Consider the following 57,671-nt stretch of genomic DNA (forward strand, 5'->3'; position numbering starts at 1 on the left):
ACGTGTTTTGTCTAACATCTAAAACCCTTACAATTGCCTGATCCCATAATTGGATATGGTCATTAATGTTCATTTGCTTCGATTCAAATCCTCTCTCTGCTCTCGCAGCGATCAAAGTGTATTACTCTTTGCTTTTTAGCAATAAACACTTATATAAGTGCATTTATTGAGAATTGTTCTCATTGTTATTGTATAGGAAAATAATAGAACTTTCAATTTGCAATCATGAACACAGTTGTAGATCAAACAAGTAATAAGCCTATTGCATGCAACCGTCGACCTCTATTTGGCATTCTGGCGGAGTTACAGCAAGTATGTTGTAGCTGCGAAAAGCAAAAAACCACCTCCAAGGATGGTTTCTAATACATAGTATTAATATCGATATTTTAAGATTAGCGTGATTCGAGAGAAAGCGATTCTGCATGAAGAGACGGTTTCTTTTGTAACGAGCGTTTCGCAAAAAGAGTAAAAAGAATCAAGGAAATCGCGACGGACAAAGCACTGACGATGAACAACACCTTATAGCTTGCATACTGAGAGACAGAGCCTAATATGATCGCACCTAACCCAATACCAAGGTCATTAGCAGTCGAGATAGAGGCGTTCGCTACGCCTATACGGTTCGGGTGGGCCAAACGGATCGTAGCCGCTTGAAGAGCTGGCTGCGCGGAACCGAAGCCAATACCATATAAAATCGCCGATAGTAGTACGCCCATCAATCCGCTCGAGAGGCTCAACACAATCAATGCACCAAACGTAATTACAAGTGCCGGTACAATGACAAAAATTTCTCCGTACCGATCAGATAGTTTTCCCGAAATAGGACGGCTTAGGGCAAGCGTTGCAGCAAATGCTAGAAAAAACGAGCCGGAATTAACCTGAATCGACTCAGCGAATAGCGGAACAAAGGTTGTAATGCCGCCATAAGCAATAAAGAGAAAAAAGACCGAGGCCGCAACGGGCAAAACCGAATTTTCGAATAATTCAATTTTTCTTGTGCCAGCTTTTGGCTGGAAAGGCATTTTTGCACCTAACATCAGGAGCAGTGCTCCTGCAGAGAGGAGCACAGCGATTAAAAACAAATCGCTGTATGATCGATTCTGAGCAACCCATATGCCGAACATTGGGCCGATTGCCATAGCCAGTGTCATGGATGTGCTAAACCACCCCATTCCCTCGCCGCGGCGGGTGGACGGGATCATATCTGTAATCGCCGTCATCGTAGCGGTTGTAGATAGCGCCCAGCTCATGCCATGCAATATTCTGAGCCCCAGCAAAACAGCAATTCCCCCGACCCAGTTATACAAATACATTGCTAGGATGAAGAGAATCAGGCCCCAAATGATAAACGGACGCCTGCCGAACCGGTCTAGCAGCCCGCCAACAAGCGGCCGTAAAATAACAGCAGACAACATAAAAGCACCCATCGCTAGACCCACCTGCGATTCATTGCCTCCCAGTTGTTTAATGAACAGCGGTAGCGTTGGATACAGCATATAAAATGCGTTAAATAAGAACAGGTTACCTATAGTCATGAGAATAAACGACTTCGTCCATAGACGTTCGATATTTCATTCCTCCTCAAGTGCAAAATGTATTGATTTCTACTAATGAACAATAATCAGGAAATACAGATGATATAAAGAAGCTTAATCCTTGGAGTGAACTCTAAGTCAATACATAAATTTCTCTTGCTTCGGAGCAAAATGTATGGCCAATTTCAATGACGTAATAATAATCATTGATTCATTAATGAACACTTGTCTATAATTATAAGCAGATGCATAACATCTGCAATTGTTAACTGAACGCGATTTGTTAATTAATGAACAACTTCTGTATATTTGTTAATTATTTACGAAAGCTTGGTGACCTGAAATTGGCTAAAGTGGATCGAAGAATACAAAAAACGCAGGATGCGTTAAAAAAAGCGGTTATAGATCTGATGTCAGAAAAAAATTTTGATGATATTACAATTCAGGATCTTTCCGACAGGGCGAATGTGAGCCGCGGAACCATCTATCTTCATTATTTAGATAAATATGATCTGCTGGATAAACTCATTGAAGAACATATTGACGTGCTAAGGGTAACGTGCAGAGCGGCTGCGGAATTGGATTTTACCGAATCGACTCTAATCTGGACTGAATATTTTGAACGTCATTATTCATTCTTTTCCATGATGTTAGCGAGTAAAGGCGCTCCTTACTTTCACGGTCGATTTCTTGCATTTCTTATCGAAGAATTTAAGAATGAAATCGATATAACGAAAGGAAAAAATGAGGGGTTAAATGAAGATCTTCTCGTGAGGTTTGTCGCTTCTTCTTTTGTAGGAGTAGTGGAATGGTGGTTCATGAATGAAATGCCTGTCCCCCATCATGTCTTAGCAGAACAACTGGGGACATTGCTGGAGAGGAATGTATAATCGTTATAAACGAACGGCATACATCATCTTGCCAAGTTCGTCAGTACAATAACTTTAGTGCTCTCTAATATCTACTAAATAAGGCTTGCGTATTAAATTAAATTTATAAACGAAAAAATATTCATTATCTGCCTTTACTAGATTCCAAGTTGTTAATGGAACTTTAATTTTATCCGTACGAGTTTGGTCAGCATATATAATACTTATAAAATGATTCCCGCCTTTACTCTCCTTGCTTTCAATCGTACCAACTGTGATACGAGTAGTCTCTATCGGCTTATAGATCCAAAATATGATAAAAACGATAGAAACAATCAAAACAACAATATACTTGTTTCTCATCAATTTAAGCATTATTGCAGACCGCCCTTTCTTGTCTAATCGTTTTTTTGTTTGTAGAAGTTAATTATGGAAGTAATTTCTCTTATTTCAATTTTGTTACAAATAATAAAACTAATTAATACTATAGTCAATCATCTTTTCTAAGTAGACGCTTCACTTCCTATCAATAAAATAGCCACCGCAATGGGTGGCTAGTACAATTATTTAAAATGACCCTTCGGCTTTTTGCCGCTCCATCTTTCGTCAACCTTTTCGAAGGCTGATTGGTATCTCGCATCCACACTAATTCGGTATTGATTGGTTGTATTCTCCAGTGAGCAATGCATTAAAAACATGCCGAAAATGAGTACATCGCCTGCCTGAAACTGAGTTGTCGCCCACTGACCACCGAACTTCTCCGTAATAACAAGCGGATCATCCGTGTAATGTCCCAAACCATCACGATCCGAATCTTTGGATCCATACGATTGCTTCAGCGTTTCAAATCGATGAGAGCCGAGGCAAATCGCCAGTCCCCCCATTTCATACGAAACGTCTCCAAGAGGAGACCATACGGTATAGACATTCGGGGTACCTCTTCCCATGTAAACAATGTCGTAGTGCGCTCCTGTAAAATCACCTTTGCCTACCGCACGAAGCCACTTGTAGTGATAGGTCAGTGATTGCTCACCGAGAAATTCATCGAAGAAACGCATGATGTGCTCCCCATTCAAAACATTAAGCAGTGCAGGAAGATCCTCGTTCGTTCCTCCAAAAAAAATCGTTTTGCTTCCGTCTGCCATGATGCCATCTTCTAATTGCGTATCCCGATCTAGCTTTCCCATCTGTTTCATCTTTTCCAAAATATTTGTTCGAGCCTGCATCACCTTATCGCGATCATGAAACCCGCGGATCAGTAAATAACCGTCTTCCTCCATCCGATCACGCAGCGCCTGAACATCATGAAAAATATCATTAGAGCTTCTGAGCTCTGTAAGCTCTTTTCCATCCATCTCCAACTCACGGCTTCCAACTTTTAGCTTCATTTCAATTACACTCCTCTACTCGGTATTTGTTCTAAGTGTAGAGGAAAATCTTCTATGCATCCATGGATACATGTATTCACATCATGTATAATTGTACATATTATACATAGAATTTACGGAAATTAGTAAAATTAAATGTATATTAGAACAATGGCATGGAGTTGATTAATATGACTTACATGAATATTCCTTATATACTTGGAAAAGAACCCATCAGCTTCCCTCAATTTAATTCGATTTGGAAAGTGCAGGCTGACGATGCCTACAACATTTTAACCAGTGAAGGATTCGTCGTTCCCGGTCTTTTTATTACTTATGAAGGTAAGGGCATCCTATCCCAAGGGAATGACCGCTATGAGCTGCATTCAGGCACTTTCTTTTTCGTTCAGGAGGGAATTCCCACCGAATACAAGTGTCAGGATAATAACTGGAAATTTTATTATCTTGATTTCAATTCCCTGGATGCCATTCGAAATCTGCAGCTCCCTGTAAGCAAGGTCGAAACAACCGGAAAAGCTGCAGAGGCAGTACTGCTGTGCGAGCGTATCATTGATACTTTGATTGCAGAATCCTTCGGCTACGCTTATTCTTCGAATATCTTCTTGCAACAATTATTGGTACTCTTTGCTAGAGAACTTGAGTCAGGGCAGACCTCGCGCCAAACCGAACTCAACAATATATTAATCTATATCCATCGGAATATGGATAAAGGTATTCGGGTCGAAGAACTCATCGAACGCAGCGGCTTGTCGCGAACGTCCTTTTTTTCGCGCTTCCGCGCATTAACAGGCCAATCCCCCAGCGAATACATGCAAAATTTAAAGCTAGAATCGGCCAAAGTATCGCTGGAGACAACAAGCCTGTCAGTGAAGGAAATTTCATCCCAGCTGCAATTTTATGACGAGTTTCACTTCTCTAAACTGTTTAAACGAAAGTATGGTCAGTCTCCAAGCAATTGGCGGTCTTCCAGAGGAACATGAATCCTAGCTGAATGATGAATCGTTTTTTGTCCGTTCCGCTTTTACATGTTTCAGCTGGGCGACGATAATGACACTAATGATTGCCAGAAGGAACCATGAGCTAATCTTACTGAAACTGACCAGCTGCCAGGTTTGATTCTGATCAGGATATTTCCAAGCATTAAAAAACGTGGCTATATTTTCAGCTAACCAAATAAAAAAACCTACAATAATAAATGAAAGGGTTAAAGGCATTCGATAAGTTATAGCTCTTACCCGAAATATGATCCATGTTTTCCAGAATACAATAAATACAAGCGCCGTCAGCCACCAGCGAAAATCAGGAATAAAATGATGTGTGAAAAAGTTGAAATAGATGGCTCCTCCAAGCAGCGCCGATGACGTAAGTCCAGGCCAGCCCGTCATGTCAATGCGTAGTCTCCGCCAAACCTGACACATAAAGCTTGCAACACTTGCATACATAAATCCGCTATAGAGCGGAACACCTAGCAACTTTGTATACCCTAACTCCGGGTATGACCAAGAGCCCATCCTTACCTTATAGATCTCAAGCAGTAAACCAATGATATGAAATATACAGATTACTTTGATTTCATCACGTGTCTCTAATCCGCTGATATACATGAGGTATTGCACGCCAAGCAGTACAAGTAGAATGGCATCATAACGATGAATGAAAGGTATTTCTACGATGTTAGAAAGAGCTAATGTTCCAAAAATCGCAACAGGAAATATGCAGCTCATCGCCTGATGGTAGCCAAAATGCAGTAGCTGTAACATTGATTTCAATTTATTTCTCTCCTCACCATGACCAAAGGATAACATTTCACGACAGTGTCAACGTTCTACAAATGTCCTACGAGCTAGAGCTCCCGCCATGTTAAATAAAAAAACAATTTCCTTTTCTGATCAGGAAATTGTTTTTTATTTTATTTTATTTTATTTTTCTATGAATTATGTTTATTTTTTTTGATCATAGTAATGACAGCCATCAACAATAATATAATAATTCCACTTAAAAATAATAGATAACTTAATGGAATTAAAAAGAACAATGGTTCTATTAGTGTACCATCTGGAGCGACTTCGGATTTCCCCATCATTCCGGTAACTAGACAAATGATTCCCAAAAAAATTGGGATAGAAACTAATTTTAACCACGCTGATAATCCTTTCTGTCTCACAAAAATCCTCCTCTTAGCTATCTACGAAAATAATATCGTCAATATCCATGTAAGTCAACATAAAACTATCGTAAAACAATAAATATTTGTTGTTTTAATCTTTTTCTATGCTCTACACTTTCCTATTTATAAGCTCTCGCTCAAATCGTTTAGCTCAACGCCACAAATCCGTAACAACTTGCTCATTGTGCATCATTGCCCATTGGGCAATAATATAAGTAGGGAATATTTTTGAAAAAGCTTCCATTCTATTTGAAAAGGGGTGAACGCTTAAGCGTTACATGATGAACAAACAAAGCCTACGCGATATCAAAAGAGAAGCAACCGCAAATGCGCTTGCCGATGCAGCTTTCGCTCTTGCTCTGGAAAGGGGAATGGATGGTTTTGTCGTCGAAGATGTCGTGCAACGCGCCGGTTACTCCAGAAGAACGTTTGCCAACCACTACTCCTGTAAAGAGGAAGCGATAGCTTCAGCAGCTCTCATCTTTAAAGGCGCCGACGAAATTGGGAATTGGATCAAAAGCTTAAACGAGGACATGTCCCCACTCGACATTCTTCACCAGTTGATGAAGCTGCATCTGACAGGAGAACATATTGGAAAACTGCGGCAGCTTGTATCATTTTCGAGGCAACACCCTACGCTTGAGCCTTACATCTTAAGCGGACTGCGCCGTTTGCAAATTATGGCTCAGGAAACTTTAGATGAGTTTTCCCATGAACGATATCCCGATGGGTATACCCACCTCCTCGCCGGAGCTGTTTATGGAGCCATGCTCCCCATACTGGATGGCAGCCTGAGTGTGCTGTTACCAGGTCAATCCGTCGCCGAGACCCCAGAGGCCGTAACGTTCGATCAATATTTAGACACCATGTTTGGTTACTTGCGAAACGGATTTTAGTACACGACCTCACGTTATTTCTACATGCAAAGGAGAATCATTAACAGATGTCAACTTTTCTGTACAGATTGGGTAAGTCAGCCTATACCAAGCCGTGGTATTTCATTATTAGCTGGATCGCAATTCTCGGAGTTGTACTCGCTATACTCGGAGTCAATGGAATCCATGTAACCTCCGATATGAAAATTGAGGGAACGGAATCGCAGAAGGTATTGGATCAGTTGTCAGCGGAACTGCCAGAAGCTTCAGGCGGACAAGCCAGCATCGTATTTACGGCTCCCAAAGACGAACGACTAGATACACCAGAGCGTTTGAGCGCCATTACTAAAGCTGTTAATGATGTTTATAACCTTGAATATGTTATTAATGCTGCTGAATTGGCTGCTAAAGCCGGCGCTTCAGCTTCAGAAAACGCTCAAGGGAGTGCACCACAACAAGGGGACGGAACAGCGCAAGCAACCACAGGTGAATTACCTCCCTTCGGCCCTCTAATGGTCAACGGTGTTCCGGTACCTGGCGTGATGCTTGCCTCTGACGGCAGCGTTGCCCTGTTCCAATTCCAATTCACCGTTCAGCAAATGTCACTTCCTGAATCGGTACCCGATTCCGTCATCGATGCCGCCATGTCTGTTGAACAAACGGGTATTCAAGCATTGCCAAGCGACTCGCTGTCAACTAAACCTTCCATTGGTTCGACAGAAGCTATCGGTATTGCCGTAGCTGCCGTTGTGCTATTCATGACACTTGGTTCGGTTGTTGCTGCTGGCTTGCCGCTTCTAACTGCCTTAATGGGAGTAGGAATTAGCGTAGGAGGAGCATACGCCTTCTCAAAATTCATCCATATGACTGATCTCACTCCTGTTCTAGCGCTTATGGTTGGGCTTGCCGTCGGAATTGACTACTCGCTGTTTATCGTAAATCGTCAACGCCGCATGATTCTTGATCAGGGATTAAGTGCGCGGGAAGCAGCCAGCAGAGCAGTCGGCACAGCCGGAAGTGCAGTGTTTTTCGCTGGCTTGACCGTTATTATTGCTTTGTGCGGCATGCTTGTCATCGGAATTGGCTTCTTGTCTGCCATGGCGCTTGTTGCTGCTTTGGCTGTCCTCGTCAATGTTCTGGTTGCTTTAACTCTGCTGCCGGCACTGCTAGGTCTGCTGGGTGAACGCATCTGCTCAGCAAAAGCGCGTACGAAGAGCAGCACCCAAACGAAGAAAACTGCTCAAGGGTTCGCACACCGCTGGGTAACAGCAATAGCGAAAGGCCGCTGGCTAATTATTGTTGCTGTTATTGTTATTCTTGGCGCAGCAGCACTACCAGTCGCAAAAATGGAAATGGGCATCCCATCAGGAGCCACGGCTAACTTAGATACACCATCAAGGCAGAGCTACGACGCCATTTCAAACGGTTTTGGCGAAGGCTTCAATGGCCCGTTGCTCCTAGTAGCAAAACCAAAAGGCGCATCGGACAAAGTGACGCCGGAATTGCTGAATGGTCTAGTTCAAGATCTAGGGAAGCATGAAAATGTTTCGCTTGTGACACCTATGGGCGTAAACAAAACCGGAGATATGGCGATTATTAGCCTCATCCCAAAAACAGGTCCAACGGATGCAGAAACCAAAAACCTAGTTCGTGAGATTCGAGCTTCTGATTCCAGCATGGCGCTAACGTATGATGTCACGGTTGGCGTAACTGGGTTCACAGCAATTAACATCGATATGTCATCGAAGCTGGCTGAGGTGTTCCCTCTCTACGTCGGCATTATCGTTATCCTATCGCTTATTATTCTGCTGCTCGTGTTTCGCTCAATCATCGTTCCACTCAAAGCTACGGTTGGATTCCTTCTCAGTGTGCTCGCCACATTCGGGATTACTACGGCCGTATACCAATGGGGATGGCTTCACTCCCTCTTCGGCTTTGATACCGGCGGTCCGCTGCTCAGCTTTATGCCGATTATGGTTACGGGCATTCTTTACGGTCTTGCGATGGATTATCAAGTGTTCCTCGTCAGCTCCATGCGCGAGTCTTACGTACATGGTCATCACGGAACAGAGAGTGTCGTTCACGGCTACAATCAGGCCAGCCGTGTAGTAGTAGCCGCTGCCGTGATAATGGTGTCCGTGTTCGCAGGCTTTATTTTCGCGCATGATATTATGATTAAGCAGATCGGTTTTGCACTCGCAATCGGCATTCTTATTGACGCCTTTTTCGTCCGCATGGCGCTTGTCCCAGCTGTCATGGCTGTCTTCGGCGACAAAGCTTGGTGGCTGCCGAAATGGCTAGACCGCATGCTGCCGAACCTGGATGTCGAAGGTGATAAGCTTCTAGCTGAACTGAAGAGCCAGGAGAGCGCTGCTACCATTAAGGCGAAACCTCGTCGAGCATATTGATTCAATTTTCGCTATATTGATTTACAAAAAAGGCAAACCAGATCATCTGGTTTGCCTTTTTTCGCATATGATCCCAAAGTCATGCATCAGGAATTGTAGAAGAATTATTGATCCAATTAGATTGACAAAATTATGATTGAGGATTCGTTGGGGTATACTATCGTGTATTGAGATTAAAATTCACTGTTTTGTATATTTTACAACATATTCTGAAATATTTTTTCTCATTTGCATTCACTTCCATTGCTTTGTATAAAGTTATTAGTGTATTATTTGTCCTTAGAATACAAAAAAATAGAACCGTAGAGGACGTGTTTACATGCAAGCAAAAATTACACTTCAAGAAGGTCAACGACTAATTACGAACAAAGATTTTGAAGTTGCGATTGCTCAAAAAGCAATAATCAAACCCATGCAAAACGGCATGCAGATTCGCCCAGCATCAACCATAACAGGATATAACGACGATTCTGTTCGCATGTCAGATGGAAGCATTATTCACAGAACAGCAAATTCATTTTTCGTCTAAAAACAATGTCTACAAGGCCGATGTAAAAATCGGTTTTTTTATTTTTTTATATGACCCTTAACATTAAGGTAAACAACAGAATGTGAGCATGGAACAAAAAAAGCAAGGAAACTTCCCCTGCTTTTTTTACTTTATTTAATTGATTTATAATACTCCGCAAACACGTCAGCGAAAGCCTCTGCTGTTTGAAGATTTTCTTCCAGTGTATTATTTACTCCCCCAAATTCCAGAAGCAGGCTTCCATTAGAGACGGACTGGTTGTACTCGGCATTCCCCTGGTGGGCGCTTTTCATAAGAACTCCCCTCGATATGCCAGGATACTTCTTGTTCAATAGAGCGTTTAACGCTTCGGCGAACTTTTTGTTTTCCTTATGCGCGGGATTAGCATCACCAATGACGAACATAATGCGCGCATACGTTTTACCATTAATGACAACCGTTGTTTTGCTCCGCGGAACATCTGCATCACGGTGAATATCGAAGAAATAGGATAGTGAAGTATTAGCCTTCATCGCCTTGTCGACTGCTTTACGCGATTCAACGTAGGCTTTTGTGTAGCTTAATTTCTGTTCATTCAGTCTTTCAGTAAAGTCGGTCTGTTCCACAATGGAGGATATCCCTTTTTTCTGAAGACTCTCAGCAAGCTTCTTGCCTACAAGCGTAATGTTCACTTTGGCATCGTCGACGGAGGTCCCTTTTGAATTGCCTAATACATTTCTCCAGGACTCCCTATTATGCGTATGATAGATATACACTTTACTGCCGCTTTGTTTGTTAGTCCCCGTATTCACAACCCAATTAGCAACGTAAGCGGTTCCTCCACTAGGCAGCGATACTTTATACCAATCTCCTTCTAATCCGACGACAGGAAAGGTTTCACCAGCTCTCGCCTTTGCAACAATCTCATAATCTAAACCAGGACCTTTGCGCAAATTAGTAGTATCTACTATATTTACTATAGCTTCCTTATCTTGACCACCACTCGGCTTGTTGGCATTTTCCTGGTTTTGTCCATTATTTGAAGTAGGTTGGCTGCCACTGCTCTCAACCGTCTCCACTACCCAATTTGCAACATAAGCCGTGTTACCGCTGGAAAGAGTTACTTTGTACCATTCCCCTTTCGATCCAACGATTGGATAAGATGTGCCAGCCTTCGCTTTGGCAACAATCTCATATTCTAGCCCCGGTCCTTTGCGCAAATTGGTAGTATCCACAATTTTAGCGATTGTTTCTTTCTTTTGAACGGTTTGAGCGTACTGCTGTACTCCCTGGCTTAGCTTTTTTCCTGCCGACAAGGTCTGAATTGATGCATAGGCAGAATCCGATCCCCCTGCTAATAATGTAAGAATGATCGTTCCACCCAATAGTTGATTTCTTAATCTCAAAGCTAACTTTCCTCCATTTCAAATACTTATTCTACGAATTTCGACAGCAATGGAGGAAAATCCTTCTAAACTATATTCTAGAACGCGAAAATGAGCGTAAATTCCTAGTAGAGTCATTCAAAAGACATGACAAAAAACACCCCTAAAGGTGTTTTTTACTCTTGATGAGCATTATGGAGAACCTTACTCAGAACCTGTGGCTTTCTTGGGTATTCATGAATGTTTTTCTAGTTATTTTAACTTGTTATATTCCTCATCGGTTACGGATTTAAACCATTGAGCAGGGCCCATAGTAGTATCAAGATCAATGGCAAGATGAACAAACCAACTATCTGCTGCAGCACCATGCCAGTGTTTAATATTCGGGGGTATCTCCACGACATCGCCAGCTTGTAATTCCTGTGCTCGTTTTCCTTCTTCCTGAAACCAGCCTCTTCCACCCGTAACCAACAAAATCTGTCCGCTAGGATGGCGCAAGATGCTTGTTATTGTGCAATTATGATTAAGGAAGTTTGGTGATGATAATAATGCCAGTCATGGATAGAAGAGTTCTCAAGTCTCAAGAAGCAATTAAAACTGCTTTTATTGAACTGATGTCTGAAAAAAACTTTAATGAAATTACGATTCAAGATATTTCCGACAAAGCAAATGTAGGTCGAAGAACAATATACCATCATTATTTAGATAAGTTTGATCTACTGGACAAACTGATTGAAGAACATATAAACGAACTAAGGAAAATCTGCAAGGCATCATCAGAATTAGATTTCGTGGCAGCAAATTTAATTATGTTCGACTATTTCGAACGTAATTTTTCTTTCTTTTCGACCATGTTAGCAAGCAGCGGTGCCTCAACATTCCGAACTCGACTCCTTGAATTACTCATTGAAGAATTAGAAAATGACGTAGATATAACTCAAGGAATAAATAAAGGTTTGAATAAAGATATTATTCTTAATTTTTTTGGTACTGCTATCGTTGGAATAATGGAATCGTATATTACGAATGGAATACCTGAATCGCCGAAAGTTATGGCAGAACAATTGGGGATATTATTAGAGAGGAATTTATAAAAGAAAAGAATGCACTGCCGTTAATATTACTAAATAATGAAATAAGCAAGCTACCGTAGAGCCTGCTCATTAATGTACATCATTTAACTAGACTTCACCGTTAGCGTAATCGACCTATCTCAAAAGCTTTTTCTATTGTAGATTTGTAATTATCCCATTCAAAGTGGAAAGGCCCGATATTTAGCAATAGATTATTATGTTCTAAATAAAAATTACTCCATTCAACAATATCTGCTTCTTTATCTATAGCTACAGAAATATAACCACAGTCCAAATCACCACATTGAGGACAAATCATTATGGGATACCTATGATACTTATAATCAAAGGGATATTTAAATAAATAGTAATCAGTTATAAGCTTTTGTTGGTCAGCATTCCCATAGCCAAAAGCAGGTACTAAGTCATATTCTTTTAGCCTTTGATACAAGGACACTGAATCAATGACCAAGTCAGCAAACACTGTGTTGTTCTCTTGTTTTAAACCTACTTCACCGTATCTGCTCGTTAATCTTGTCTCTAGAAAATTTGTTCTAGTCATGACTCCTCCATTATAAACGTTAAAGTACTTATTAATTGGTTGAGCAAACGGCAACCATCATGTCAGCCGCCGTTTTTAAGCAATCGTTATCCATTAAATAAATACCTATTTTTTTAACTGTGACACTATTGTTTTCAGCTCAATTAAGTCATCAATAACTATATCTGCCTGAGAGAGTTCGTCTTCTTGTGCAAAATCAAAGTTGCATCCAATAGCGACTAAACCATTATCTTTGGCTGCATTTATATCCGATAGACGATCTCCTACTACAGCTGCGTTGGTAATACCGTATTTTTCAATAATGCTTTTAACTAAATCTGATTTATTTAGCGATTCAATTTGTTGAATACTAAACGTTTCTGTTATCCAATTATCCAAATGATAATAACTCACGATTGCTTTTAAATAATCCGTTAGACCATTGCTAGCTATGTATATTGAAAAACCATTGTCTTTTAGATAACTAAAAACTTCTTTTACATTAGGATATAAAGCACCATTCCCGCTTCTAATGTTTTCAATTAATCGTTCTAGAAAGTATGCATCCGTTTGTTCTCTTATTTCTTTGGAATGATTGGGCAACAGAGTTTCCCAAACCTTTGGTAAAGGGATACCCATAATTTCGCGGTATTTATCAATAGGTGTTGCTGTATCCCATTCATTTATTGCTCTTAACTGATTAAACGCATCTTCAAGTGATATTTCTAATATTTTATTTGTTTGAAATAGTGTTCCGTCCATATCAAAGATAAGTGATAGTGACATTTCTTCCTCTCCCTTTATAAAATACATGATCATTCCCACTTTAACACAAATCATTGAGGTTAACTGCTCAAAAACAGTACGAGGCTGCCGATTCATACCGGCAGCCTCGTTCATTTCATGCTATAGTTACCCATTAATTCTTTCTTTCCATTAATGAATATTCAATAATCTGATCCAACAGTTGACTGAATGAAATTCCCGCAGCTTTGGCGCTTTTGGGCAGAAGGCTATTTTTCGTCAAACCAGGTAATGTGTTCACTTCCATTACATAAGGAATTCCATCTTTAATAATCATGTCGATTCGGGCGTAAACGCTGCATTTTAATGTCTTGTAACAGCCGAGTGCAGAAGCACGAACCCGTTCAAAAATCTCAGGAGGCAGCTGGATCACTTGTTCATCGGCTCCACCGTCATCATACTTGGAAGAATAATCAAAAAATTCAGATTGAGACCGAATAGCGATGATGGGAAGAAGTTTACCGTTTAAAATGGAGCAGGTTATTTCCTCACCTTCGATATATTGCTCGATCAATACTTCATTATCCCATCGAAAGGTTTCTAGTACCTCATCAACCAACGTTTCTTTGTTCTTTAATATTTTGACTCCTAAACTCGATCCGCCTGAATTTGGCTTCACTATAACCGGATACCCCAGACGTTCGACATCTTCAATACTTAATTCATCTGCACCATTCAAATGTATCCAGTCAGGAGTATGGATGCCTTCATTACGAAAAAGCTTTTTGGAAATATTTTTATCCATGCTCAAGCTGCTCGATAAAACACCGCAGCCGGTATAAGGAACGCCAAGTGTTTCAAGCGCTCCTTGAATCGTTCCATCTTCACCAAACTTCCCATGAAGCGCAAGCAGAGCTACATCAATATTTTTCACTTTTTCAATGAGTTCATCTTTTCGATTGATTTCAATCGGATACAACTCATATTTTTCTCTATCCAAATTAGCAATCATTTCGCGTCCAGTCATAAGGGATACTTCTTTTTCTGATGAAATACCCCCCATTATCACTCCAACTCTCATGGCTGTCTCTCCTTCATCATTTGTTTAGCCGTATCACCTATAATTTGAATCCCTTTTATGATGTCCTCATCTGCTACTCGTGAGAAACCAAGCCGCATCGTATGATGACCTTTATTATCTGTAAAAAAAAAGTTGCCCGGAGTAAATATGACTCCTTTGTGGCGACAGTATTCTAATAAGTCATTGGTATCAAAGTTGTCTTCGAATTCAATAAAAACATGAAGCCCTCCGTCGCCTGAAAGGCGTTTTAACGGAATAAACGCTTTACAGCACCGAATGACTAATTCACATTTTCGTTTATATTCAGATTTGGCTTTCTTCAAATATTTCTCGAAGTTGCCATTATGAAGATATTGATAAAGCAAGGATTGATCTAACGTGGAGGTGTGAATGCTTCGCGCACGCTTTACACTTTCCAGATAATAAATGAGCTCTTTCTCAGCCAAGACCCATCCAACCCGGAGGCCGGGGAAAAGGATTTTCGAAAAACTGCCTAGATAGATGACACTATTTCCATTTCCGTTACATGCAAGTAAAGGGGCAATGTGGTCTCCTGAAAACCTTAGTTCCTCGTTGAACCCATCTTCAATAAGCGGGACTTGATATTTATGGAGCAGCTTGATGACTTCCATTCGTTTATGGGGAGACATCACAATACCCGTTGGATTATGATAAGAAGGTACAAGATAGGTTAAATCAAACAATCGTTCTGACAATGCTCTCTCCAGCTCCACAAGATTAATCCCGTCTTGCTCCATTTCGATACCCTCAATATCAAATCCATGCATCTTAAACAGTTTAATTGCCGCATGATGGGTAGGGTTCTCGCAAAGAACACGGCCATGTTTCTTAATCAAAGCCGATAAAATGAGGTCTAACCCTTCTGTAAAACCGTTCGTAATCAGAATATCCTTACCCTCTAGATTTACCCCTTTATTCTCCATATATCGAAGTAAATATTCCATTAAAGGCTTGTAGCCTTGTGCATATCCATAGTTTAAGATGATTTCACCCTCTATGGACATCCGATCTAAAAAAGCTCGTTTGACATTATCGAGATCAAACAGTTTCCCATCCGGTGCGATACTTGTAAAATTGATTTCTCCTGTGCTCGAACGTATCCCGTGCTTGCTAAGATCCATTTCTTCAGCAATCTTCGCTTGCTTGCTAATATTTTGCTTCCAATCAAGCTGCCATGAAGGGTCAGTTGCTGACTCACCTAATTTTTGAGCAACAAAGCTCCCTTTTCCTTTATCTACATACACAAAACCTTCGTCTTTCAAATCTGCGTATGCACTAACTACCGTATTTCTACTGACATTCAGCATAGAACTGAGTTCGCGCGTGGACGGTAGCTTCTGATTCGCTTGCAATACTCCTAAAGTAATTAAGCTTTTCATGTATTCTTTTACTTGGGTATAGGCAGGGCTGTCATCCGTCAAATTGAATTCAGTAAACATCCAATCCCCCCTAGAAATATAATGACATACATTTATCGATAAAATAAGATCCACGATGTCTGATTTTCAGCCTACCTGTGGATATGTAACACACTTGGGCGAATATATAACCCATTAGAAATATCAACAATCGCGCTCAAATGACAGGGACGATACTTCCCCATAACGCAACGTTCATTTTAATCTCCTTTAATAAGCTTCCATACCTTTTTTGAATAAACTAACCAAACCTTGTAATCCCTAATTTCTTTTCTAAAATCGTATACGCTGTCCATATCAATGTCATGACCAATAAAGGTTACCGGTATTCTTAATTCAGCTTTACTTTTTTGAATTTTTGACAAGTCAATCAATAATCCATCTCTTGTCCATTCTAAAAGAAGCGATGATATGTCCTTTGGAATATCCTGAACTTTTCTACCGGCTAGCTTATGAAGCTTAAAAGTAATCACTTTAGCTAAAAGAACTTCATAGTCATATAAGTCGCTAACATAAAGCTTGTTAAACCAGCCATCATCATGTGCAAAATAAGCAAACCTCAGCTTTGGTAAATGATGCAATGGCTCACCCATATGGCCAAAAAACAATAATTCAGCGATTTGATTGTTGCTTAAAGCATTTAAATCCTCTTCTTTGGAGAAATCTACCCAACAAAAATCTCCATAGTGGTACACGTTTTCTTCAATTAATTCATCCAATCCTTGCTGCAAAACATAATGAAGTCTAGAATGCCGATTCGTCTGTACGTTATGAAAATCATGTTTAAGAAGTATAAGGTTCTCCGGCCTATGATGTACACAGTTCATAAATTCATGAAATTCGATTCCATAGGAGCAAAAATAATTTTTTTCATGCTCGCCGCTCACATATATTAAATCCCTAATATGCTTACTTTTCTTCATTAAACATTCCCCTCAAAAGGAAAGATTGGTTCCTATTTCTATAGTACTACATCCTGCATAGGGCGTTATGCAAAACAACGCAAAAACCCCGACCTCTTTTAGGTCGGGGTTTTCACATAACTTATTTTTACTCCTATGCCAATACTATGAACTTGAAAATATAATATCTCTTTATTTACTAGCCAAAAACTCATCCAACTGGCGTTGAATCTCAGCTACGTAATCATCAATCCCTGCTGCTTTTAGCTTCTTAATCGCTTTCGGATATTCCGTTTCAAAATCGACAAAGCCTGAACGTATAGCTGCTAAGTCCTTGCCTGCTACTTCTTTTAGCGCAGTCTCAATCAATTTTACTTTCTCATTATTAAATCGGAAGCCGAGTGAAGCGGAAGTTACTGCCTCGTCATCCCACGTCTTATAATGATCAATTGATTCTTGTGCTACGTCTGGTCCAAACAATTGATAATTCTGGTTTCTAAACATCCATTCATAGAAAAACTCATTTGCAGTCAGCTTTTTGATTCTTCCATCTACAATCTCATAATCTTTGCCTTCAACGCCATAGAGCGCTAATTGATAATTTTCTTTGGATTTATAAATCCAGTTCACGAATTTTATCGCACCCTCTGGATTAGGAGCCGTTACCGGAACGCCAAGAACTTCTCCTCCTGTTGCAGTAATATAACGAGGTTTCTCAGGTGCCAGAAGATAAGTTTTCACTCTAGCATCAGGTGCATTTGCTTTTATTGCATCTATAATTTCCATTTCTTTGCCTAACGAGCCTTCAACCCATAAGTATAGACCTGTCTGCATGCGAGAATCCCGTTCATTGTATTTGATAGTCAGATCCTCTGAATAAAGCCCTGCATCATACATACTGCGGTTAAATTTCGCTACTTTTTGGAAAGCTTCTGATTCATAATAGCTATGTGCTTTTTTGCTGTCTTCGCCAAATACGATTAAATCTTCTACTGCAATAAAGTTATACTGCTCTTCTGTAAAATATCTGGTGAGAGGTTTAAAGACAATATCAGCTGGCCCTTTCATTTCCGGAAACTGTTTTTTCGCTTTGGTAGCAAAATCTTTTAAATCTTCAGCTGTTTTTATTTCGTTCATACCAACAGCCTCTAGTATATCCTGACGAACAGCTACCAGTTGATACATGGCTGATGACGGAGCATACGCCGATGGAATACCATGAATTTTGCCGTCAATTACCGCACCCTGAAACTGTTCCATCGGCAGCACTTTGAGCATATCCTGGCCATATTGCTTAATTAGATCATCCAATGGCATGCTTTGCTTCTTATTCACAATGGTAGAAAGGTCGGGAAGGCCATCCCAATAAAGATCAATCGGTTCATTTGCAGCGAGCATAATATCTTTTTGCTCCCAGTACTGAGCCCATGGCACAAAAATAACTTTCAACTTTAATCCGAGATCGGCTGCCATTTTCTCTGAAAATTCATTTCCAAGAAATTCAGTCATACGATCACTTTCGTCCCCCGGGTACAAGATGGTGAGTGTTTCGAGCTTCCCCTTTCCTCCAACCTCTTCCTTGTTGCTACACGCTGCTAGTATTGAAGTAGAAACTAGCATTAAAACCAAAAAGATAAGCATTTTACTGGATTTCATTGATAACCCTCCCTATTTAATGGTTAATGTATGTTAGGCCTAGATAGGCTACAAACCATATATCGTTTATTCCTTTACTGCGCCCGCCATAATGCCATGAACGAAATACTTTTGTATAAAGGGAAATAGGAAAATAATAGGACCAATTGTGATAACGGTAATTGCCATCTTTACTGTTTCTGCAGGCAGCGTTATGTTGCCGGAAGCCCCAGAGGGAATACGGCCGGAGCTGATCGCATTTACATTGGATAGAATGTTGTAGAGATAATATTGCAGCGGAAATAGATCCTTATCGTTGATGAAGATGAGTGCATTCCACCAATCATTCCAATAATTCAGCGCATACATTAATCCCACTGTGAGCAGAGCAGTCTTGCTTAAAGGAAGAGCTACTTTCAAATAAATGGTAAAATAATTAGCTCCATCCATCTCCGCCGCTTCATATAAAGACGGTGAAATGCTAGAAAAATACGTTCGCAGCAAAAACATATTCCATACGCTAAAAATAGAAGGAAGGATTAACGCTAAAATACTATTTTTCAAACCGTAATAATTCACGCTAACCATATACCACGGAATCAAGCCGGCCGAGAAAATAATCGTAAAGTTGCTAATGAATGCGATAATATTGCGATATCTCAGCTTTTTTACGGATATCGAGAATGCAATCATACTTGTAATCAGCAATGCGCTTACCGTACCAATTACAGTTACAAAGATGGTTACGCCATAAGATTTCAATATCTTCATGCCACTATTCACATAGATATATTTATACGTATCCAAACTTGGACTCAGCGGGATAATGGAATAACCATTTTTGACAATGGCCTGCTCAGATGAGAAGGAAACACTTAAGGTCAATACAAGCGGGTATAAACATACGAGTGCAAATAAGCCAATAAAACAGTACGCCAAGCTCTTTACGAGTCTATCCCCAAGCAATCGATTAGTTTCCATTATTAAAATAGACCCTCTCCATCGTTTATTTTCTTAGCCGATTTGTTAGCTGCAGAGATTAGAATTAATCCCATTAGAGACTGAAATAATCCGATTGCAGTCGAATAAGAAAAGCCCAACGTACGCATAGACTGGTAAACATAGGTATCAATTACGGTAACCTCGTCAATGAGTACAGGGTTATTACCGACAATGCCGTATATCATACCAAAGTCGCCATAAAAGATCCGTCCAACACTTAGTAATGTCAAGACAATGATCGTTGGTTTTAGCATAGGAATCGTTAAGAAAACAATGCGCTGCAGCTTATTCGCGCCATCTACTTTCGCTGCTTCATACAAGCTCCCATCAAAGTTAGCCATTGCAGCCATGTAAAGAATAGAGCTATACCCGCTCCACTTCCAAACACTCGATAGAATAATGATCCATTTCCAATACTTCGGTTCTGAATACCATCTAATCGGATCTGCCCCAAAAAATTCCAAAATATTGTTGGCAACACCTACATCCGTTGAGAAGATCCCGTACAGAATAGCGCCCACTACAACCCACGATATAAAATAGGGAAAAAACATCATGCTTTGAGCAATCCGTTTAAACGATTTATTCCGTATCTCGTTTAAAAAAACAGCGATACTGACTGGAACAATAATGCCTAAAATGAGGCTGAAAAAGTTGATGTATAAGGTGTTATAGGTAACCTTCCAGCCCATGCTATTTTTAGAGAAAAAGTAAGTGAAGTTATCAAGACCAACAAATTTACTGCCAAATATGCCGTCAACTACATTAAAGTCGGTAAATGCCATCCATATTCCTGCAAAAGGGATGTAGCTGAACATGATTAATACAACAAGCGCAGGCACGCACATGAGATACAATATTCTGTTTTTCTTTATCTCATATAAGAAACCTTTCACAACTGAACTCATTACATCACTACCTTTGCATCGTTATCGAGCGGCTATCGCGTAATGTTTCTTGCAGCTCTTCCTTTAAATGATCGATATCAATTACCGTACCTGTAACCCTTGCTCTCTCAGCTGCATAGGCCATAATGTGACTTTCTACTGATCTATCAATGGAAGATCTGCTGTTGCTGTCCTCATTTACTAAATTGTCCAAGAAATCAATCATCAGTCCTGTATCCCCGCCATTATGTCCGCCATTCATGGCAGCTGGCCGGATCACGGTGTGCTCATATTGTTCAGACATATTGGATGTGAACCGCGTTACTTCAATGATATTTAAGCTGTCATCACCTCTAATTTCTCCATGCTCGCACATAATTTTAAGCGTACGATACATCTTATTGGTAAAACCACTTAAATTAAAGGTGACCGTTACGCCGTTTTTGAACTCAATAATGGATGCTTGATGGTCACAAACATTATTATCAGACCGATAAACACAGCGTCCATAAGGGCTTGTTTCCAAAGCTTTCAATAATCCCTCTTCGGTCTGATCCACCGAAATCGTTGTAGCCGGCCATTGGCCTCTGATTGGAAGATAAGCCTTTCTGGCATCGAAGCGGCAATCTGCGGCAACTTTACAGTCTAGGCATCGATCAGCGCTATTAGCTGGTGCATTCTCTTCTTTAAAATAAGTCAGGTCTCCATAGGAAGAAATCCGCTTCGCATCACTGTCCACAAGCCATGCCAATATATCCATATCATGACAGGATTTCTGCATAATAATTGGGCTCGCTAGGTCGCTGTTTCTCCAATTCCCCCTTACAAAAGAATGAGCCATATGATAATTTCCGACGTTTTCATTATGCTGAATGGTTATGATCTTTCCCAACTCATTGCTATCAATAATTTTTTTTATTTCTGCGAAAAAATTTGTATATCGGAGCACATGACAAACGATAACTTTGCGACCTTTTTCATTCGCTTTTTGTTGTATTCTTAAACATTCCTCCGGACTTGGCGAAATTGGTTTTTCCAACAGAATGTCATAACCAAGATCAAGCGCTTCCATCGTTTGCGTATAATGGTCTCTGTCCATCGAAGAAATAATAAGAGCGTCGCAAATTTTTCCCAATCGATAAAATTCATCTACAGATTGAAATTGTTTCTCCAGAGGGATGCCGAACTGATCGGCTGCTACCTTTCTTCTATTGTCATTTGGTTCAACTACCGCAACAATTTCTACTGTTTTGCTTGCGTATTCTGAATAAATCATGCCTCTTTGCCCTGCTCCGATTAATGCAAGTTTCAAATCAACTACCTCCAGCGTATGAGTTTTTATCCAAGATGCACTCTATTTCTATTCCGGCAATTTAGGATCTTCCAATGGATAATATCCTTCGGGATAATAGGTATCCCATATATTCAAAAGAGGATCTTCACTTGTGATTTCAACGTTCACAGTACCTGCCTCGTAATAACCGTCCTGCACGTTGCTTTGTATATTCAGATTGATGAATGTTCGGTCTTCGAAAAACAAGCCAAAGCTTAATGTATAATTTCCCGGCGGCATATCCGGCAATTGTATAATCTCGTTATGGACAAGATCCCCCGTTAACCATGACTCCGTTGCAGCATGGATGGGAATTTCATACGATACCTCCCCTTGCACTAATTTCACCCACAAACGAAATTCACGGTAATTTCTTGAAGTCCCTGTGTTAACAAACCAGAACCGAAGCGGTAAGCTGCCCCCACTAGAAACGTTCTCTGGATATGTCAATCTTCGTAGAGTAAGGTCATATCCAAGCTCTATTTCCAAATTAGAAAGGCTTGCATGCCATCGATGCGCCTCACGCCTACTATTAGGACCGCATACATTATCGGTAAAATGCAGGACGACCGGATAACTCTTCCATACCTGCTGCAGCTTCTGTTTGGCAAATGCTTCACAGCATGTTATCCAGTTATCTTCACTGCAATTTACGATCAACCCAAACCCACGGCCATGTTCCCTTAAGTATTGAATTAGTTTTGCATTGTGCAGATCAGCAAGAAGCGTCGTGGCTTCAAGTGAATCCGTATAGGCATTCCATTCTTCCTTACCGTCAGCGAGTGTCGATATAACAACTCCTTCGACTCGACTATCTGAATCTATATAACTCCCAACTTTTCTTATAAAAGCCGCAAAACATTCAACTTCATGACCTTTCACCCATATAGGTAAGTCCGGTTTGATCATAAGTATTGGATTTGTTGCTGTGTTAAGTGCTGCCTTCACCTGTTCGAGTTTGTATTCCCCTCTAGTAGGTTCTAGTTCATTCCATGAATAAGAAACATATTGAAAAACACCATTTCTTGATTGAGCGTCATTACTCGGTAATGGATAAGGCCGAAATTTTACGGTTTTATACTTCTCGTAGTTTTCAAGCGAATATTTCCCCATCCCATTACCTCCTCTGTAAATGGCAATCAACGGTATTAAAGAATTGATCAATATCCGCATCTGAAATATAGGGCATATTTCCAATCTGTTCGATTTCTTCCTTCAAAACAATCATACTTAATGTGTTAAATCGCGCTCCCGTCTTCATATAAGCTGCAGCAGCTCTTTGCAACGAGGTTTTGTATTGGACATCGTTCTGGACAGGATCTGCCTCCCGATCGCCAAAGGCTTCATAACGCAGCATGCTGTCCCCTTCAAATGTGGGATAATTATAAAACTGCCTTTGAACCAATACGATATTGCTTTTTTCATTGTCCAATATCAGTGATAATCTCGTATCATATAGCCAGCTTGCGCTCCAGAAGCCTTTTATAGCTAACTCCGGAAAATAGTTAGCATATAATTCAATTGCGAGTGACATCGAATGTTTCAGCCTTTCGGGTGTATAGCCAGGTCCAGATGGAATATGCAGCGCTAATAGGGTATCTCCTCTCTGAAGAACCGGTTCCCATTCCTTCTTTGCTATAGAAGTTGGTTCTCTTTCAACGTAGCCCATTGGATTTATCCGATTAGCGATAATGTGATCAGCATTTTCCTCCCATTTCGATGTGAAATATCCCCCAGGATCAAATACACCATTGATTCCATTCCTTTGCCCATCGCTGCGAAACTCTTCTCCCGCATGTCGAAGTGCAATAACCTCTTGCGTGTGAACATGACGATGCATAGTAAAAGGATCTTCAAATCGATAAGGTATAAAGAGAAATCGATCTAATCGAAATATTGAACAAGTATAAAAATTCAAATCCCACGGAAAGTCACGGACTTTAGAATCACCATATGCCACTAATTTTTCCAACTGAGCTTTAAGTGGCTGATGAGGGATATTCTCGTAATATGGTTTAGGAATTCCGCGCTTTTCCACTATTTCCATAGAAGGGACAACACAAGCAAGCAGCAAAAGAAAGGAATATAAATCACCATATTGCTTCATACATCCCGGAGTCATATTCGTATAAAAATCTTCATCACAGCGATTGCGCAACGAGCACATGTCATCTACTAAAAAGGCCGTGAATAGAAATAATATTTCATCCTTTTCTATCGCTTCAATTCCCCCAACCAGCCACTGTTTGGTATGCTCGGGAAGTTGATATTGCTCAAAAATTTCAATTAAAAACTTACGTGGAATGAGTATAGTCTTGTTACTCGGTTCGTAGCTTTTATATTTGTCTTCTAAACCTTCTGGAAGATAATCAAAATTGCAGTACGCAGCAGCCGTTTTAAAATCCAACCGTATCGACATTCGTTACTGATCCCCTTTTATTAAAAGTTTTCCCATCTCGTAATAGCCGTCCGTATTTCCTTCAATCGCCAGCTTAACATTTCCAATCTCTTGCACACCTGTTTCTATGCCAATTTCTAAACGATACTCTCCTGCTGGCACATCGCTCGGAATCGAAAAACTCTCTTCCCAAGCAATATCTTCGTCCGGCAGCCATTCTCTTATATCTTCTCTGCTATAAAGTGTATATGTCTGATTATTGCTTGTTAGCTTCAATACAAGCGGATAGCGATTATAAATAGGTGCGACCCCAACATTAGCCCACAAAGCAGCAACATCTAGATTCCCGCCTGACTCAACTTCAGCATCATAAGTGAACTTTCTTAATTCAAAGCGGTAGCCCATCTTGTTTAGCCACTGCTTCACATGATCTTTCCACGGCTCCGGTACGATTGTCCCTTTGTTGTTGAATGAAGAAATATGCCATTTGAGCGTTTCTTGAATAATGTAATCAATATCCCAGCCCTGAATATACCAGTCATTCATATGCCAGCATGCTTCAAATAAAATCGGAGCTTTCTCCCATGCATTTTCCATTTTAAAGTTCTGTATATTCTGAGGGTAAAAGTCGGTCATATGAGACCATCGTTTGCCATGAAAACCGCCCATATCGCCTAGACAATCGACACGAAAGCCTACTTTGGCTTTACGATCCGTTATGATCTTCATTGAAAGTGGATCATGTAAAAGCGCTTGCAAAGGTGTTATTTTAAAACCATCCAAATAAGCATCTGTAATACGTTGAATGGCCTCTGGCTCTAAAAATTCCGTGCCTCCGCCTTCCCCCCATGCTCCTACAATCGTCAAATCTATAGAGCTTATAACGGGATGCCCGTCATACTTCTTTGCAAAAGCTTTTATAAAATCAGACCAATACTCCACATACCTCGTTGTCTCAGGATCTACTCTCCAAAAAGGAAAATCGGGCTCCTCCGGACTTTCCGCTCGAAACCATTCCGGTATATCATCTTCTTCACTTAGTGCATATGGCGAACAACGTACCACCGCAGTACATCCCATGGATTTGGCATACTCTAGCTTTTCCTCAAGCACTTCCCACCTGAAAACACCTTTTGCAATTTCTATATCCCTCCAGCGAGCACTGCAGAAATAGACTTTGCTATCCGGATGATTGTATGTCCTGCTGTCTTGCGTAAATTTATATTTCTCTTTCTTTTCCCCTCTATTGTCAAACACATCACCGATGTCATCCATTAAACCAGGTGCTGAAGTAAAACCAATGCCAGGATTGCTTAGTAAGCTATCCACGATTACCGGGTACACGGTCATCGCTTTATTCATGTCTCATCATCTCCTCACTAGGTATTCTCTTTAAATAAACAACATTTGCTTTTTTGTTACGTTGTGTGTTACGTTATATATGTGGTTTGTTTAGTAATCTTATGGTGCAATTATAACATTTCTAACCAATCCTGCAAGAGGAAATTACATCGTTCTCAAATAAAATTTAATGTGAGACTACGCATCATTCGTATGTTACTATATAGTTTAGTAGGCATACATACAGACAAATCGGTATGAACGTAATTTTCACGCAACAAAACATAAAGCGCTAATGACGAATCACAACGTAACATAACGATCATTAGCATTTTCAAAAGGAGACTATGCATAGCTATGAGTACGATTAGGGATGTTGCAAAATTAGCGAATGTGTCCACGGCTACCGTATCTAGAGTTTTAAATAATGATACGAAGTATAAAATCACAGATGAAACACGAGAAAGAGTCTGGCAGGCCGTTACACAGCTTAACTATAAAATTACTGATAGCCCCAAGCATCAAGCAGCAACGAAGGATCATTCGGCAAACAAAGCTCAAGTCAAAATAGGGTGCGTATTAAGTGTGACAAAAAACAAGTATAACGATCCTTATTTCATGTCTATATTATCCGGTGTAGAAAAGAGATTGCTTCAATCAGGTTATAATATTGCCTTTATTCGAACAGGTCCTGAATTAGATGATAAGAAGATATTGTTTAACACGTTTAGTGAATCGATTACAGGCCTTATCCTAATGGAATCCTTAAATAGCGAAACATATGAATATGTTCGCAAGCAGGTACCTCATATTGTTGGTATCGATACAGAACGCTGGGATATTGATAATGTAGGTTATGACCATTACAATGTTGCTTCTCTAGCCGTTAGCCATCTTATTGAAAAAGGACATACGAATATTGGCTATATAGGTGGAAGCGGTTTAAAAAGCAATTTAAAAGAGAGCCGGCGCTATCAAGGGTACTATTCCACCATGCATGCCGCTGGAATGAGTGTTAATCCCGAATGGCTTATTGATTGCATGTGGGATGAGGTTGTCTGTATCGATAAAGTCAATCATTTATGCCAAACAAACAACTTGCCTACAGCCTTCTTTGCAGCCAGTGATTTGATGGCTATGGCAACCCTTAACAGCTTATATAACAACGGGATCTCTGTGCCTGATGAAGTGGCTGTTATCGGCCTATCCAACATTGAAGTATCCAAATACTCCAATCCTCCTCTATCAACCATTGATGTGCCGACCGAGGAAATTGGGATGGTCGCCGTTGACTTATTATTAGAACGAATGAATGGGAATAGCTTGCTGCCGAAGAAGGTTATTTTACCTACACATTTGGTCGTTCGCAGCTCTACTTAAGCATTTCACATTAGAAAGACCAAAAGCAGCCCCTCCTCTAACGAGGAAGAGCTGCTTTTTGGCGTTTTCACAATTGCTGCATCAATACTAAAAAAGTCTAATTCGATACAAATCAATATGGCTGTATTTATTTAAATGCTTATTAATTGGACGGAATGATGCGAATATCCTTATCCAAATTGGCAAGCATCATATAATTGTGATTGAAAGTAAAGATACGTTTTACCTGATAATAGGACATCGTCACAGCGGTTAATGCTTCGCTGAGAGAGAATCGGAGCTCAGGCCTGTCGATAAGCAATCTACGTGATTCCCCCTCAAACTCAGGGCCGCTGGAGATGACCGCCAGCTTGCCTTTACTGACTGCCTTATCAATCGCATTAAGAAAATATTCTGCCTGCTGATAGCTGTATTCATTGCGAAGCCATTCGTGAAGATCAAATAAAATAGAGTTGGTTGTTACATAATTACGTTCAAGATCATGCAAATCCAAAAACAGGGAACGAGCTTTCACATAATGAGGGTCCTCTGGGTTCATCAATGCAGCAAAAGCTGTTTCATCCAAAAATATTGTATCTTGTACATTTAAGTGGTTATCCATCTGTCAGCACTCCTTAATCCTCTAATTTGCAAATACCATCCAAATACAAAAGCGGGTTATCTTCCTTCTGGCCCGTCGTGATCGGAGCTATTTCGTATGGAGCGCTTGCCAAGTATTGGACTAAGATTCCATCGATAATCGCTTGCACGGTCGTATGCTGCTTATCGGCGATTGCTTTCAGCTCAACATAATGTTGTGGATTGAGTTCTATAATAGCTTTTTCTTCTTCTTCACTTCTTGAAGAAATAAGCTCGGAAGCGGTAGACTTCGCTTTTTCGAATTGATTTTGAATGAAGCGTTTGTAATTATTCACCATCGTTATTCACTCCTTATGTATTGCTTTTATAAGGTTTCGTCGCGTTTTATTGAATTCAGGGGGGCGTGTAAATGAGAAAATCTTAACAAGATTATCCTATTCATGCTGTGCTAGAATAAACGCTCAATGCCATCCAATCATTACCTATCATTCACATCAGGAGGGATTTATTCATCATGAACAGATTTTTGACTCTATTTGTCCTACTTGTACTAGTTACCGCAGCCGTATCAAATCACAAAGTTGAGGCTTCACCCGTGTTGAAACTTGGCAGCAAGGGACAGGACATTACAGATCTGCAGTTTCGGCTTCAAACAATGGGTTATTACCATTTGCCCATCGATAACAGTTTTGGAAAGGCTACCCGCACTGCGGTTCAATCCTTTCAAAAAAAGAGCGGTCTCCAGGGTGACGGCGTTGTAGGTCCAAAAACTTGGGCGAAGCTCAAAAAATTATCGGTCAACAAAAAAGAACTTTCCATGCTCGCACGTGTCATCTATGCCGAGGCTAGAGGAGAAGAGTATAAAGGCCAAGTGGCGGTTGGGGCGGTTGTCATGAATCGGCTTCAGTCTTCAAAATTCCCGAACACAGTAAAAGAAGTCATTATGGAGCCCAATGCGTTCTCTGCCGTAAAAGACGGACAGTACTGGCTTATTCCGAACCAAACCGCATTCAAAGCCGCTAAAGCTGCTGTAAAAGGGAATGATCCTACTGGCAATGCGTTGTTCTTCTTTAATCCGATAATTACCAATTCGGCTTGGTTCAAGACGCGTACAGCCACTAAGAAAATAGGCAGTCATCAGTTTACACTTTAAGATTTGCCGATATTGAAGAATGTCTATCGAGAACAGGAGAATATAGGGATGCGCATGGATACGAAGGAAAGGCATCAGGCTAGGGTTGAATTGGTCATTGATATTATTAAAGGAATATTTGAAAAAGAGACGATTTCGGAAGCTCTCAAACAGAAATTAAATCAAATGAGTTATGATGATTTAGGGGATTTTGTATTAGATATTGCCAAAAACCGATCTCTTGATAAAATTGAATAGTGTAAGGTAGAGCTATATCAACAAAAAGAGCAAACGCTGCAGCAGCGTTTGCTCTTTTTATCTTTACAGCGCACAAAAAATGATACCTGTAGTTCTCCCCTTATTTAGACAGAGAATTGTCACCATACCATTTCCTAAGCAAATTAATATGAGCTTGATGATAGCGGCTATGGTCAGCCATATGCCACAAGCCCCAACGTATCGTTGCACGCTTTTCATTTTCATGTCCAAAAGTAACAACTTTGTCTAATTCAGCATCTGTTAATTGTGCACATGAATCATTTAACATTTTTAATACATCATCATATTTGGTCATTATTGTATTCAAAGATATCCCTTTGACCATAGGAAGCCTATTATTTTCATCTATCATGGGGCCATATAATTCCTTTAATGACTGTGGAAGTGGTTGCCCCATTAATCTATAAACCCAATTTAGATCAACACACATGAGATGTTTAATTAGCTGAGCAGTACTATTAAAATTGTGATCAGGTCCCTTGTAATCTACTTCTCCTTGTGACATGCCGCGTGTAATTAATTGCAGCCGTTGGTTATTCTCTTTTACAGCGGAAAATAACATTCCCACAATAGGTGTCATATTGGCTTCACCCTTTAAATCGTAAAGCATTCTAGTTCATCCTCCCTAGCTTAATAAGAACTGCGAACGGTTTAATGTGAAAATTAACATTGCCCATAAGCATAGAGTATAATAAAACTACTAAACAACTATGAAAACTAATAAGGCTCATCATCATGAACATCCGGCATTATACCTGACATTTCGGATAACGTACACGTTAGTCATAGCGAGAGGAGATTGTATGCTACAAATTAAGAGAGTTCTCAGAAGCAAATGGCTATTATGGACGACCGGCATTGTTTTAATTATAATTATTGCTTTCTCTACGGTGTCCTTTCTGCTGGTGAACTCCGTTTCAGCTGCTTTTGAGACGGGCAGCGTGGAAGAGAAATATGCTTCATCTGGAGAATACGATGTAGAGACAAGCGAGATCTTAGACGAACATGGTGAAAAGCTGTATAAAGTCTACTCCCCAAAATCACATGATTCGATGCATCCTCTCATTGCTTGGGGCAACGGAACAGGAGCACTGCCTGAGCAATACGATGAACTTTTTAACCATTTAGCTAGTTGGGGATTTATAGTTATTGATACTTTTAGTACAACCACTGGAACAGGAAAAGAAATTGTTGCCTCTATTGATTATATGTTAACACAAAACGATATGCCCGGCAGCCCGTTCTATCAACGAATTCAAAAAGATCAAATAGGCGCTGCAGGTCATTCTCAAGGCTCCACAGGTGTAATAAACGCCCACACCAACTTTGAACATGGCGCTCTCATCAAGACGGTTGTCTCAATTGCGCTCCCGAAGCTGAAATATTGCGATCCAGAGGATGTTTACGACACATCCGCAATAAAGGTACCTTTTTTTGTAATGAGTGGAACGCGTGATTTTATTATCTCTCCTTCATCCTCCAACAAAGTAGAGATTAGTAAGGCAAATCCACATATTCCAGCAATGATGGCGATGGCAAAAGGGGCGGCACATACGGCGATTGAACAAGATGGCGGACAACATAGAGGATATCTGACCGCATGGATGAAATATCGGTTAATGGACGATTCACAGGCTATGACCGCCTTTATGAGCAAAGACGCTGAAATTTTAACGAACCAACGCTGGAAAGATGTTTATTCAGCAAACATGCAGCAATAATAGCTGTCATAGTGTATACGCGTTCAAACACCGTTCAAATAAAAAGGCTGCCTCAAATCGTAGTTAAACCTACTTGACTTGAGCGCAGCCTTTTTCTATTTATATGGGGACGTTTACTTAAGAAATAATTATGAACGGATCGCTTGAATATATACAGATTCTCCGTTAAATGAGGTAAGTCTGCCAGGTTCATCAGTTTGGATAGAGAAAAAATCTTTCATCTCCTTTGGGGTTTGCAGCATTTTTGTCTCAAGTAAAGCCTGCTCCGCTTCTGGAAGATCAGACCGTTCACACCAATCTTGGAATTTAAACGGTTTGGGAAAACAAACCATTATTTCAAGGCGAAACCCGCTATTCTCCAGCAGGTTAATCCATTCAGACTTTTTCCAGGCACGAACATGGCTAGGGTCCCTTTTCTTTTCAACCTGATTGTAAAATTCATCAAACGCATCATTCTCAGGAGCAACATTGTCAATTAGAAGCAGCTTGCCGCCCGGCTTAATGACGCGGAATGCTTCTGAAGCGAAAGCAGGCACATTTGGAAAATGATGCGCTGCAATACGGCAAGCTACCAAGTCAAAGGAAGCATCGGCAAATGGAAGCAGCTCGGCATCCCCCTGTACGAAGTCGACGTTAGAATGTCCATTACCATGAATAAATTCCGCTGCCTTCTCTAACATCTGTTCTGTCAGATCATAAGCAATCACATGGCGGACGAGCGGTGCAAGCGCATTGGCCACATGCCCGCCTCCTGTTGCAACGTCAAGTACCTCCATCTCCTTGTTGGCTTGGGATGACGAAACAAGAAAAGCCAAATCTTCGCCTTTGGCATGGCGGCTGCTTGTTACATATTTTGCAGCATTTTTTCCAAATTGCTTCTGTACTTGATCTTTTATTGATTCTCCCATTGCTGCTCCTCCTCTTATAAAAAGAGTATTTTGTTTCATTCTACGAAACACCATTTCATTATGTGAAACTACTATCAATTTATCATAAGTTCCTGAGGTTGTAAATGCTGCTTTTTCCGTCCAAAAAGCAGCTCTGTTTTCTGCCAGATGCTCGTAGAAAAACAAATGCCAACCAAGAACATCTGGTTGGCATTGGCATTTTTTTCCTTTATAATCCCGAATTTGACTTCTACAATCTACATACTAGAGCGCCTATACGAGTTAAGTCCGCTTCTTATTTCTGTTTCTAACGAGAAAGATCACCAAAATGGCTAATAGAGAAATAATAATCACATTTCTCACTAAACCCGAGTAATCAGTATTCTCTCCTTTGAATTTACCATCCCTGTTTGCTTTTATAAACTTCCCATCTTTATGTTGAACTGCGATCGCTTCATCTGTACTAATACCTTTAATTGAATAATATTTAGTCCCCTTCTTATATGAGTTAGAGTAATTGCCAGTATAGGTTTCCATATCTGAATATACAGTGACATGCCCAATCTTTTTATGTATCTCTGTTACATACTCATCACTTATTACATAAACATAACCATGCCAAACAACAAATTCATTTGCCCATGAAGTTGCTGATAAATTGCCTGGAAATAATAATGAAGTGATCAAAATAAAGAAAATTAAATGCTTTCTCCTCATACAATACCTCCCTTTTTAAAAATCAATCGTTTCAAACTGCTGACTTTAATTTCACGGCTGTCCTCCAAAAAGAGCAGCAATTAAGTATCCAATAAACATAAAAATAAAAACACTGATGGTCATTAGTACATTGGTGATCATTCCCCATTTACTTCTTCCAAGAAGCCCAAATAAAAATCCTAAAGGATTTATTAGAAAGGTGAGCAACCACAATTTATACATATGCTCAAATAAAATATCAGTCAACCAAGCTGACAGTCCTAAGAGTACACAGATAAATGATAAGACAATCCAATTTTTCTTTTTGATAATCGCTCCCTCCAATACTCCTATTACGAATAAATTGACAACAAAGTTGTTTTGTACCATATTATACCTTATGTTAGACAATTACTTCCTCCTATTTCTAAATCCCGTTGAAACATGAAAAAAAGCGTAAGCACATTCGTGCCTACGCTATTGCTCATGTCATTTATTTTAGTTTATTAAACACTGGTTTTCCAATTAGTAAATATATTTCACTTCAGTTTTGTTAGCCCTGAATATCCCGAGTGCGAATAAGCTAATTTTCATGTTATGTTTTATACTAGCGCCAAAAAGTCGAACAGTCTGCCTTATCCAAAATATTAAACTCGATTATTTTCTCAAGTAATAAGAAATCGACCGGACTAGCCCACGGGATACGTATCAACTCCTTGGTGTTGTCATAACCTGATTGCACAATCTCCTCAGAAAAATGATTAATGCCTGCTTTTTCAGGGGCAACAGCCATATGTTGTTTGGCTACGCTAAAGCCAATAATAAATGTGTCGTGATCGGTAAACATAGGCTGCTTCCAGGCGATTTTTGGCTTTAAATTTGGAAATTTCTTAGTTACCCAAGTTAATACTTCTTCCGTTCGACTCCGATGTTGTGGATTTACGATAGTTGCTAAATATTCTTCAAAAACTTCCATGTTGTGCCCTCCTAAAAATAATAAGTTATCTTTCAGAGAAGTCTTTCAATCCCATTAATCGATAAAACTCCTCATTGAACCACTCAGACTTGTTGAACAAGAAACAGTCTATCTCTTACATTCTGTTCCTTGATACGGTCGATTTCTTTCCCTTTACTTAGAAAAATGGCCAGTTGCTTTTAGATTCCATAATGATTAATTAATTGATTTTATTATGTTTATTCTTCTACAATTGTATATATATAATCGGAAAATATTTTTCTGAGGTCTTTATTTCGTATATTTTCCATACTTGAAATATTCGCGAAGAAGTTAAACTATCCTGCACATTCGTTTTATGCAGTCTTCAGAACTCCATTACCGGGCTTTGTCCAACTGTAGGGTTTAAAGCAATCGGATATTATCATAATTCTGTCATGTTCTCTCTATAAATGCTTAAAGAGGATGCAATTTTGCATCCTCCCTGTTGACCTTCAATATTTTAAACCTTATTTCTCAAGAAAACCTGTAGAAGGGTTCGTTATGAAGAAACCTTCTTCCGGCACATAAAAATATTGAATCCAAACCCCATCTAATAGCGGTTCACGTTTATCTAATACAATTTCAATGTCTTTGTCTGTTTTTACAATTTCATCATGTTCAGTAGGTGTATCCAGCTTTATATCATAATGACCATGATCTCCATGATTCTGAGTTATAAAAACACGAATCATCTTCCCCTCCGATTCATTACTGCTCAACATCTTTTTTAAAACGGTTGCTGCATTTCGATTAATTTTGCATTTCATGCTTTATGTCCTCTATTCTTTTTTGACTTACTGTAATAATATTAGTTACAGAATGGGATGTCAAGTTTTGAGTAAGTGAAAATAAAAAGAGAGCAATGCCATCATTACAAATGGGATTGCTCTCTTTCTATTGTAGCGTTTTAATCCTCGTTATATATCTTATCGTGGCTTCGGCATTAGCCAAGCGTGATCCGGATCGTTATAAAACTTCCAAATACGAACTGGCCCCGCCATTACGTTCAAATAATATACATCATAACCTGGAGGAGCAGATACAGGATGGTAGCCCTTAGGTACAAGCACAACTTCACCGTGGCCTACAGTCAACGTCTCGTCCAGTGAACGGTCATCGGTATAGACACGCTGTACTGCAAATCCTTGCTCTGGCTGCACTTGATAATAATAGGTTTCTTCCAGAAGTGATTCCTCAGGCAAAAAATCACGGTCATGCTTATGCGGAGGAAAACTGGACCAATGACCGGCAGGCGTAAACACTTCTACGACGAGCAGACTGTCCGCATCTGCGGTTTCTGGCAAAATATTATGAACGAGCCGCTGCGTACTGCCCTCGCCACGATTTTCAACCCCAACATGACCAGGTTCGATCAATCTTGCTGCGTGCGTACCGCTGCCTGGAGCCCAGCATACAGCAATTTGCAGGTCTGTTAATGCGGTAATCATGAACTTATCTTCAGATGGAACATACACGGAATAAGGAGGAATTTTCTCAAAAACATTCATCCGGCGGCCGATGCTCTTCCATTCTGACTTCACTGTGGCAACGTCAGCCTTTCCACTAAGCAGAACAACGCAAGCTTCCCGCTCCTCTGTCAGACGGCTAAGTGATTGTCCGGCTTCTAGCGTAAATACTTCAAAACCAACATATTCCCAACCTGCAGATTCTGGAGTAATCCGAAGCGTATTACCTTCCTGATCCGGAGTTTGGTTCGGTTTTACAATCAGTTCACACATTTTCAAATGCCTCCCTTCGGGTATTTTGATCCATTGCCCAAACATTTTAACAGGAGGGTCAGAATCAACCGATCCTCCTGCTAACGAGCCGCTTACCAGCGGGAAGTGACCATTTTCTTCCTCGTAAAAAACTCAACACCGTCTGAACCGTTAGCATGCAAGTCACCGTAGAATGATTTCTTCCAGCCAGAGAAAGGGAAAAATGCCATTGGGGCAGGTACGCCCAAATTCACACCCAGCATACCAGCGTCGATCGTTTCACGGAATTGACGAACATGACTGCCATTTTGAGTGAAAATGCACGCTCCGTTTGCTAGTTCTGAACGATTGGCAAGTTCAATCGCCTCTTCCAGCGTATCCACGCGGACAATCGACAGCACGGGAGCAAATATTTCGTCCTTCCAAATTTTCATCTCACTCGTCACATGATCAAAAATTGTTGGGCCGACGAAATACCCTTCGCCATTTGATGCCGCATCCGTACGTCCATCACGGAGCAGTACCGCACCCTCTTCTGTACCTGTCGCAATATAGCCCAGCGTACGTTCCTTGTGCGGACCGCGGATAACCGGCCCTAGAAAAACGTTTTTATCTATGCCATTACCAATGATTAGCTTATCAGCAGCCGCGACCAATTTATCAATCAATGTTTCGGACGTTTTCCCAACGGAAACGACGACAGCGCATGCCATGCAGCGCTCGCCCGCAGAGCCAAATGCTGCGTTGATGATTTGAGTCACCGCTCCGTCCATGTCGGCATCCGGCATGACAATGGTATGGTTCTTGGCGCCGGCAAGCGCCTGAACCCGTTTCCCTTGCGCTGTTGCGCTCTTATACACATATTCCGCGACAGGCTGGGAGCCAACAAACGAAATCGCAATGACGTCCGGGTGCTCAATCAGACCATTTACGACATCGTGTGATCCATGTACAAGATTCAGCACGCCATCCGGCAAACCCGCTTCCTTAAACAGATCCACCAGACGATTCGCAAGCAGCGGCGTCCGCTCGGAGGGCTTCAGGACAAACGTATTGCCGCAAGCAATTGCAAGAGGGAACATCCAGCAGGGTACCATCATTGGGAAGTTAAACGGTGTAATTCCGCCCACAACCCCAATCGGATACCGGAACATGCCAGACTCCACATTTGTAGCGATGTCTGGAAGCTGTTTTCCCATCATGAGCGTTGGCGCCCCGGCAGCGAATTCAACACATTCAATGCCGCGCATGACTTCCCCGTGAGCATCTTGATAGTTTTTTCCGTTCTCCAAGGTAATGATCTGCGCAAGCTCTTCCCAATGTTCAACTAGCAGCTGTTGGTATTTGAAAAGAATTCGAGCACGGCGCGGTACCGGCGTTTTACTCCATGTTTTAAACGCTTCTTTCGCATTTCTGACAGCTTGATCAACTTCATCCTTAGACGACAGTGGAACGTAAGCCAAAATTTCTTCGGTTGCTGGATTGAATACGGGTTCCGTCTTGCCTGAAGTCGAGGCGATCCATTCGCCTCCAATAAAATTCGATAAAGGTATAAGTGCTTGCATTTGGGTCATCATTGTCGTTCTCCTCTCCAATTACACTTGTTTGGAAGAAAGCATATATTGTTCAATCTGCCCCACTGTCGGCATGGCGTCCGAGCAGCTATGACTGGAAATAACAATGGAAGCTGACGCGCTGCCAAATGTCATACTGCGGCTGATATCCCATCCTTGCATAAGTCCATAGATGAAACCAGCTGCATACGAGTCGCCGGCTCCGAATGTCTTGATAACTTTAGCCGGGAAAATAGAACCCCTCTGTGAGCTGCCGTTTTTGCCATAAGCAATCGATCCTTCTTTGCCATGCTTGATGACGACGATTTCAGCGTGGTAACTGAACCATTGCGCCGCAGTTACTTCGTCACTGCGTTCGGTGTTGCCGTCGAACCGCTCCAGCATATCGAATTCCTCGCGCGTACCAATAATAATATCGCTTTTCTCCGCTGCCAAATGATAATAAATGGCCGTTTCCTCGGGAGATGCCCACGAATATGGCCGATAATCGATATCGAATATCACCTTCGTTCCGTGTTTACGTGCGTAACGAAGTGCAAGAAGCACCGCCTCGCGGGATGGACTCTGTGCCAGCGCCGTACCGGATACGAGCAGCACTTTGCTTCGCTTGATCAACGATTCGTCAACTTCTTCAGGCGCAAGCAACAAATCTGCCACATTGCTGCGGTACATCAGTATGCTGCAATCCTCTGGGCTTTTGATTTCTGTAAAAGCAAGTCCGGTAACCGCTCCGGTCCGATCCGTTGTGACACCTGAAGTATCTATGCCGTTATTACGCAGGTATTGATCAATGAATCGGCCCATCTGATCATCAGCAACCTTGCCGATAAACGCTGTTTTCATGCCTAATCGCGACATACCGATGCAGATGTTGGCGGGTGAACCTCCCACATATTTGGTGAAAGTCATCGTTTCTTCCATAGGACGATTGATTTCATTGGCATTCAAATCAATACATAGGCGGCCGATTGCTACAAAATCCAAATCCTTATCGCCCGCAAAAGTAATCGTATCCATCATATCCCTTCTTTCCAATTAATAAGGGCGCGCCGCACTGATGTTTTGCTGCATCTGCTCATGCGCTTTCCTCACTTTGTCGCTCACAGACACCTCAGGTACGCCGACATTCCACCATGAGTCATAACCATCCGTATTCGTTCCCGGAAGCACCTTAATTTCCACCAGCACAGGTCCTTGTTCCGCTTTCGCGTCGTGCAGCGCCTGCTCCAGTTCCTTCGCTGAGGTAGCTTTATATGAGGCAGCACCTAAGCCGCGGGCAAGCAAAGAGAAATCAATCGGCATAAACGGTCCATCTAACCTTCCCGTCTCTTTGGATCGGAATCGGAATTCATTGCCAAAGCCGTCGCTGCCGTGACCGCGCTGCAAGTTATGAATGCATTGAAACCCGTTGTTATCGAATAGTAAAATGGTCAGCTTCACGCCCTCTTGTATTGCCGTAATCAGCTCAGAGTGCAGCATGAGGTAGCTCCCATCACCAACTAACGCATACACTTCACGATCCGGTTCCGCAAGCGCGACGCCAAAAGCACCGCTTATCTCATACCCCATGCAGGAAAAACCATATTCCAAATGATAAGTGTTCGGTTCAGTTACACGCCAGACACGGTGCAGATCGCCCGGAAGGCTTCCAGCGGCGCCAACGACAACATCCTTCGATTCGATGAATCCATTAATGATACCGAGTGCTCTAGTCTGGGTTAACCCATCGGGGCTCTCCAAAGCGTAGAGACGATCAACTTCACTGTCCCACTCCGCTTTCAACTCATGGATATAACAGTCAGCATAGCTGGATCTGAATCTGCGATTCGTTAATTCCATCTGCAGTGCGACAATCGCCAACTTTGCGTCTGCTGTGATCGAATCCGCTTCCATCTTAACCGCATCAAATGAACTAACATTCAAGTTCAGGAATGCGGCATCGGAGTTGCGAAAAGCGGATTTGGATGCCGTCGTGAAATCAGAAAATCGTGTACCGACTCCGATGATCAAGTCTGCTTCTGCAGCTATCCGATTCGCCGCCAGTGTGCCGGTTGTACCAACTCCGCCCAGGCCAAGCGGATGATTCCACGGCACCGCGCTTTTGCCCGACTGCGTCTCAGCTATCGGAATGCCGAATGCTTCTGCAAATGCGAGAAGCTCTTTCGTCGCATCCGCGTAGTGAACGCCTCCCCCTGCGATGATCAAAGGTTTCTTCTTGCGCATCATCAAATCTGCGGCACGTAAAATGGCATCCTGCTCCGCTGGACGGCGCTGTAGGAAATGGATACGCTTTTCAAAAAAGCGTACTGGATAATCATAAGCCTCTGTTTGAACGTCCTGCGGCAGCGCTAACGTAACCGCTCCGGCGTCAACTGGATCAGTCAGCACACGCATCGCCTGTAGAAGCGACGACATCAGCTGTTCCGGGCGGGCGATGCGATCCCAAAACTTGCTGACTGCCTTGAACGGATCGTTTGCAGATATGGAGTAGTCACTCGGAACCTCCAATTGCTGCAGTACGGGGTCAGGCTGACGGGAAGCAAAGTTATCGCCTGGCAGAAGCAGCACAGGTATGCGGTTAACCGTTGCGGTTGCGGCGCCAGTCATCATATTAAGTGCTCCTGGGCCGATTGAAGTCGTACAAGCAAAGATCTGACGGCGGTTCTTCTGTTTAGCGTAAGCTGTAGCCGCGTGAACCATACCTTGTTCGTTCTTGCCCTGCACGAACAATAAATCGGTAGTTTCTCGCTCAAGAGCTTCGCCGATGCCTGTGACGTTACCATGTCCGAAGATGCCCATAACACCACGAACGAACTTTATCTCTTCTCCGTCTACAGACAAATACTGTTGATCCAGAAATCGCAGCAAAGCCTGCGCCATAGTCAAGCGAATCGTTTTCATTAGCAAAACCTCGATTCATTATAGATTGGATAAGGAAAAGCCCGCTGTTCCGGTTATTCAGATGCGGGCTTCAAGGTTAAACGAGCGTTTTTTCCAATTTCAATAAGTATTCCAGGCTAGCAGCCAGACTGTCCAACGGACTTCCTGTGCAGTAATCCTGCTCTACCGCAAACCACTCAACGCCGCTTCGCAATCCCCATTGCAGGATTGGAGAAAAATCAATAACTCCTGATCCGATTTCAGCAAAAGTTTGTCTGCTGTCTGCAGTCATATCCTTCAAATGAAGAATCGGCATACGATTCGCATAGTTCTGGATGAAAGACAAAGGATCTTGGCCAGCTTTACGAACCCAGTACGTATCAATCTCAGCGTAAATGGCCGGATCATCAAGCAAGTACTCCAGTGCAAATTTACCATCTATGGATGTATGAAATTCAAAATCATGATTATGATAGCCAACGCGATATTTTGTGCCTTTAACTTTAGCAGCCACTTCAAGCAAGTCTTTCTTCACGCTTGCATACCCTTCTGGATTTTGCAGCCCATCCGGCAGGGAGTGACAGATAAAGTCTTTCGTATCGAATAAGCGAGCCTCTTCCAGCACAGCATCTAAATCAAACTTCATTCGTTCGAGTCCTACATGCATGCCAGCGGTACGTAATCCGAGTTCCTTCATCACCGCAGCAATTTCTCGTGCTTCATATCCGTGCAGCCCGTCGATTTGAACGGCCGCCCAGCCCATTTCACTCAATTGCTTCAGCACCGCTGGAAAATCCTTCTTTACTTCGTTTCTTAAAGTATAGAGCTGAGCCGCCAATTGGTGTTTGATCATCCCGCAATCTCCTCCTTTTTCAAATCCAGCCATTCGACTTCCCCAGCAGTTAATGGTAGATTCATAGCCATAACCGAATCATGAAGCTCATCAAGATTTCGAGGTCCGATGATCGCGCATGTTGGGAAAGGTTGATGAAGAACATAAGATAAAGAGATTTGAATCGGTGTTACCTGTTTCAGCTCCGCTAGCTTCACCGCTCGTCGGTATCGCTCCCAGTTTTTGTCGTTGTAATACACTCTCACCATTTCCGAATCAGAGAGATTGTCTGGCGTAAAATGGCCTGAGAAAAATCCGCCTGCCTGCGAAGACCATGACAATAGCGGCAGCTGGTTACGCTCATGCCAATTGCAGGTTTCCTCATCAGCAGACACACAGCCCTCCCACCTCGGCTCTTTCGCTTTGGCAAGACTCAGGTTCGTACTGCTAAACGTAAAACCTACTAGCTGATGCGCCGACGCGTATTCATTCGCTTCCTGTATGCGCTGATGCGACCAATTCGATGCGCCAATCGCACGAATCTTCTTCTGCTCAAGCTGCTCATTCAGCTCTTCCATGATCGGCCCAACCTCGACGGTCGGATCATCTCTATGAAGCGCGTATAGATCGATATAATCTGTTCCCAGCCTCTCCAAGCTTTCGTCCAGATCCTTTCGGATGGCTTGTGGATTCACCCGTGGGCCTGGACTCCCATCATCGTGGTGAGCGCCTTTGTTCATAATGACTACTTTTTCCCTAATCTTCTTCTCCGCCAGCCATTGTCCCAAAATCTTCTCTTTCCCTCTGTACTGATGGGCAGTATCAAACATATTGCCGCCTGCTTCAATGTAAGCATCAAGCATCAACCGTTTTGCATCGTCCAATACTCTCAGGTCTCCCGTTCCCATAATCAACCGGGACATCGGCTTGTTCACACCTTGCATCTCCATCATTTCCATATGAACACTCCTTTCATGCTGCAGTTATTCTGTTCTTCCTCTTTCAATAGAGGCATCAATCGAAGTTCGATAATGTCTCCAACAAAACGTCTTTAATAGCTCATCTATTTTGTTCAACAATCTGTATGGTAGCGATACCAGAAATGAACGAACTGATTTTCTGGAATCGCTACCATACGGTAATTGAAGTCAGTATAATAGATTCTCCCCCGTTTTACAATAGCCTCTAAAAATTACTTTCCTCAACTAAACTAAAAATATTGAAAACCCTTTCATTTAACATGAAGTACCTTGCATATTCAGTCATTGCAAAAAAGGAAAAGCCGCCCTGTTGAGCTCGAGCGGCACTACCCCATTCATTATTTATTGATCATGTTATACACGATTACAGCCGATTCTGCTCTTGATAGTGGAGCCAGCGGAAGAATGGAATTCCCATTTCCTTTGACAATTCCATTTTCAATCAACGCCGTCAAGCTTTCCATCGCATAGCTCGCAACTTTTGCTTTGTCGTTAAAACGATCCAGCCCAGCTGACGTGCCTTCGTTCAGCTTCATACCGGCAGCCTTCATCGCTTCATGCAGTAGAACGAATGCGTCCTGTCTCGTAATCGGTTGAAGCGGATTAAATTTATTGTCTCCGCTGCCTTTAGTAATACCAAGCTTTTTGGCGATCATCACTTCATTATAATAATAGGAAGATAAACTGACGTCGTCGAAATTCGTATCGATTGGAGCTGTTAATTCAAGCGCCTTAACAAGCAGGACGATAAAGTCCGCCCTTGTTATTGTAGCTGACGGATTGTATTTTGTTACAGACGTGCCATTAATAATCCCTTTGGTTGCCAGCACTTCGATTTGCTTTTTAGCCCATTTCACGTTATCGAGATCATCGAATGTTTTATGAACAAACATGATCGCATACTTGCTGAAATGAGTTGTAGTAAAAGTAACCGTTTTGGTGGATGGCTCATATCTGCTGTTCGATACAGTGCTCGCTTTACCAATGTTATTAATGTACCCTGCTACAATATGCTCCGAATCGGCTAACTCTGCATCTGATGGTGTATACGGAACTGAAATTTTCACTCGAGCCTGTGGATTGCTCCAAGCAACCTTAGCTCCATCGATATACACATCAATCTCAATAATTGGCCTATCGCCAATCTGTTCCTGTAAAGCTGGATCAAGCGATGTTTTTTCTACGCTCGCAATAACTAGCGCAACCGTCTTCGCTCCGGTCAAATCCTGTCCGTTTAGCATATTGGCAGGTACCGTTATTGTTCCAATTGCAGTCTTTATCTCGATTAAATGCGTCGCTAGATCAGAATGAAGTGCTGCTTTCGGAAGCTCAACGACATACGCTTTTGCTTTATCCGCTTTCTGCACCTCGACTTTAACCGTTTTCACACCATCGTCATCAGCAGAAGATGTGCTAAGCGCTTTGTTCCAGTCTCGCTCTTCTACCACGGCCTTTGCTTCTCCCGTTCTAGCATCAACTTTAGGCACTAAATTAATTGAACCTTTGTCGTTTGTCACGTCGGGAGTGACGACATCAACGACATCATTTTTTGCAAAACGAAATCTGCTGCTGAAATCAAATGGAATGTTGTACATATCTCCGGGACCAATCAGAAATTTCGTGTCCAGGTATGAACGCTCCCCTACCGGAATGCTATCAACATATGGCGAGAACGTCTTCACACGAATCTCCTTTGACTTTTCATCAAATTCAAAAAAAGATGTCCAACCGTTGCCGCCAGCGATATCCGATTGATAATCAGTTAACACCTGCAAGACTTCATTTCCATTAGCCTTCTTCTTCACATTCAGACCAGCACCGCTAATATGTCCGCCTACCATCATGAATACTTGATCATAATTCTCGACAAGGTCTCTCCAGAATAAGCTGCCCTGACCGCCTTCGCTTACTTGGCCGTTGCCATCGATCGTCATAATATTATGCGAGAAGATGACGGTTGGCATTTTCGGGTTCTCATTAAGCACCGTTTTTGCCCATTCTCTTTCTTTCGTATTACTCGAATTGTTCCCCACTGAGTCTACCGCAAGGAACATATACTTGTAGCTGCCGGCTGTAATGATCGAGTAGGTGCTTAATCCTGATGGCGAAGCGCCCTTGAAATGTTCTGTCCCTGCAAATCTATTGGGACCCATCGTGTCCAGATAGCCAGAGCCATTCAAATCGTGGTTGCCGCGAGTAACAATATAAGGCACATTAGCTTTATCTAAAATCTTATAGGCCTTATCGGCAGAAGCCCATTCTTTGGCTGCGCTGCTTTGGGTCGTGTCGCCAACATTTACGGTCATAGCGATATTCTTGCTAACATAATTGTCTGCAATAAACTGAAGCTGCTTCTCAAGAATATCCGGTTTGGATTGCACCACATACTGAGGATCTGGAATGATCGCAAACGTATACGTATCTTGTGCAAACATCGGAAGATCATTGTTCGTCCCGTAATCTACCTTATAATTGAACTCCGTTTTAATGAATTGATCCTTCTCCAATGCTTTACTGGATACTCGGATATGTTTGATTTCCCCTAAAAAGAGACTGTTCGGTGCCCTATCCCACTCATAAGCTCCGACATTCCACCCCATGCCCGCTTCGGCTGCGATTCCATTTATGATTTCGTCCGTCTCAGGATTGCGAATGGATTCTATACCATTTAGGAATAAGCGTGTCTTTGAGCCATCATTCACGATTGCAACATGCGTGTACTCATCTGACTGTGCCCAAGCTTTAATAGCTGAAAGTGAGTTCGACCAGTTCGACTGGAGCTCGTTCGAGCTCGAGTTCCCATGTGTACTTGCCCATTGAACTTCGCGAATGCTTGAAATCGATAACGTTGATAGCGGCTCCTGTTCCCCTGGATCAAACGTGTTATTGCCTTGACGGGTCAAAATTCCCATCCAGTTATTAATACTGGAGCCAAGCTTAAACTCTGCCTCAATCGTAAAACCTTTATCGAAAGTTTCCCTATTAATTGGTGCGCCTTCTACTGTCGTCAAATATTGGCCATCTTTTTTATCATTTGCAAAATCAAGAGCACCGTCGTCAGTAAATGACAGCCTGTTGCCTCCCGGAGCTCCAACAACGGCCATTTTAAGATCATTGCCCTTGCCGCTTCTATCTTTAATAAACAAATTGCCTGCTTCGATAGATGTTCCGGGCTGCACATTTGCTTCGGAAAATACCCAATCTGCAATTACGGAATCATTAGGATTTTCAGGATCAGTACCAGGTATTTCACCTAAAGTCAGTTCAACAGGCTCTGCTGCATCTTGTTCGTTGTACAACTCAAATTCGCTGATCGCATATTTATGATCGGTATTTAAATTCGCTGCCCATAGCAGCAAATAAATGCCTTTCAACCCCTTGTAACCTTCACCGTAATATTCCTTATAATTGGGAAGATCAATGGTTACACTTTCGTAAATGTCTTGACTGTCTGTCTGCCATGTCGGTTTATAGGCTTTAGCATTAAGCTCCTGCCATGTGGTGCCATTTACAGAAGTTTCAGTATCGATGACGGTTATACCTTGCTGCTGTGCTTTATTGACGACAAGAACTAGTTTATTAAAATCTTGAAGATTATCGTCGTCCCATTGCAGCATAATCCGATGCGCAGGATTAAACTCACCTTTTGGGTTCAGGTTTGTAATAGCAGCACTTTGGAAATACGTCTCCTCATCCCCGTCAGCAAACTTGAGCGGCGAATGCTCACTTGAGTTATCGTAATCGTTTCTAATTAAGTTAGCTGGCTCTCCATCTTTATTCAAATATGTCGCACTTACAACCGTAGCTTCAAGCGCTACATTTTTGTTTCGTTTTACCGTTAGCGTATAGGTTTTTGTTGTCATGCCATCCGCTGCTTTGGTAACGAATACGATCTTACTATTGCCCATCGGCAGCTTCGCTGTAATCTTCTGTCCGCTGATGACAGGAATATCGTTAACTGTCATCGTGCCTTTTTTATTTTTCAGCCGTGGCTGAATCGTAATTGCATCTACTTTTGTATTAACCCTTGTTGTATAATCGTATATTTCGCTATTAAAGACAATGTTCTCTTTTCCTCCACTAATCACTAACTCCGACAATGACGCTTCGCTGTTTGCGTCCAACACCGTTATTGTACTTCTAGCAACAAATCGTCCATCCAATGTTCTTGCCGAAATCTCAGCCGAGCCCGGTAATTTCGCAAATACCTTACCGCTCTGATCCACGGCAGCTACATCAGCGTTGCTGCTGAACCATTCATATGCTTTGTTCGTTGCATTGCTTGGTAAGATCTCAGCAGTCAACTTCATTGTTTCATTCGTATAGAGCGTTCCGGTTGAGGGGGAAACCTTAATGCCAGTTACAGGAACAACGTCACTAGTAACCGTGATGCTAGTGGTTGCCTTTTTGTTGCCATCAACACTAATTGCCGTAATAACTGCTTTCCCTCCAGCTATCGCAGTTACTTTTCCATTGCTGTCTACGGTCGCGATCTGCTCATTCGATGTGTACCAATCTACACTCTTCTCGGTCGCTCCTGCTGGTAAAACAACCGCTTCTATTGCTTCCGTATCTCCTGCATCCATTGTAAGTGTCTCTGGAAGACTTATAGCATTCGCAGCAATGTACTCAAGGTTTACTTTTGTTTTATCCAATTGGAACAAATCCGCTACGCCCCCGTTAAGGACGACTTCTAGTTGATAGAGGTTTCCACCAATTGGCGTCAATTCAACAGGTTCCAGATCTCCTGTAAGTCTACTTACTTTCTTAATCGCATCCTTATTGTATTTTGCTAGATTTAATTGCACCATAATCGTCTGTTCCGTCTCAGCACCCTCTCCGTGCTGCTCCACCGTTTTACCGTTCCCTGAGGTCAGTCCGTTCATGACCATAAAATATTCCATGTCTGTGGAGTTGAAAAACGACTCTGTATCTGGCAGAGGTTCAAAAAAACCAAGCATTACATCGCCATTAAGTCCTCCTTGAACGCTGGAGTTTTTCGAAACTACACTTCTTAAATAAGGATGCTTTAGCTGAGTATTCTTATCGAATCTTGGTGTTTCTCTAGGCGTTAGGTTTTTAACGATTCTTCCGTTTGAATCCTTATGTTGCCCCGGCAAAATAGAGACATCTGTGCTATTGAGCCGTATGAGATGCGGTCCAAGGTTTTTTATTTGCCTTGCCATTTCGGCATATTGCTCATATTGCTTTGTAGGTTTACCATCCTTGTCAAAAAATAAGAATGTGTTGCTGTCATACTCCCAACGGAACATGCTGAGCCATTTGCCGCCCATCGTCAATGTGGCGAACGGAACGCCGTATATTTGAGATTCAGTAATAATATATGGACCTACATCCGCAGGAATCTCACCTGTCTTGAAGCCAAGCAAATATTGCCCGAAAGCGATCGGACTTTGCCCTGTACCGTCATAGCCCTTCAGTGCAATCGTTCTTTGGTCATTAATGTTATTGACGATTGTTGTAAATAGATTGTTGTCCGAGCCTCTTGTTGAGAATAAATAATCATCGAAAGTGAGCAGGTCAGGTTTGGCCGTACGAATGTACGTTTCATAGTCGTCCCTTTGCCATTGACGCGATTGTTGGTTGCTGTGAGCGAGGACATCCGGATAAAGTTCGTGGCTAAGCTTGAACCAATCCGTAAAGGTTTTCAAGATCTCATTGCTGTAGTTTTCTTCATCTCCAAAAGATATCGTAATCAGCTTATCTACATTAGCTTTTTGCGCATCACTCAGAAAGCCCATCATATCTTTTTCTTTCGGACCGCCTCCCAATCCATCTCCGAATGCCCCTTTTACAAACGACCATTGTGCTTCTGGCACCTGGTTATGGAACGTTTGGTTATAGCCCGGATATTCGTAATAGGTAGCCGTAGTAAAATGACTGTTTTTCCATTCCTCTGCACTTGCATATTTCCGACCTGATTGATCCGTTGTCATCCACGTCTGCATTTGCAGCCCTTTATCAATCAAAACTCTGCTCGCGCGAGATAACGTTTTTGGTGGAATAACAGTTACTGCCCGCACTTTAGTAACCGAATCTCCTGCTTGGTTAGATACCGTATAGTTCACTTTGTAGATGCCGCCTTTACTCGTATCGACAAGACCAGTCGTTTGAATATCGGCCGTAATATCTCCGTCCTTTGAATCGGATGCCTGTGCACCACTCTCCACATAGGTATCGTTCAAGGATAAACTTATTTCCGAATTACCGTTTAACGAAATAATAGGCCAGTTAAAACCCGGAACCTGTTTCATTTCCTCATCTGTCAGAGCCTTGTCATAAATCTTGAATTCGTCGATGTAACCCGGCCAAGCGTTTGTCACTTCCGGTTCTCGGTCAGCTCCAATCCGAAAATCACTATTATTCGATACTAATAACGTATCGTCCGAAGCCGTTTCTAACGCACCGTTGACATAAAGCTTAACCTGGTCACCCTCTCTGCTAAGGGCAACATGGTACCACTTTTTAGGCTCAATTAATGTTGCTCCGATCGTCGTTTTTCCGCCTAGAGAGGATTGTAATCTACCATCCGCTCTGCGTGATAGCAGCGTTTCTCCGCCCTCACCTTGCTGCTGAACAATGACAACGTCTCTGTTTGTATAGGTTGAATTGAAATTGACAAGCAAGCTCATGGAGAAATCACTGCCTGTATTTATCAAATTCTGATTTGGTACAGTGGCGTAACTAAGATAACCATTTAACAATAAGGCTTTACCTACCTTGCCGCTTCCTATTGCAGCATCGGTAAGGATAGCATTATTCCGCTTCAACGTGTCCGGAGATATGCCATCCATCGACACTTCGTCAAATTTCCATTCACCAACTAAACCAGAAACCGTAGTAGGTTGACTGCTATCATCAGCATAAGCAATAGCATGAGGAAAACCGACACTGATACAGCTAATCCACAAACTCATAACCAAAATCATGCTAACCAATCTCTTATTTCTCATAAGCAACATAAATAACCTCCTACATGAATTTGATAAAATATTCTATACAACGCTCACCTCTTGTTGTTTTATGTTATATATGTATTTGTTTGCGTTTACAAAAAAATAAATAAAGAGGAGCATTTCACTCCTTTTTATCTCGACATCACAAACGAAGCCAACATTCTCGCGCCGAAGCCGGTCGCACCGATAGCCTGCTGGCCACTCGCGGAGGATGAATCTTTTGGACCATTCATGTCGATATGTGCCCATTTCAATGAAGGATGGACAAACTTGCGTAAGAACAGTGCCGCTGAAATCGCACCTCCGCCATCACCGCTGCTAATGTTGCAGACATCGGCATATGTGCTATCCAAATACGATTCGTATTCATCTACCAATGGGAGCTGCCATACTTTCTCGCCAAACGGCTCACCTGCATGTTTACACAACCCCACCAACTCGTCGTCGCCGAGGATACCTGCAATCTTCGTTCCTAGTGCGCCGACGACAGCGTAAGTTAACGTCGCCATATCGATCGCTTCCACTGCCCCTATTCGATGAGCATGAATCAACGCATCAGCGAGTATGAGTCGGCCTTCCGAATCGGTATTGCCTACTTGAACGGTTAGGCCATTCGCATATCGGATTACATCACTCGGTAGTAAGCTATTCCCTGATATAACATTCTCTGCAGTCGGCACCAACACCGCTATGTTGGCGGACGCACCGCTCTTAACGACGATATCCAGCGCTCCAAGCACACCTGCCGCACCGGCCATATCCATTCTCATACTGCTAATATCGTAATCTTTTTTAAGGCTGATTCCCCCGGTGTCGAACGTAATTCCTTTGCCAATTAGAGCTGTAAACGGCTTTGACGCATCCGTACAATATCGAAGCTCGATAAATGCAGGTGCATATGCGCTTCCTTTACCAACCGCTATTACGCCGGCAAAACCTTGCCTCTTGAGCTCCTCGCCAGTATAGACATTAATCTCCACACCAGTTCCGGAAAAACGCTCCATCACTTTGTCCGTTAGTACTGACGGGCGCAAATAGTTGGCTGGTTCATTCGCAAGATCGCGCGCCCAGATCGTCCCATCCGCATGAATTTCCCCTTGGCGAATAGCCTTTTGGATCTGCAAGCTCGAATGTCCATCGAAAGAAAGGATCGGGATTTCCAGCTTATCTGACTTCGTCTTATATTTATCGAAGGAATATGTACCCAGTTTCCAACCTTCCACCCATGCCGAGATAGCTTCTGCTTCTTGATCGGATGCTATATTGGCATCCCACAGCGCTTGAAAAGAAACATGCACAATGCCACATTTCTCTTTGGCTGCTGCTCTTCCCGTGTTGCCGGCTGCTTCCCTAATCCGAACAGGGTGAATTAGCGAGGCGTCACCCATACCTACGATAACAACATCCGGTTGTCCTAGACGACCATAAAACCACGTTATTGCATCTTTGGCGCCCATATGCGGTCTCAATACTGACACATCGAACAGATGCCGGACTCGCGGCAGATCCAGAATCCGTTCTACATTTTGTTCATAAACCGGATAAATTAAGGTTTGTGTAGTCTTTTCTGCTTGCTGATCGATACTCACCGGACAACCCTCCTATTGTTCAAATTCAATACATAGGCTCGCGACGCCAAAAGCCATAACCTCAAAACCTATTTGTGATTCATTAATGAAAACATCCCCCTCAACTACTGGACGTTCTGACGTATCGACAAAATAAGCTTTGCTCACCTTGCGGCATAACTCCAGCTTTACCATTGATGTGTTTCCTTCTGTTTCATACACGCGAATAATCCATCGATTAACAGCTTGAGTGTCCTCAGGCATCTTGATCGCAGAGATTGCAATCGTTCCTTCAATTAATTGCAAGAAGCTTTGTGTTGTCGGCCAATCTCCATTACTCGCAGCCGCTGAGATGTATTGGAGCGGAAGATGGTAATGGGAGGATTGTTCAATCAAATGCTGGTTTTTAGAAGCATCAACTACACAAATACTTAAACGAATGCGATGAACCCCTGTATTCGGATAAGCATCAGGGCCATAAGAGCCCCGCAGCAGTGTGACGGAAAGTGCTCGATCCGTACCTCGGAATCCATATTTACAATCCGATAGAAGCATAATTGCTCTACCTTTCTCATGGTTCGAAGGAACCCCGAGTGCCCAACTGTTCGCAGGTACGTCTAAGTCGAGTGAAGGACGTTCAATCGTACCGAAAGCCATATTGTATCGATAGGAATCGCATTCATAACCAAAAGGCGCATAAAACTGTAACTGTGGTGTAAATTCCTTTTCATTGCCGTACTCATGCCAATCACATTCCACATTGTAATCGAGCCTGCTGCTGCCCTGATCCAGAGATACCGTAACTTGCAATTTCGATCTTCGAAACGGGACGCTGAACGTAATGGATTGCCTCAGCAGCTTGCTGCCTAATTCACTGCTTTCGATTTTGATGCCTTCAGTGAGCTCTTCAATTTTGCGGTATCGGCCTACCAGCCATGCATTGCCACCTCCTTGAAAAGTATCCTCCTCGATGAATCGGAATACGCCTGCGGGTCGGCTGCTATCGATGAGCTGCTGTCCATTCTCTTTATTGATTAATGAAATAATCGTAAGCTTTCGCACATCGAGGACTGCCTTTAACAGCTCGTTCTCCAACACAAACGTATACAGTTCCACAGGTGGAAGGTTTTGACCCGTGAGATAGAAGTCATTTGCCGTAAGGGCTGCCATATCACCTGCTTTTTCCGTCATAATATAGGTGCTGTATCCCAATGCTGGAACTTTTACAGGCAGTAATACACGCAAGAAAAAGTGCCCCCAATGCTCGGCAAATCCACGATCCACAAATTGAAATTCAAGTGGATTTCCCTCGTCGTCTTTCAAACCGATGCTTTGGATATTTCCATCCCAATCCCAAATCGTAATCTCGGCTAATTCTTTACGTGCGGTTGGAGCACTGTTGAACACATTAAATATCCGTGTTTTCCCGCGTCCGCGGTCACTTTCGCCTGTTCGAAATTGATGCTTTATGCTGACACCAACTCCAGCGCCTGCTCCTTCGGAAAAGCTTTCTTTCAGGTCCTCGCCCTCAACAAGAAAACGTGAAGTATCGATGCGCGCAGCAAGACTACGCAAAGCAGCGCTTCGTTTGCTATTAGCCATGGCGGATATTTCTTGGAACGCTCCAAGTGCATGATCACGCGTTTCTGGAATGCCTGTTCCCGGCAAAATATCATGGAATTGATTAAATAAAGTTTTTCTCCAAGCTTCTTCTAATTGCTTGCCATAATACTTGGACGAAGTCCACAACGCGGACACACTAGACAATGCTTCCGCTTCATACAGCAGGTTTTCCGAAACTCGATTCGCTTGTTTCAAACGTGCTTCCGAGCTGTAGCACCCTGTAAAAATAAAGTTCAGCTCGTTTTGTACAATCGGGAGTTGATCGGCTATTTGCTCTGTTAGCGCGAAGTATTCTGCATACTTTCCGAAGCGAATGGTCGGAAAAATCGGCCATTCCTTCATATCAAGTATGCGCTCTATGTCACGCCGCGTCGGACCGCCGCCATGATCACCTACCCCATATACCTTCATCATCGTATTCAAGCCTGTTTTCTGGCAAAACTCCGGCACCGTAAGCACCATTTCACCTTCAATGCGGGAATCGTACCAATGCGGCTCTTTATATGCGATAACCGATCTCCCGGAGGGCGCCATCCAGCGATAGAGGTGATGTCCCTCATTGTTATGACCACGGCAATAGTAATAATATTTGATGCCCGCGTGATGCAATGTTTCCGGCACATTAAGCGCATGACCGAAAGTGTCCGGCTCAAAATCGATTTGCAAATCATCCAACTGCAATCCGAACAAATGTGTAAGATAGTTTTTGGCATATAAGAACTGCCGAGTCATACTTTCACCGTTTGGCATGTTCTTATCCGCTTCAACCCAAGTTGATGCCGTTACTTCCCATCGTCCTTCTTGTACACGGACTTTTATTTCTTCTAGCATTTCAGGATCATAGGTTTCAACAATATGATAGGCAGCTGCTTGAGAATGGGAAAAGCGGAAATCAGGATACTCCTGCAGCAGATCCAGCATTGTCCGGAACGTATTAAGAGTCGCAGATACCGTCTCATCCCAGCCCCAAAGAAAATTCATATCCAAGTGGGCATGAGCAGCACAAATCAAATGGTACGACTTCGCTGCTGCTGCCATTTCAGACAACCGCTGCTCTGCACTGCGAACCGTTTGCTCCCCGATGATGCCTTCTTGATCTAATGTATTCAGCAGATCAATAACAACGGGATCGATCAGATCATCATACTGACCTCCCATCACCTTTGAAACCCGATTAGCATATTCCAATTCCGCAACGATGCGTTTGCCCCATTGCCCTTCCGACACACGAGTTTTCAGCTTTACGAGATTTGCGTTCAGTTTCTCGACTTGTATGATGTCCACTCTCCTAAAACCCGCTTATAGTCTCATACATAAACCATCACTATGAATCATTAGATTCATAGTGTGGTTTCCAGCGTTTCTTTTGTTTCCCCAATTCGATCTGCAATAAATTTCTCTAGCAGCTGTATGTTTGTCGTCCCTGTATTTCCACCATATTCACTTACAGATAGTGCGCCGCAAGCATTTCCATATATCAAACATTCCTCTGGATTTTTCCCTGCCAAATATCCATAAATATAACCGGCATTAAAAGAATCACCCGCTCCAGTCGTGTCAACAACTCGGACGGAGAAGCTCGAACGATAGGACTGCTGTCCGCCTACCGATGTCACCGCACCCTTCGAACCCAATTTGAGCACGATATGGCTGCTGTGTTTAGAAAGAACTTCAAGGCTTTCCTCTACCGTAGTACAACCGGTATAGTGTATAGCTTCGGTTTCGTTCATGAAAAAAACGTCGATATGCTTCATTAATTCAAAAATGCCAGGATACCATTCCCCAGTGTCATCCCACCCCATATCAATAGAGGTCGTTACGCCTAGTGCTTTAAGTTTTTTTACGGTTTCCAAAAATTCAGCATGATTGCGGCTTCCCTTATAACAAGTCAAATGAACATGACGTCCTAATAAAACACTATTCATGTCAAGCTGCTGCAAGCTTAGCTCGGCGTTTGAACCAGCATACGTAATAAATGAACGATCATTTTCCGGATTAATTGCAATGGAAATGCCTGTATTGCTGCTGCTCTTTTTAATATATCTGGTATCGATTCCATACCGAGAAAATTGATCTTTTATAAGCTGACCAAATCCGTCGTCACCTAGAACCCCGTTAAAGGCAACCTTCAAACCTAGCTTGGCTGTCGCCAAACTAAACAAAGCTGCCCCTCCGCCGACGTGGATGGTCATATTTTGAACAAATACCTCTTGTCCGGGTGCTGGCAGCTCGTTGCAGCCCTCAACAACTAAATCAATATTCGCGTCTCCAATCACGATGACATCGTAATTTTTCAATGGTGCCTCATCTCCATCTATTTCCGATATGCACTGAAGTGCTGTGCTCTCTAATCCTTATGAATCTCTTCTTATACAGCTTTCACGGACAACTAGTTTATGCTCCAAGATGATATCCTCGGTTGACGTTTCCTTATTCGTAATCTGTTTCAACAGCGCTGCCATCGTCACTTTGCCCATGTCTTGAATAGGCTGCTCCATTGAGGTTAACCTCGGACGGGCAAGCTCGGTCAGTTGACTTCCGTCAAAGCCCATAATGGAAATATCCTCTGGAACTCGAAGGTTATGATCCCAAATGCAGTTCATTGCTCCAACAGCCATATCATCACTTACGGCAAATACAGCCGTAGGCGTTTGTTTATTGCGAAGAATATCCTTCATTTGCTCGTATCCACTTTTCACTTTATAATCACCGAACCGAATATTTTCATATATGATTTTAATGGAATGGTCTGACAATGCATTTCGATATCCACTATACCGGTTTTGTCCCGATGTAATATCACGCATGTCGCCGCCGATAAACCCGATTTCCTCATGGCCAAGCTCAATCAAATATTTTGTCGCATCGTAAGCAGCTTTGTAGTCATCAATAATTACAGAAGCGAACTCCTGGTCCATCGGTTTAACACTAGAAAAAATAACGGGAATGTTCATCTTATGAATCAAAGCACGGATTTCCTCATTAATTTTCTCATGCATAATAATGATGCCTTCTACCCGCATTTCCTGAAACACATTGATATACTTTAATTCTTTATCTATATCCTCGATGATATTGCATACCAAAAGGTTATAATCATTAGTGCTAGCCGCTTCTTCGATGCTGCTTAAAATTGTCGAATAGAAGCTTGAGGTAAGGTCTGGCACAATTACCCCAATGAGATTCGTTTTGTTACGTACCAAGCTTCGGGCGATATGGCTCGGAGCGTATCCCAATTGATCGATGGCTTGATTCACCTTTTCCTTGAGATCGTCTTTCACATACCTCTCGCCATTTAGCACTCTGGACACAGTCGTAACTGAAACTCCTGCTACCCGGGCCACATCTTTGATTTTTGGTTGCACATTATTCACCCTTCGTGGAAGTATATTTCGTTCATATATTAGAATTATATAAGATATACTTCGACTTCGACAAACTTTCTCATCATTTATTCTTTAGTATCATTCAGCCTCGAGACTAATCCTCATCAGCTTAGTTCAATTTCGCTATTTCTATCCGTGTATCGAACTCCCGTTTTCCTTCGAATAACGTAATGATTCTTGCTCCACGCTCAAGCTCTCCGTATGTGTTGAACCCCGTGACACGTCCATAACACAATCGGATGCCATGAAGCTCTCCTACGTAATCATTATCATGATCATGTCCGGCAAAAGTCCCCATGACATCACCCTGCTCCAGCATTGCCGTGAATAAACCGCTGTTCAACTTCGGACAGCAGACCTCCTCACCTTTATTCCCAATACTTTTGCCTTCCTGCCAGACTTGCTCATATTCTGGTATTGGAATATGGAAAAAAGCGAGTCCAGGCAATGCGCTGCCATTCTTCTGAGTAAGCTTATTCGATTCGCTGCAGTACCAGTGAACCTGATCTGGATGTATCCATTCATATCCACCAACGGATTCTGGTGCTGAATCTCCGGAATCAAAAAAGTACAGAACAGCCGTATCTTCTTCACTCGCAGAACCCGCAACAGTAAGTGCATAATTCCCAACTCCATGGATGTCCTTAGGACCATCCTCAGATAAGTTATTACTATGTTCCTTTAAAACTTCATTCAATCGTTGACGTGTAATACCTTTCTCTGAGTCGTGATTGCCATAAATGACAGCGAACGGAATGCCAGACTGGACAACATCCGCAATCGCACGGCGAAATGCTGCTTCTTGATCCTCTGTATCATAGCTGGATATGACATCCCCAGTAAGGACGATCAAATCGGGCTTCTGCGACGCAATCAGCTGCTGAATAACAGCTAACGTTTGAACATCCTTTTCAGGTTCAATTCCATTCTTGATATGCATATCAGTAAATTGAATGATCTTAAATGTCCCGTCTGATCGGAATCTTAACTTGTTGTGCTCCACCATAACTCCTCCTCGACCTAAAACCTTCTTAATCTTCAATAAATAATGGCTGAGAAAAAGCAGAATACCCGCCTTCCAAATAAACGGCTATACGGACGTATTTTTCGTCTCCTTTACACTCATATTCAGCTTGCTTGATTCGTCCTGTTGTTTCTTTAAGCACCTGTCCGTCTTTGCCGAAAAACGTGACGTATTTGTACATTTTATCAAGCAAATCATTTGAGCGAAGATCAACAACAACCTTGTTGCCTTCTACTCTGATCGCATCAAACCCATACCCCGTTGATACATAAAAGTTGCCTTCTTTGATCGCATCTATGATAGCATCGTTCGTATTTGCCTTAGCTCTGACCACGTTCCAAGCGCGCTTTTCTTGTCCATATACATGCGAGTCGTCATTTCCGAAACCCCACACTTTACGACCGGCGGATAGAAGAGCATCCCACTTGTCGAACGCGATATCGTACTCCGGATTGCCGTCCCCGTTATAGACTTCAACCCCAAGATAACGTTCCATCTTAAACATATCTTCTAGTTCCCAATAATTCGAGAAATACCGATTCGGATGCACGAGCACTGCAAATCCATCGTTCGTCGTTGTTAGATCCACAAAGCGTTGATAGTTCTCAATCGTAAATGCATTGCTGTAGTTTTCCATAATCATTTGCGGCGGTTTCACGAGCAGCATATGTGTTTGCCGACTGCTGACTTCTATAGCTTCGAAAACATTCGGTATCTCTCTTTTGCCTTCGTGTTTCGTAATTTTATCGTGGTCAGAAATACCGAGAAAATCGTAACCACCGTACATTTTGTAAACCGTTTCGAGCGAAAACCAACCATCGCTGTTCGTCGTGTGGTTATGAAAGCTTCCTTTAAACCAAATCCCCGACTCTACGTATGGATTCACTATTTTCATTTTTCCCCCGTCCTCTCCTAGGCTGATTTACTCTTTGATCGATCCGATCATAATACCCTTGGTAAAATAGCGCTGCACAAATGGATAGATAAGAATAATCGGCGTGACGACGATAATGATCGTTGCCATTTTAAGCGAGTTTCCTGTAACCTGCATTTTTTCGATCAAATCGTATCTAAGTCCGGCAGCCTGATTGAGCGTATCCCGCATCGCTTCCGCACTCATCAGCATTTCTTGTAAAAGCGTGGACAGCGGACGCAAGGACGATTTTCGAATATAAAATGCACCAGTGAACCAATCGTTCCAATGGCCAACGGCGTTAAACAAGCCAATAACCGCTATAACCGGCCGACTGAGCGGCATAATGACGCGCATGAAGATCGAAAAGTCGTTATACCCATCAATTCGCGCCGATTCTTCCAAGCTCGGATGAATTTGTTGGAAAAATGTTCGCATAATGATTATGTTCCATACGCTATATAAGCTTGGAATGACGTAAACCCAAATATTATTCGTCAAATGAATGGACTTAAGCAGCATGTAATAGGGAATAATTCCCCCTCCAAACAACATGGTGAAGAAAATGATCATCATGATGTACTTCCCGCCAGGCAACGTTTTACTCTTTAATGCATAAGCTGCTGCTGCAGTCAGAAAAACACTTGAGATCGTACCTATTACCGTTCGGAACACTGAAATCCCAAAAGCAGTTGTAATATTGGACGTTTCAAACGCCTTTTGGAAGTTTTCCAAGGACCAAATCCTCGGCCAGAAGTAAATGCCGCCTCTTTCCGCGTCTTTACCGGGATTAAAAGCAAGTGCAAAAATATTAAAAAAAGGTAGAATGATCGATAAACACAGCGCGATTAGAAGCAAGTAGTTAATGACTCTGAAAATTCTTTCACCCGTGCTGAGCTTATAAAATTCGTTTCCCACTTTCTCCCTCCTCCGTTGAAGGAAAGGCGTTTTTACCCAGCTGCGGATAAAATCGCCATACCTCTTCCACTAATTTTCTGCTTCTAAATGTTGAAA

At 42.2% G+C, this 57,671-nt stretch carries 51 protein-coding genes and 1 pseudogene (1 of these 52 cut by a window edge); 10 read left to right on the forward strand and 42 right to left on the reverse strand.

The features are described from left to right. Both MHH56_RS18230 and MHH56_RS18235 read right to left on the reverse strand, forming a co-directional pair. Window positions 1-73: the 5' end (the start) of an AraC family transcriptional regulator gene (locus MHH56_RS18230; protein WP_339202995.1), read on the reverse strand. Its footprint begins 1,892 nt before the window's first position; 73 of the gene's 1,965 nt are visible here — the first part of the coding sequence; its start codon is at window positions 71-73; the stop codon falls past the left edge of the window. Between the two features lie 319 nt (window positions 74-392). Continuing rightward, window positions 393-1,568 carry an MFS transporter gene (locus tag MHH56_RS18235; RefSeq protein ID WP_339209653.1) on the reverse strand — a complete coding sequence of 392 codons (1,176 nt, stop codon included), beginning with the start codon at window positions 1,566-1,568 and terminating at the stop codon, window positions 393-395. A gap of 311 nt (window positions 1,569-1,879) precedes the next feature. Here MHH56_RS18235 and MHH56_RS18240 point away from each other — a divergent pair, with 311 nt between their 5' ends. After that, window positions 1,880-2,425 (forward strand): TetR/AcrR family transcriptional regulator, encoded by a 546-nt coding sequence (locus MHH56_RS18240; RefSeq protein WP_339202996.1) that lies wholly within the window; start codon window positions 1,880-1,882, stop codon window positions 2,423-2,425. A gap of 54 nt (window positions 2,426-2,479) precedes the next feature. Here the strand turns inward: MHH56_RS18240 and MHH56_RS18245 are convergent, their stop codons facing one another. After that, a complete protein-coding gene (locus tag MHH56_RS18245; protein ID WP_339202998.1) occupies window positions 2,480-2,779 on the reverse strand; it encodes a hypothetical protein in 300 nt (99 codons plus the stop codon). Window positions 2,780-2,967: 188 nt separating this feature from the next. Continuing rightward, window positions 2,968-3,792, reverse strand: a complete 825-nt coding sequence (locus MHH56_RS18250; RefSeq protein ID WP_339202999.1) for a phytanoyl-CoA dioxygenase family protein — start codon at window positions 3,790-3,792, stop codon at window positions 2,968-2,970. Between the two features lie 170 nt (window positions 3,793-3,962). On the opposite strand from MHH56_RS18250, the gene MHH56_RS18255 reads away from it, so the two are divergent. Beyond that, a complete protein-coding gene (locus MHH56_RS18255; protein WP_339203000.1) occupies window positions 3,963-4,772 on the forward strand; it encodes an AraC family transcriptional regulator in 810 nt (269 codons plus the stop codon). A gap of 3 nt (window positions 4,773-4,775) precedes the next feature. Here MHH56_RS18255 and MHH56_RS18260 read toward each other — a convergent pair whose 3' ends face one another. Next, complete coding sequence (locus tag MHH56_RS18260) at window positions 4,776-5,561, reverse strand: DUF817 domain-containing protein (protein WP_339203002.1); 786 nt, start codon at window positions 5,559-5,561, stop codon at window positions 4,776-4,778. A 158-nt stretch (window positions 5,562-5,719) separates the two neighbouring features. Continuing rightward, window positions 5,720-5,956 (reverse strand): DUF3955 domain-containing protein, encoded by a 237-nt coding sequence (locus tag MHH56_RS18265; protein ID WP_339203003.1) that lies wholly within the window; start codon window positions 5,954-5,956, stop codon window positions 5,720-5,722. Window positions 5,957-6,237: 281 nt separating this feature from the next. On the opposite strand from MHH56_RS18265, the gene MHH56_RS18270 reads away from it, so the two are divergent. The 3 genes from MHH56_RS18270 (at window position 6,238) to MHH56_RS18280 (ending at window position 9,771) form a co-directional block, all read left to right on the forward strand. Next, window positions 6,238-6,855: a TetR/AcrR family transcriptional regulator gene (locus MHH56_RS18270; RefSeq protein WP_339203004.1), complete on the forward strand. Its 618-nt coding sequence runs from the start codon at window positions 6,238-6,240 to the stop codon at window positions 6,853-6,855. A gap of 47 nt (window positions 6,856-6,902) precedes the next feature. Further along, window positions 6,903-9,242: an MMPL family transporter gene (locus MHH56_RS18275; RefSeq protein WP_339203005.1), complete on the forward strand. Its 2,340-nt coding sequence runs from the start codon at window positions 6,903-6,905 to the stop codon at window positions 9,240-9,242. Window positions 9,243-9,561: 319 nt separating this feature from the next. After that, entirely contained in the window at window positions 9,562-9,771 is a 210-nt protein-coding gene (locus MHH56_RS18280) for a hypothetical protein (protein WP_076265602.1), read from the forward strand. Between the two features lie 131 nt (window positions 9,772-9,902). On the opposite strand, the gene spoIIP is transcribed toward MHH56_RS18280, so the two are convergent. Both spoIIP and MHH56_RS18290 read right to left on the reverse strand, forming a co-directional pair. Further along, window positions 9,903-11,156, reverse strand: coding sequence for a stage II sporulation protein P (gene spoIIP, locus MHH56_RS18285; RefSeq protein ID WP_339203007.1), 1,254 nt, complete (start codon window positions 11,154-11,156; stop codon window positions 9,903-9,905). A 231-nt stretch (window positions 11,157-11,387) separates the two neighbouring features. Beyond that, window positions 11,388-11,719, reverse strand: a pseudogene (locus tag MHH56_RS18290) (cupin domain-containing protein). Here MHH56_RS18290 and MHH56_RS18295 point away from each other — a divergent pair. Then, the gene (locus MHH56_RS18295) at window positions 11,693-12,229 is read left to right on the forward strand and encodes a TetR/AcrR family transcriptional regulator (RefSeq protein ID WP_339203008.1); all 537 of its coding nucleotides are present in this window, start codon (window positions 11,693-11,695) and stop codon (window positions 12,227-12,229) included. The pseudogene MHH56_RS18290 and the gene MHH56_RS18295 overlap by 27 nt on opposite strands. A gap of 100 nt (window positions 12,230-12,329) precedes the next feature. On the opposite strand, the gene MHH56_RS18300 is transcribed toward MHH56_RS18295, so the two are convergent. The 12 genes from MHH56_RS18300 to MHH56_RS18355 form a co-directional block, all read right to left on the reverse strand. Beyond that, on the reverse strand, window positions 12,330-12,770 hold the full coding sequence (locus MHH56_RS18300) for an oxidoreductase (RefSeq protein WP_339203009.1): 441 nt from the start codon (window positions 12,768-12,770) through the stop codon (window positions 12,330-12,332). A 105-nt stretch (window positions 12,771-12,875) separates the two neighbouring features. Continuing rightward, window positions 12,876-13,535 carry an HAD hydrolase-like protein gene (locus MHH56_RS18305; protein ID WP_339209654.1) on the reverse strand — a complete coding sequence of 220 codons (660 nt, stop codon included), beginning with the start codon at window positions 13,533-13,535 and terminating at the stop codon, window positions 12,876-12,878. A 133-nt stretch (window positions 13,536-13,668) separates the two neighbouring features. Continuing rightward, window positions 13,669-14,574 (reverse strand): D-alanine--D-alanine ligase, encoded by a 906-nt coding sequence (locus MHH56_RS18310; RefSeq protein ID WP_339203010.1) that lies wholly within the window; start codon window positions 14,572-14,574, stop codon window positions 13,669-13,671. Further along, window positions 14,571-16,034 (reverse strand): PLP-dependent aminotransferase family protein, encoded by a 1,464-nt coding sequence (locus tag MHH56_RS18315; protein ID WP_339203011.1) that lies wholly within the window; start codon window positions 16,032-16,034, stop codon window positions 14,571-14,573. The genes MHH56_RS18310 and MHH56_RS18315 overlap by 4 nt, the downstream gene beginning before the upstream one ends. Window positions 16,035-16,213: 179 nt before the next feature. After that, entirely contained in the window at window positions 16,214-16,936 is a 723-nt protein-coding gene (locus MHH56_RS18320) for a hypothetical protein (RefSeq protein ID WP_339203012.1), read from the reverse strand. A 171-nt stretch (window positions 16,937-17,107) separates the two neighbouring features. After that, window positions 17,108-18,571, reverse strand: a complete 1,464-nt coding sequence (locus MHH56_RS18325; RefSeq protein ID WP_339203013.1) for an ABC transporter substrate-binding protein — start codon at window positions 18,569-18,571, stop codon at window positions 17,108-17,110. 66 nt (window positions 18,572-18,637) lie between these two features. Further along, window positions 18,638-19,531: a carbohydrate ABC transporter permease gene (locus MHH56_RS18330; protein WP_339203014.1), complete on the reverse strand. Its 894-nt coding sequence runs from the start codon at window positions 19,529-19,531 to the stop codon at window positions 18,638-18,640. Window positions 19,532-19,533: 2 nt separating this feature from the next. Continuing rightward, window positions 19,534-20,460 carry an ABC transporter permease subunit gene (locus MHH56_RS18335; RefSeq protein WP_076265595.1) on the reverse strand — a complete coding sequence of 309 codons (927 nt, stop codon included), beginning with the start codon at window positions 20,458-20,460 and terminating at the stop codon, window positions 19,534-19,536. Window positions 20,461-20,467: 7 nt separating this feature from the next. Next, window positions 20,468-21,751, reverse strand: coding sequence for a Gfo/Idh/MocA family oxidoreductase (locus tag MHH56_RS18340; RefSeq protein WP_339203015.1), 1,284 nt, complete (start codon window positions 21,749-21,751; stop codon window positions 20,468-20,470). Between the two features lie 48 nt (window positions 21,752-21,799). Continuing rightward, on the reverse strand, window positions 21,800-22,885 hold the full coding sequence (locus tag MHH56_RS18345; RefSeq protein WP_339203016.1) for a DUF4832 domain-containing protein: 1,086 nt from the start codon (window positions 22,883-22,885) through the stop codon (window positions 21,800-21,802). 4 nt (window positions 22,886-22,889) lie between these two features. Continuing rightward, the gene (locus MHH56_RS18350; protein ID WP_339203017.1) at window positions 22,890-24,179 is read right to left on the reverse strand and encodes a hypothetical protein; all 1,290 of its coding nucleotides are present in this window, start codon (window positions 24,177-24,179) and stop codon (window positions 22,890-22,892) included. 15 nt (window positions 24,180-24,194) lie between these two features. After that, entirely contained in the window at window positions 24,195-25,532 is a 1,338-nt protein-coding gene (locus tag MHH56_RS18355; protein ID WP_339203019.1) for a DUF4832 domain-containing protein, read from the reverse strand. 336 nt (window positions 25,533-25,868) lie between these two features. Here MHH56_RS18355 and MHH56_RS18360 point away from each other — a divergent pair, with 336 nt between their 5' ends. Beyond that, window positions 25,869-26,891: a LacI family DNA-binding transcriptional regulator gene (locus MHH56_RS18360; protein ID WP_339203020.1), complete on the forward strand. Its 1,023-nt coding sequence runs from the start codon at window positions 25,869-25,871 to the stop codon at window positions 26,889-26,891. 142 nt (window positions 26,892-27,033) lie between these two features. On the opposite strand, the gene MHH56_RS18365 is transcribed toward MHH56_RS18360, so the two are convergent. Then, on the reverse strand, window positions 27,034-27,492 hold the full coding sequence (locus tag MHH56_RS18365; RefSeq protein ID WP_339203021.1) for a hypothetical protein: 459 nt from the start codon (window positions 27,490-27,492) through the stop codon (window positions 27,034-27,036). A gap of 13 nt (window positions 27,493-27,505) precedes the next feature. Further along, window positions 27,506-27,808 carry a hypothetical protein gene (locus tag MHH56_RS18370; protein ID WP_339203023.1) on the reverse strand — a complete coding sequence of 101 codons (303 nt, stop codon included), beginning with the start codon at window positions 27,806-27,808 and terminating at the stop codon, window positions 27,506-27,508. 176 nt (window positions 27,809-27,984) lie between these two features. On the opposite strand from MHH56_RS18370, the gene MHH56_RS18375 reads away from it, so the two are divergent. Then, entirely contained in the window at window positions 27,985-28,623 is a 639-nt protein-coding gene (locus MHH56_RS18375; protein ID WP_339203024.1) for a cell wall hydrolase, read from the forward strand. A 48-nt stretch (window positions 28,624-28,671) separates the two neighbouring features. Then, the gene (locus MHH56_RS18380; RefSeq protein WP_339203025.1) at window positions 28,672-28,860 is read left to right on the forward strand and encodes a hypothetical protein; all 189 of its coding nucleotides are present in this window, start codon (window positions 28,672-28,674) and stop codon (window positions 28,858-28,860) included. Between the two features lie 100 nt (window positions 28,861-28,960). Here the strand turns inward: MHH56_RS18380 and MHH56_RS18385 are convergent, their stop codons facing one another. Next, window positions 28,961-29,491 (reverse strand): DinB family protein, encoded by a 531-nt coding sequence (locus MHH56_RS18385; RefSeq protein WP_339203026.1) that lies wholly within the window; start codon window positions 29,489-29,491, stop codon window positions 28,961-28,963. Between the two features lie 193 nt (window positions 29,492-29,684). On the opposite strand from MHH56_RS18385, the gene MHH56_RS18390 reads away from it, so the two are divergent. Next, window positions 29,685-30,602: an alpha/beta hydrolase gene (locus MHH56_RS18390; RefSeq protein WP_339203027.1), complete on the forward strand. Its 918-nt coding sequence runs from the start codon at window positions 29,685-29,687 to the stop codon at window positions 30,600-30,602. 128 nt (window positions 30,603-30,730) lie between these two features. Here the strand turns inward: MHH56_RS18390 and MHH56_RS18395 are convergent, their stop codons facing one another. The 19 genes from MHH56_RS18395 to MHH56_RS18485 all read right to left on the reverse strand — a co-directional run bounded on the left by MHH56_RS18395 (window position 30,731) and on the right by MHH56_RS18485 (window position 57,575). After that, window positions 30,731-31,510 carry a class I SAM-dependent methyltransferase gene (locus tag MHH56_RS18395; RefSeq protein ID WP_339203028.1) on the reverse strand — a complete coding sequence of 260 codons (780 nt, stop codon included), beginning with the start codon at window positions 31,508-31,510 and terminating at the stop codon, window positions 30,731-30,733. A gap of 261 nt (window positions 31,511-31,771) precedes the next feature. After that, window positions 31,772-32,206, reverse strand: a complete 435-nt coding sequence (locus MHH56_RS18400; protein WP_339203029.1) for a hypothetical protein — start codon at window positions 32,204-32,206, stop codon at window positions 31,772-31,774. Window positions 32,207-32,257: 51 nt separating this feature from the next. Continuing rightward, the gene (locus MHH56_RS18405; RefSeq protein WP_339203030.1) at window positions 32,258-32,575 is read right to left on the reverse strand and encodes a hypothetical protein; all 318 of its coding nucleotides are present in this window, start codon (window positions 32,573-32,575) and stop codon (window positions 32,258-32,260) included. Between the two features lie 217 nt (window positions 32,576-32,792). Beyond that, complete coding sequence (locus tag MHH56_RS18410; protein WP_339203031.1) at window positions 32,793-33,161, reverse strand: iron chaperone; 369 nt, start codon at window positions 33,159-33,161, stop codon at window positions 32,793-32,795. 488 nt (window positions 33,162-33,649) lie between these two features. Next, window positions 33,650-33,949: a heme biosynthesis protein HemY gene (locus MHH56_RS18415; RefSeq protein WP_076265580.1), complete on the reverse strand. Its 300-nt coding sequence runs from the start codon at window positions 33,947-33,949 to the stop codon at window positions 33,650-33,652. Window positions 33,950-34,108: 159 nt separating this feature from the next. Continuing rightward, a complete protein-coding gene (gene iolB / locus MHH56_RS18420; RefSeq protein WP_339203033.1) occupies window positions 34,109-34,921 on the reverse strand; it encodes a 5-deoxy-glucuronate isomerase in 813 nt (270 codons plus the stop codon). 92 nt (window positions 34,922-35,013) lie between these two features. Then, complete coding sequence (locus tag MHH56_RS18425) at window positions 35,014-36,474, reverse strand: CoA-acylating methylmalonate-semialdehyde dehydrogenase (protein ID WP_339209655.1); 1,461 nt, start codon at window positions 36,472-36,474, stop codon at window positions 35,014-35,016. A gap of 21 nt (window positions 36,475-36,495) precedes the next feature. Next, window positions 36,496-37,491 (reverse strand): 5-dehydro-2-deoxygluconokinase, encoded by a 996-nt coding sequence (iolC, locus tag MHH56_RS18430; RefSeq protein ID WP_339209656.1) that lies wholly within the window; start codon window positions 37,489-37,491, stop codon window positions 36,496-36,498. Window positions 37,492-37,509: 18 nt separating this feature from the next. After that, window positions 37,510-39,375 (reverse strand): 3D-(3,5/4)-trihydroxycyclohexane-1,2-dione acylhydrolase (decyclizing), encoded by a 1,866-nt coding sequence (gene iolD / locus MHH56_RS18435; RefSeq protein ID WP_339203035.1) that lies wholly within the window; start codon window positions 39,373-39,375, stop codon window positions 37,510-37,512. Between the two features lie 76 nt (window positions 39,376-39,451). Next, window positions 39,452-40,207: a sugar phosphate isomerase/epimerase gene (locus MHH56_RS18440; RefSeq protein WP_339203037.1), complete on the reverse strand. Its 756-nt coding sequence runs from the start codon at window positions 40,205-40,207 to the stop codon at window positions 39,452-39,454. After that, the gene (locus MHH56_RS18445) at window positions 40,204-41,145 is read right to left on the reverse strand and encodes an aldo/keto reductase (protein ID WP_339203038.1); all 942 of its coding nucleotides are present in this window, start codon (window positions 41,143-41,145) and stop codon (window positions 40,204-40,206) included. The genes MHH56_RS18440 and MHH56_RS18445 overlap by 4 nt, the downstream gene beginning before the upstream one ends. A gap of 359 nt (window positions 41,146-41,504) precedes the next feature. Beyond that, window positions 41,505-48,149: a LamG-like jellyroll fold domain-containing protein gene (locus MHH56_RS18450; protein ID WP_339203039.1), complete on the reverse strand. Its 6,645-nt coding sequence runs from the start codon at window positions 48,147-48,149 to the stop codon at window positions 41,505-41,507. Between the two features lie 125 nt (window positions 48,150-48,274). Continuing rightward, on the reverse strand, window positions 48,275-49,732 hold the full coding sequence (locus MHH56_RS18455; RefSeq protein ID WP_339203041.1) for a leucyl aminopeptidase family protein: 1,458 nt from the start codon (window positions 49,730-49,732) through the stop codon (window positions 48,275-48,277). 12 nt (window positions 49,733-49,744) lie between these two features. Beyond that, a complete protein-coding gene (locus MHH56_RS18460; protein WP_339203043.1) occupies window positions 49,745-52,618 on the reverse strand; it encodes a glycoside hydrolase family 38 C-terminal domain-containing protein in 2,874 nt (957 codons plus the stop codon). Window positions 52,619-52,674: 56 nt separating this feature from the next. Further along, complete coding sequence (locus MHH56_RS18465) at window positions 52,675-53,631, reverse strand: carbohydrate kinase family protein (protein ID WP_339203045.1); 957 nt, start codon at window positions 53,629-53,631, stop codon at window positions 52,675-52,677. 57 nt (window positions 53,632-53,688) lie between these two features. After that, the gene (locus MHH56_RS18470; protein ID WP_339203046.1) at window positions 53,689-54,699 is read right to left on the reverse strand and encodes a LacI family DNA-binding transcriptional regulator; all 1,011 of its coding nucleotides are present in this window, start codon (window positions 54,697-54,699) and stop codon (window positions 53,689-53,691) included. Window positions 54,700-54,829: 130 nt separating this feature from the next. Then, entirely contained in the window at window positions 54,830-55,726 is an 897-nt protein-coding gene (locus tag MHH56_RS18475) for a metallophosphoesterase family protein (protein ID WP_339203047.1), read from the reverse strand. A gap of 25 nt (window positions 55,727-55,751) precedes the next feature. Continuing rightward, window positions 55,752-56,639, reverse strand: a complete 888-nt coding sequence (locus MHH56_RS18480) for a phosphoesterase (RefSeq protein ID WP_339203048.1) — start codon at window positions 56,637-56,639, stop codon at window positions 55,752-55,754. A 27-nt stretch (window positions 56,640-56,666) separates the two neighbouring features. Further along, window positions 56,667-57,575: a carbohydrate ABC transporter permease gene (locus MHH56_RS18485; protein WP_339203049.1), complete on the reverse strand. Its 909-nt coding sequence runs from the start codon at window positions 57,573-57,575 to the stop codon at window positions 56,667-56,669. Window positions 57,576-57,671: the final 96 nt, after the last annotated feature.

Origin of the sequence: Paenibacillus sp. FSL K6-3182 (assembly GCF_037976325.1) — a bacterium.
In the GTDB taxonomy this organism is placed as follows: Bacteria; Bacillota; Bacilli; order Paenibacillales; family Paenibacillaceae; genus Pristimantibacillus.

Coding starts and splice junctions, on each gene's coding strand:
- MHH56_RS18245 (WP_339202998.1), bottom strand. CDS start 2,779: ATGCTTAAATTGATGAGAAACAAGTATATTGTTGTTTTGATTGTTTCT.
- MHH56_RS18250 (WP_339202999.1), bottom strand. CDS start 3,792: ATGAAGCTAAAAGTTGGAAGCCGTGAGTTGGAGATGGATGGAAAAGAG.
- MHH56_RS18255 (WP_339203000.1), top strand. CDS start 3,963: ATGACTTACATGAATATTCCTTATATACTTGGAAAAGAACCCATCAGC.
- MHH56_RS18270 (WP_339203004.1), top strand. CDS start 6,238: ATGATGAACAAACAAAGCCTACGCGATATCAAAAGAGAAGCAACCGCA.
- MHH56_RS18275 (WP_339203005.1), top strand. CDS start 6,903: ATGTCAACTTTTCTGTACAGATTGGGTAAGTCAGCCTATACCAAGCCG.
- MHH56_RS18280 (WP_076265602.1), top strand. CDS start 9,562: ATGCAAGCAAAAATTACACTTCAAGAAGGTCAACGACTAATTACGAAC.
- MHH56_RS18295 (WP_339203008.1), top strand. CDS start 11,693: ATGGATAGAAGAGTTCTCAAGTCTCAAGAAGCAATTAAAACTGCTTTT.
- MHH56_RS18300 (WP_339203009.1), bottom strand. CDS start 12,770: ATGACTAGAACAAATTTTCTAGAGACAAGATTAACGAGCAGATACGGT.
- MHH56_RS18305 (WP_339209654.1), bottom strand. CDS start 13,535: ATGTCACTATCACTTATCTTTGATATGGACGGAACACTATTTCAAACA.
- MHH56_RS18310 (WP_339203010.1), bottom strand. CDS start 14,574: ATGAGAGTTGGAGTGATAATGGGGGGTATTTCATCAGAAAAAGAAGTA.
- MHH56_RS18315 (WP_339203011.1), bottom strand. CDS start 16,034: ATGTTTACTGAATTCAATTTGACGGATGACAGCCCTGCCTATACCCAA.
- MHH56_RS18320 (WP_339203012.1), bottom strand. CDS start 16,936: ATGAAGAAAAGTAAGCATATTAGGGATTTAATATATGTGAGCGGCGAG.
- MHH56_RS18325 (WP_339203013.1), bottom strand. CDS start 18,571: ATGAAATCCAGTAAAATGCTTATCTTTTTGGTTTTAATGCTAGTTTCT.
- MHH56_RS18330 (WP_339203014.1), bottom strand. CDS start 19,531: ATGGAAACTAATCGATTGCTTGGGGATAGACTCGTAAAGAGCTTGGCG.
- MHH56_RS18335 (WP_076265595.1), bottom strand. CDS start 20,460: ATGAGTTCAGTTGTGAAAGGTTTCTTATATGAGATAAAGAAAAACAGA.
- MHH56_RS18345 (WP_339203016.1), bottom strand. CDS start 22,885: ATGGGGAAATATTCGCTTGAAAACTACGAGAAGTATAAAACCGTAAAA.
- MHH56_RS18355 (WP_339203019.1), bottom strand. CDS start 25,532: ATGAATAAAGCGATGACCGTGTACCCGGTAATCGTGGATAGCTTACTA.
- MHH56_RS18360 (WP_339203020.1), top strand. CDS start 25,869: ATGAGTACGATTAGGGATGTTGCAAAATTAGCGAATGTGTCCACGGCT.
- MHH56_RS18365 (WP_339203021.1), bottom strand. CDS start 27,492: ATGGATAACCACTTAAATGTACAAGATACAATATTTTTGGATGAAACA.
- MHH56_RS18370 (WP_339203023.1), bottom strand. CDS start 27,808: ATGGTGAATAATTACAAACGCTTCATTCAAAATCAATTCGAAAAAGCG.
- MHH56_RS18375 (WP_339203024.1), top strand. CDS start 27,985: ATGAACAGATTTTTGACTCTATTTGTCCTACTTGTACTAGTTACCGCA.
- MHH56_RS18380 (WP_339203025.1), top strand. CDS start 28,672: ATGCGCATGGATACGAAGGAAAGGCATCAGGCTAGGGTTGAATTGGTC.
- MHH56_RS18385 (WP_339203026.1), bottom strand. CDS start 29,491: ATGCTTTACGATTTAAAGGGTGAAGCCAATATGACACCTATTGTGGGA.
- MHH56_RS18390 (WP_339203027.1), top strand. CDS start 29,685: ATGCTACAAATTAAGAGAGTTCTCAGAAGCAAATGGCTATTATGGACG.
- MHH56_RS18395 (WP_339203028.1), bottom strand. CDS start 31,510: ATGGGAGAATCAATAAAAGATCAAGTACAGAAGCAATTTGGAAAAAAT.
- MHH56_RS18400 (WP_339203029.1), bottom strand. CDS start 32,206: ATGAGGAGAAAGCATTTAATTTTCTTTATTTTGATCACTTCATTATTA.
- MHH56_RS18405 (WP_339203030.1), bottom strand. CDS start 32,575: ATGGTACAAAACAACTTTGTTGTCAATTTATTCGTAATAGGAGTATTG.
- MHH56_RS18410 (WP_339203031.1), bottom strand. CDS start 33,161: ATGGAAGTTTTTGAAGAATATTTAGCAACTATCGTAAATCCACAACAT.
- MHH56_RS18415 (WP_076265580.1), bottom strand. CDS start 33,949: ATGAAATGCAAAATTAATCGAAATGCAGCAACCGTTTTAAAAAAGATG.
- iolB (WP_339203033.1), bottom strand. CDS start 34,921: ATGTGTGAACTGATTGTAAAACCGAACCAAACTCCGGATCAGGAAGGT.
- MHH56_RS18425 (WP_339209655.1), bottom strand. CDS start 36,474: ATGACCCAAATGCAAGCACTTATACCTTTATCGAATTTTATTGGAGGC.
- iolC (WP_339209656.1), bottom strand. CDS start 37,491: ATGGATACGATTACTTTTGCGGGCGATAAGGATTTGGATTTTGTAGCA.
- iolD (WP_339203035.1), bottom strand. CDS start 39,375: ATGAAAACGATTCGCTTGACTATGGCGCAGGCTTTGCTGCGATTTCTG.
- MHH56_RS18440 (WP_339203037.1), bottom strand. CDS start 40,207: ATGATCAAACACCAATTGGCGGCTCAGCTCTATACTTTAAGAAACGAA.
- MHH56_RS18445 (WP_339203038.1), bottom strand. CDS start 41,145: ATGGAAATGATGGAGATGCAAGGTGTGAACAAGCCGATGTCCCGGTTG.
- MHH56_RS18450 (WP_339203039.1), bottom strand. CDS start 48,149: ATGTTGCTTATGAGAAATAAGAGATTGGTTAGCATGATTTTGGTTATG.
- MHH56_RS18475 (WP_339203047.1), bottom strand. CDS start 55,726: ATGGTGGAGCACAACAAGTTAAGATTCCGATCAGACGGGACATTTAAG.
- MHH56_RS18480 (WP_339203048.1), bottom strand. CDS start 56,639: ATGAAAATAGTGAATCCATACGTAGAGTCGGGGATTTGGTTTAAAGGA.